The sequence below is a fragment of the Colwellia sp. BRX10-9 genome, from assembly GCF_014077405.1.
Taxonomy (GTDB): domain Bacteria; phylum Pseudomonadota; class Gammaproteobacteria; order Enterobacterales; family Alteromonadaceae; genus Colwellia_A.
Map to the genome: position 1 here is coordinate 1 of NZ_JACGVV010000031.1, position 48,756 is coordinate 48,756.

Genomic DNA, 48,756 nt, shown 5'->3' on the forward strand with positions numbered 1-48,756 from the left:
TGGTTTGTTTATTACTCGTATTGTCTCACTCGTGTGTCGTCATGCTGAATTTATTTCAGTCTCTGGTTTTTGTAGAACAAGAACAGATCCTGAAACGAGTTCAGGATGACGGAAAGTGGTTTGTTGATGATTCGCATTATCTCACTCCCATGTCGTCATGCTGAATTTATTTCAGTATCTGGTTTTTGTAGAACAAGAACAGATCCTGAAACGAGTTCAGGATGACGGTGTTGGTATCAGGGAGTCGGTAATCGTGTAGCCTTTTTGTCGTCATACTGAATTTATTTCAGTATCTACTCACTCCCATGCCGTCATACTGAATTTATTTCAGTATCTGGTTTTTGTAGAAAAAGGACAGATCCTGAAACGAGTTCAGGATGACGGAGAGTGGTTTGTTTATGGTTCGCATTTTCTCACTCTCATGCCGTCATGCTGAATTTATTTCAGTATCTCGTCTTTGTAGAACAAGAACAGATCCTGAAACGAGTTCAGGATGACGGAGAGTGGTTTGTTTATGGTTCGCATTTTCTCACTCTCATGCCGTCATGCTGAATTTATTTCAGTATCTGGTCTTTGTAGAGCAAGCACAGATCCTGAAACAAGTTCAGGATGACGGAAAGTGGTTTGTTCACGATTCGCATTTTCTCACTCCCATGCCGTCATGCTGAATTTATTTCAGTATCTGGTTTTTGTAGAGTAAGTACAGTTCCTGAAACGAGTTCAGGATGACGTTATTCGAGAAAGGTGAAATATTCGTTCAGGATAACAACGTATTTTCTAGACTCAAGAGTCTGTTGAGAATAATAGTCTTAGAGTTCAAAGTCACCAAAATCAAGATCTGTTGAGGGATCTGGTTTTGCTTTTGATTGGGGATCAAGTAACGAAGGTTGCTGTGTTTCTATCTGGGTTGGAATAACTTTGACTTTTGGTTTGGCGTTTTTACGTTTTTTGCGTTGCAAGCAGCGTTTAACTACTTTTTGTTTGTTATCAGATGTTAAGTTTATCCACGTTTGGCGTTCTTCACGCGTACGGTAGCAGCCAAGACAATTGCCTTTTTCATCAGACTGACACACACCCATACAAGGGCTGGGAACATCAAAAAACTCTAATTGCATAATAACCTTCGGCCAAACTTAAAAAGCCTATACATAATGTATAGGCTTGTATCATATTAGTCTAATTTATCAGTAGCAATATGATAGTCAGGGTCTTCAATCACGTTGATTTCAACTAGACTACCCGCTTTGGTCAATAACTTTGTACATTCACTGCTTAAATGTCTTAAATGCATCGTTTTGCCGCGCGACAAATAACGGTCAGCTAAGGTATCAATCGCTTCAATAGCAGAATGGTCAACAACGCGTGAATTTTTAAATTCTACGATAATGTCGCTACTTGCTTCATCCATATCAAACTGCTCTAAAAAGTTGGCAACCGAACCAAAAAACAACGGTCCTTTAACATCATAAACGGTTGAGCCATGCTCGTTAGTTGAACGATGCACAGTAACGTGTTTTGCATGCTCCCAAGCAAATACTAACGCTGAGACAATAACACCAACAACAACAGCAATAGCAAGATCTGAATAAACAGTCACACCTGAGACAAGAATTATCACAAAGGCATCAGCCTTCGGCACTTTGCCTAAAATGCGGAAACTCGACCATTCAAAGGTACCAATAACAACAATAAACATAACGCCGACTAAGGCCGCTAGAGGGATTTGTTCAATTAAACCTGAGGCAAATAAAATAAAGCCAAGTAATGCTAATGCCGCAGTAATACCTGATGCTCGACCTCGACCACCCGAGTTCACGTTGATCATTGATTGACCAATCATTGCACAACCACCCATACCGCCAAAGAAACCCGTAACAGTATTTGCTGCACCCTGTGCAATACATTCTTGGTTACCACGACCACGAGTACCGGTTAACTCATCAATAAGGGTTAACGTTAATAATGATTCAATTAAACCAATCGCTGCTAATACGATAGCGAATGGAAAGATGATTTTTAACATTTCTAAATCAAATGGTACGCTAGGTATGCTAAATGTTGGTAATCCGCCGGCTATAGAGGCAACATCACCCACTAACTTAGTATCTAGATTAAGGCCGAAAACTAAGAATGACACAGCAACTATCGCGACCAATGTCGACGGTACCGCTTTAGTTAACTTAGGGAAAAAATGAATAATTGCCATGGTTAAAAGAATTAACCCTGCCATGGTATAAAGAGGTGCCCCTTGCATCCATTCTAATTCACCCGCGTCATTAGTAAATTTGAATTGACCAAGCTGAGCTAAAAATATAACGATGGCTAAACCATTAACAAAGCCAAGCATAACGGGATGTGGTACTAAGCGGATAAACTTACCCAGTTTAAAGATACCAGCAAGAATTTGCAGTAAGCCAGTTAATACCACCGTAGCGAATAAATACTCAACACCATGAATAGCCACTAGACTCACCATGACAACAGCCATAGCGCCGGTTGCACCAGAAATCATGCCAGGGCGTCCACCGAAAACAGAGGTAATTAAACCCACCATAAAAGCAGCATATAAACCAACAAGAGGGTCAACACCAGCAACAAATGCAAAAGCAACAGCTTCGGGCACTAGCGCTAAGGCGACGGTAAGTCCTGAAAGAACATCGTTCTTCAGGTTAGAAACTTTACTGGCATGTAATTCGAACATTGCACTCTCATTTTATGGATAGTGGGGTGTAACCTGACGACGTCCTAATAATAGGAAAACTTAACAAGAAGCGTTAATTGACTTATTTGAGGGTATATCAAGGTAAAAGCGCGGGAATACTATAGATTTGCCGTGAAAAAGTCAATAACTAGCCACTTTTATGACTAGTTATTGTTCATATTTCAATGCTATTTATTAGTAGAACTATTAAAACGTTTGATTAGGTTTTGGCTTGAAGCTGACAGCATTGACATTTCGCCACCATTGATTGCTGATAAAATACTGTTGCCTAATTGTTTACCTAATTCAACACCCCATTGGTCAAAAGAATTTAACTGCCAAATAACACCTTGCACAAAAATTTTATGCTCATAAAGTGCAAGCAACGCCCCTAAATTTTCGGGTGTCATTTCTTCAAGTAATAACGTGTTACTAGGCGTATTACCTTTCATGGTTTTATGTGGCGCAAGTGTAGAAATTTCGTCAGGTGTTAAGCCAGCAGCGTCAAGTTCACCTTCAACTTCATTTAAGGTTTTACCGCGCATTAACGCTTCACTTTGCGCAAAACAATTAGCCACTAATACTTGATGATGCTCAGGCAAATTGCTCGCGCCTTTTAAACAGACAATAAAGTCGGTAGGAATAATATCATCGCTTTGATGCATTAATTGCATAAAAGCATGCTGACCATTTGTCCCCTCTTGACCAAAAACAGTGGGGGCGGTTTGCCACGCTAACTTCTCGCCAGTATTAGATACTGACTTACCATTACTTTCCATATCTGTTTGTTGTAGATAACCGGGTAAAGCCCGCAAAGAATGGTCGTACGGTAAAATAGCAAGGCTTGAATACTGCAAAGCATTACGATTCCAAATACCAAGCAGTGCCATTAACACCGGCATATTCTGCTCAAAGGGAGCATTTTGAAAATGCTGGTCCATTTGATAAGCGCCCTGCTTCAACATATTGAAATTTTCATTGCCAATAACTAGCGCCAGCGGTAAACCAACAGCAGACCAAAGAGAAAAACGGCCACCCACCCAATCCCACATTGGTAGAATGTTTTTTTCTAAAACACCAAACTCAGTCGCTTTAGCAATATTAGTACTAACCGCAAACCACTGCTTTTCAATAATGTCAGCATCAGAAGAATGCTTAATCATCCAGTTTTTAACCGCTAATGCGTTAAGTAAAGTTTCTTGGGTGGTAAAAGTTTTAGAAATAACAACGACCAAGGTGGTAGCAACATTCAGCTTAGCGAGTTTCTCTTCAACTGCAGCGCCATCAACATTGGCAATAACATGGGCACTCAAGCCGGTGGTATGAAAAGTACTTAATGCAGAAAGCGCCACTTTAATACCATAATAAGAGCCACCAATACCAATCGCGATAATGTCAGTGAACTTTTCACCAGAAGCTGAAAGTAACGTTCCTGAGCTAATATCATTAACAATGTCGGCCATGTGCTGCTCAGTGGCAATAACTTCGTCAGCTTGTGCACCTAATATTGCTTGTTTTGTTTCGTCAGGGGCACGAAGAACGGTATGAAGCACGGCACGCTTTTCAGTGTTATTAATAACCTCGCCACAGAACTGCGCGTTGATTTTTTCAGCTAAACTAGACTTTTCTGCTAATTCAAAAAGCTGATTAAGTTCTGTCGAGTTAATGTTTTGTTTAGAGAAGTCGAGGTATAGACCGGCATTACTAGTTGAGTATTGATCAACACGGCTTTGGTCAGTGGAGAACAATGAAACAATTGTCCGAGACTTAGCCGCTTTCGAAAGCGCTGATAAAGAAGATATATCCATATTTATACTTTTCTTATAATAAATTTAAAATAGGTGAAACTCGTCATGCTGATACCGTTATTCTGTGGGATAACAGTAATCCTGATACCATCACCGTCATCCTGAACTTGTTTCAGGATCTGTACTTACAACAACAAAGACCAGATACTGAAATAAATTCAGCATGACGACAGAAGTGCTAAACGATCACCGACTCTCTGATACCAACACCATCATCCTAAGAAATAAAAGTCATCCGGTGCGATAACCGTCATCCTGAACACTACTCCGTCATCCTGAACTTGTTTCAGGATCTGTACTTACAACAACAAAGACCAGATACTGAAATAAATTCAGCATGACGACAAGAGTACAAAGTTCAAAAGTCCAAAAGTTCAAAAGCACAAAAGTACAAAAGTACAAAAGTGCAAAAATAGTTGTTACTTCATCAAGTCGGTTAAATATGCTCTGAAATCATCAGCTAATTCTGGGTGGCGTAAACCGTATTCAACATTCGCTTTCATGTAGCCTAGTTTAGAACCACAGTCATGTGACTTACCCGTCATATGGAAAGCTTCAACCGTTTCTTTTTCCATTAACATCGCAATAGCGTCAGTTAATTGAATTTCATCACCAGCACCTGGAGGTGTTAGCTTTAATAAATCCCAAATTTTCTCAGAAAGGACATAGCGACCAACAACGGCTAAGTTTGATGGCGCGTCTTCCATCGCTGGTTTTTCAACAATAGCCGTCATAGTTTTTGACTCGCCGGGGGCAAGCTCAACACCACCACAATCAACCACACCATAACTACTTACTTGCTCCATTGGTACAGGTTCAACCATAATTTGGCTGTAACCACCCACTTCATCATAACGCGTTAACATCGCCGCTAAATTTTCGGTTTTCAAATCGGCCGTAGCATCATCTAAAATAACATCAGGAAGTACCACAACAAAAGGTTCGTTACCAATAATAGGACGAGCCTTCAATACAGCATGACCCAAGCCTTTCGCTTCACCTTGACGAACATGCAGTATGGTAACGTCTTTCGGGCAGATCGCTTGAATCTCTTCAAGCAACTGACGCTTTACGCGATTTTCTAAAGTCGTTTCAAGTTCAAAAGATTTATCAAAATGATTTTCAATGGCGTTTTTTGAAGAATGGGTAACTAGCACAATTTCTTTAATACCCGCCGCAACACATTCATTAACGATGTATTGGATCATCGGCTTGTCTACAATTGGCAGCATTTCTTTGGGAATTGCTTTAGTTGCTGGCAACATACGAGTACCAAGACCCGCTACTGGAATTACCGCTTTTGTTATTTTATTTGTCATTTTCGTCCCTAAATTTTTACGATAACTAATATTAAAGGGACTTTTAGCAATTGTCACGGTGAAATAAACATTTCCCCCCAACAAATAAAAAATGACATCAATTGATGTCATTTTTATCGTGAAAAAATTTTAGCCTGATATTATTTATTTTTTGTAGAACTCTCTATACCAGCTAATAAATTCAGCAACACCTTTGGCGACAGACACTTGTGATTTGTAACCTGCAGCGTCAAATAAGTCATCAACTTCTGCATAGGTTTGATAAACATCACCCGCTTGCATTTCACGAAAGTTTTTCGTAGCTTCAATGCCCAGTTCATCTTCAATGGCCTTAACAAAACCCATCAAATTAATAGGTGAACCATGGCCTATGTTATAAATAGCATACGGTGCAGAACTAGAAGCGGCAGAACCACTTTCCACTTTCCAAGTAGGATCACGCACTGGAACAACATCAGCAATGCGAACAATACCTTCAACAATATCGTCTACATGGGTAAAGTCACGCCACATATCACCATTATTGTTAATATCAATCGTATCGCCATCTAAAATTTTCTTAGTGAAAATATAGGGTGCCATATCAGGTCGTCCCCATGAACCGTAAACGGTGAAAAATCTTAGCCCCGTAGTTGGCACGTCATAAAGATGCGAATAACTATGCGCCATCAACTCATTAGATTTTTTGGTTGCTGCATAAAGCGATACTGGGTGGTCAACTGAGTCGCTCGTCGAAAATGGCGTTTTATTATTCAAACCATAAACCGAACTAGAAGAAGCATAGATCAAATGTTTAATACTATTGTTTCTACAACCTTCAAGAATGGTTAAGTGACCAATTAAATTAGAGTCAGCATAAGCCATAGGATTCTCGATTGAATACCTAACACCCGCCTGCGCGGCTAAGTGAACAACACGATCAAACTTTTCATCGGTAAATAATGTCGCTATCCCTTCACGTTCGGTGAGGTCTAACTTTATAAATCGAAAAACACCATTATCATTTGTGGTATTTTTAACAGTAAACTTATCTAATTCCGCTAAGCGAGCGAGTTTAAGGTTAACATCGTAATAATCATTTAAATTATCAATACCAACAACATCATGCCCTTTCGCGCACAATCGTTTTGTTAGGTGAAAACCTATAAATCCGGCTGCACCCGTAACTAAATACTTCATAACTTTCCCTTAATCCGAAGCAAACTAATCGTTACCAAAAAGGTCACGTGTGTAAACTTTGTCAGCAACAAAGTCTAATTCTGTACACATTCGATTAGAAACAATAACATCAGAAATTGCAGCAAACTCTTTTAAATCAGTAATAACTTTTGAGTGAAAGAATTCAGCTTCCGTTAATTCAGGTTCAAAAATAACAACTTCAATACCTTTCGCTTTTATGCGTTTCATAATACCTTGAATAGAAGACGACCTAAAATTATCAGAACCACTCTTCATAATAAGGCGATATACACCCACTACCTTCGGGTTACGCTTGATAATAGAGTCAGCAATAAAATCTTTTCGGGTGCTGTTAGAATCAACAATTGCGCTGATAATGCAGTTAGGTACATCTTTATAATTAGCACGTAGTTGCTTGGTATCTTTGGGTAAACAATAACCACCGTAACCAAAAGAAGGGTTATTATAATGGTTACCAATGCGTGGGTCTAAACTAACACCTTCAATGACTTGTTTAGAATCTAAGCCATGTGCTTCTGCGTAGCTGTCTAACTCGTTAAAATAGGCAACACGCATAGCAAGATAAGTATTTGAAAACAATTTAACAGCTTCAGCTTCTGTTGAATCCGTGAACAGAATATCAATATCTTCTTTTATAGCACCTTGAGCGAGTAAATTAGCAAAAACTTTTGCGCGTTCACTAGTTTCACCAACAATGATTCTTGACGGGTGCAAATTGTCATACAGCGCCTTACCTTCGCGAAGAAACTCAGGAGAGAATATTATATTTTGACAATTAAACTTTTCTCTTACGCTTTGTGTATAACCAACCGGCACAGTCGACTTTATAATCATAACTGCATTTGGGTTAATGGCTAAAACATCTTTAATAACAGCTTCAACTGATGAAGTATTGAAATAATTAGTTTCAACGTCATAATCTGTTGGTGTTGCTATGATTACAAAATCAGCATTTTTATATCCGAATTCTTTATCTAAAGTCGCGGTAAAGTTTAAGTCTTTATTTAATAAAAAATCTTCAATCTCAACATCAGAAATTGGCGATTTTTTGTCATTTAACAACTTTATTTTTTCTTCAATAATATCAACCGCAACCACTTCATTGTGTTGTGCTAATAACATAGCATTTGATAATCCTACGTAACCTGTTCCTGCAATAGCTATTTTCATAACATTTCCATTTTATTTTGAATACATACATCAACAGCAGCTAAATACTTATTGATCACTATTTTTTCATCAAATTCTTTTTGAATCTTTTCTCGGCTCTTTAGGCCCATTTCAAGTCGTTGTTCATGAGACATATCAATAATCAACGATAATTTTTCAGTCAAACTTTCACTTGAGCGGGGTTCACAAAGATAGCCATTAATTCCATCATCTACAGTTTCACGGCACCCAACACTGTCAGTTGTGACAATAGGCTTGCCCATGGATCCCGCTTCGAGTAACGATTTTGGCACGCCCTCACGATAATAAGAAGGCAACACCATACAATCGACTTTTGCTATTTCTTGTTCTACATTATCAGATACACCAAGGTAGTTAATGATCCCCTCCTCTACCCAGGAATTCATATCAACAGTAGATACGGCCGAAGGATTATTGACATCTAAAAAGCCTAATAAACATAATTCTACATTCGTGCCATATTTTTGTTTTAAGTTACGCGCCGCATCAACATATTGTTGAATGCCTTTGTCATATAACATACGTGCAATAAGCAAGAATCTAACTTTGTTATCATCCGGTGCAGGAGTGAGTGTGAAACGTGACAAATCAACACCTGAACCAGGTAACCTATCAGTTGGCACCATTGTGGTTATTTTGTTTTCTAAAAAAAGCTGGCGGTCCTCTTCATTCTGAAAAAATAATTTAGAGGCTTTAGATTGGCTAATCTTATACAAAAACTTTGCTATTTTAGAAGTAATACTTTCATTGATAAACAAAATACCTAATCCAGCAATATTATTAATAGCTTTAGTGTTATTAAAATGAGCAGCTAAGGTACTGTAAATATTATTTTTAGGTGTAAAGTTTAAAACAACATCAATATTTGTGGTTTTATAAATATGATAAAAATCGAAAAAGGTTTTGATATCACGGACAGGATTAGTGCCACCTTGATCGATTTTAATATCAATAAACTTACAACCTAATTCAGATAATTTAGCTGAATACTCATCTTCAGGTGCTATTGCGATAACTTGGTAGCCCTGTTGTAACAAAGCTGTTATTGTGTTTTTTCTAAAGTTATATAAATACCAACTGGTATTGGCACTGATAGCGATCGTCGTCATAAAAATTAAACCTTATAAAACTCTTTATACCATTGCACAAGTTTTCCAACGCCTTCTTTCACAGTTGTTTTCAGCGTATAACCTATACCGTCAAACAAATCTTGCGTATCTGCATATGTTTGATATACATCACATGGTTGCATGCCCCTGTAATTTTTAATAGTTGTAATATTCAACTCCTTTTCAATTATTTCGATAAAATTCATTAAATGACTTAAATTACTTAAATATAATATTTAGGTTATCTTTCATTGATTCTAAACTAAAAACGGCTCTTGCTTCAGAACTGTTTGGCTCCAAAATTGAAATATACTTATCAAAATTAAGTAAATAATTAACGATATCATCTACACTCAAGCTATCAATAACATAGCCATCAATTTTATTATTAATAATCTCATCAACACCTGCAACATTACTCGCAATTACAGGGACACCATATGCTTTAGCTTCTATCAGAACGGTAGGGAGTGCTTCACTAGATTCGATAAGTAATTGTTTATCATTTAAAACAAAAAACTCAGACTGTACTGATGGAAATATAAGTAGATCACTTTCAACAAGTAATGAAGGTATATTTGAACTCCATCCTATAAAATCGATTTGTCCCGATATACCTTCTTTAACTAGATACTCATCAAGATATTGTTTATATTCTAAACCAACGTCCCCAACACTCGCACCAACCACAGTTAAATGAAAATGTGACAACTGTCCTAACTTTTGAATTGCATATATTATTTTATGAAGCCCTTTATGAGGCACTATAGAACCAACAAATATGAGTTTGATTAATGGTTTTGAATTTTTATTTATGACCTTATCTTGTTTGCCTATATCTTCGAATCGAAAACCATTATATAAAATAGTCACCTTTTCATTAGAGTTTAATGAATTTAAAATAGCACGAGAAGGTACAACTATTGAGGATGCTAAAAAGCAAAATATTTTTTTGACTATATTGCTAACCCGCAATTCACCATGTAAATGCCAAATCAATTTAACCCGAAACAAACGGCATGCTAAACCACATAGGATTATACCTCTAGGGTCTATGGTATAAATATGACTAGGTTTATTGGTAATAATATAAAAACACACTTGGACATTGGTAACAATAATAGCGAATAACATTATAAAAGAAGATATGGCCTTTTTTATAATGCCATTATGATTTGCTGTTGCCCCTATACTAAGCACTTTTGATAGTAACCACTCCCCCCATAGGAAAGTATGATTGAACGCAGAATATTCTGATTTAACCATGCTATTCTTTGAACGAATCAACAACTCAACATTAGTTCCATTATTTGATAAAATGTTAACTATGTTAAGGGTAACTTTCTGAGCCCCTGCGATCATTCCAGCTGAACCATCAATTACTAATACTTTTTTCATATTTTTTTTATATCACCAATAACAGACGACAGCTTATTAAAGTAAAGTTTATTAGCTGGTATATTTTTAGTTACTATACTACCGGCACCAACTACTGATCCACTTCCTATCTCTACACCTTTTAATATCGTAACATTACTGCCAATCCAAACATTGTTTCCAATAACAATTGGTTTTGTTACATAACCACTATTTTTAAAAATTTCATGACTTCTAATATCATGATCATGATCATATAACTTAACATTCTCACCAAAAAGACAATTATGCCCTACAGTGATACTTTCTAAACAGTTGAAGGAAACGTTTGAGTTTACAAAACAAAAATCACCTATATGAAGTTTACCATTATTAATCACTACTCTAAGAGAATCTCTGCAGTAGAATTTTTTACCTAAAGATATGTTACCGTTATTATTCCTAACTAATGAAAATGGCCCTATATAACAGATGCCACCGCTAAAATGGAGGTTAGAAAAAAATCGAAACTTATAAGCACGTATTCCTCCAAACAACCGATCAATAATTCTTCCTAACAAACTAAACTCCTTAAAACTGATTATTAAAACTGATTATTAAAACTATCTAACACTTTTAACTTTGGCGGTAATCCCTCCTTTTTTCTTTAAAAAATATAGAAAAACACCCATAAATACTAATATAAATAATACCGTACCAAAGTAGGTTGCCCCATACCACTGAATCCGGAATTGCTGTACAAAAAACGCTATAAAAACCACCGAAAAATACGACTTCAATAAAAATAGTTTTTTGAATAAGTAACCATAAACATATCCAAAGACAACAACACCTGCTGGTCCGGCCATCATCATTCCCACAGAGTAGAATAACCCCCCTCCGACGTTATCAATATGTTTTCTAAGTGCCCAACTAAAGTTAAACTCTGATCCAGCCCCACCCAATGGGGAGAGAGGTATATATGAAGCTAGTAAATTAACAAAAGGCATAATATCAGCGGATTTAGTATAAAAATACCATACCGAAGACATGTAAACATGAACGACGTCTACTGCTGTACCAAAATTAGTTATAGCAAAAGAGACTGATAATAATAATTGCTCAAAAGTTATATCACCACCGGCACGAGATAACCCCCCATAAACCCCTACAAATAAAAATACAACGACAACTCCTACTAAGCGTGTTGTGGAGAATTGCGTCTGCTTTTTATTGATCATAAATAAAGCCGACAGAGCTAATATGAAGTCAACCCTTTCACCATTGGCAAGCATAAATAAAATTAAAATAAACATAACAATATTTATATAATCTATTTTAAAAGTATTCTTACGAGCTAGAGATGTTAAAGAAAATAATATTATAACTAAACTACCACCAGCTCCGAAACGGCCATCAGAAAGCCCCCATACACCTGGGTAAGCTATAAACAATGAAAGAATGAACATTAAAAGACAGAGTAAACGCAAGGGGAAGGGAAAAGGTATACGAACAAAATTGAACTCATTTTTGCGAATCGACCATATAGCTAATAAAAAAGCAATATAAGAGCCTAAAGCTGCATAAAACCCTATTCCAATATAGCCAGAATAAAAGTTCATCCCTACATTACTAATAATCCTGGTTGCAGGGATGCCTAAATACAAACCTGTCAGGACCCAAATAGGATAGGCGTAGATAAGAATAGATAATCTTAACAAAAAACTCTTAAAAAAGAGGATAGGAAGAAAAATGGCAAAGCCAATAATAAAAAATAGAACCTGTAAAAGCAAAACCTATGTCCTTATTAGTAAGCTATTTTATTTAGATAAACCACTATGGACATACTAACGCTTTACAACAAGTAAATATGCTTTCAATAAATACTTAGGAAAATAACTTAGACAACAAAATATAGTATAAGTAATACCAAATTTTTGCTTAGAATATTTACACCGTCCAATCAAGCGCTGAAATAGCATGTAATTTTTGGAAAAAAGAGCTTTTCTAGCACCAACATAATATTCGTGAATTAGAGCATATTCTAAATCTTTTTGGTGAGACAAGGGTAAGAAGCCCGATAATTCAGCGATTGCTATTTCATGTTTGTCTAGTAATTCAAGGATTTCAGATTCTGAGAATAGATTTGTTGTTGCACTCCAAGAGCCTTCACTTTGCTTTCGATAAGCCGATTCAAGACCTGCAATATATAACGCTCCATTAGGTGATGAACTTAAAACTTGCATGTAAAAATCACCTACAGGTGCATTAGCAAGCACCTGATTAAAACTCGCTAACAATTCTTTTTTGAACATTAATGACGCTGTTGGCATGTAAGCACCACCGCCACGAATTACAGTAGATAACGAACAAACTTTATTTAAATCACCCAATGATACGCCGACTTGAAAACTTCCATTCAGATAAATATTTTGTGATGAGTGAAAACTAATACATAGGGATTTATGTTCTTGCATTGCCAAATATTGGCACTGTAATTTATTTGTGCTGATCCAGTAATCGTCGCCTTCGCAGAGAGCAATATACTCAGCCTTTGTTTGCTCAAGTGCTATCAGTGTTGGTAATGTTGGTTTTTGAGAATATTTATTATCTACTTGTTGAATTAGCCGAACTATTGAAGGATAGTTTTCTGCATACTCTTTAATTATTTCTGTCGTTGTATCTGTTGAAGCATCATCATGGATTATTATTTCAAATTTATAATCACATTCTTGTTGTAGAAATGAGTTGATTGCCGTTTTGATGTATTGCTCTTGATTATATGTCATACATACAGCGGAAATATAAACTTTATCAATATATTTCCAGCTATTAATGATTTCTTGTTCAGATCTTAATTGCAACTTATCTATTACCTAATTTAAATTTTTTATTCAATACTAACTTATAACTGAAAAATGTAATGACCAATATTGTCATATAAAATCCAACAAGTTGAAGTAGCAGTGTTACTTTATTTTCAATAATATCTTCATCATATTCTTTTAGTAACGCATAAGCGACTATAGACACTAATAGGGACGGAAGTACTGCTTGAAACAACCAGTGTGAATATTTTATCGTTTTCATTTTCCCATGTATATATGGTACCCAAAATATAAAAGCTATCACTCGAAAAAACAACCATATAATAGCTACGGCGATTACCCCGTACTCGCTACCAAAAAACATGATTAATGGTAATGAACAGAGCAGTAGGGCCATGCTATACCTTACATGATATTTTAAGTCGCCTTTGGCAACTTGCTGATAATATTGAAAACCCGCCACAATTAAAAACGCATTACCGAGCGTGTAATAACTTAAAATATCCTTTCCCCAGTTTGCTGCTTCTGTACTTCCTGTGAATAAGTAAATAATATTTTGCGAAAAGCCTGCTAATACAATTGCACCCGGAACAATAAAAATACAAACGAATTTTGTGAATTTTATATATATCTGTCTAAATTCATCTAGTTTACCATCAGCGTATAACGCTGTTAACCTAGGAATTAACACTGTGCCTATAGGAAATCCTAATAGTAAAATACCGTTCGCTAACATAATACATACGGTAAAATACCCATATTCAGATAAGGTTAATAATTTTGACATTAACACTTTGTCAGCTTGTGCAATAACAACCGAAATAACAGCAGTAATCGCAACCGCTTTGGCAAAACGACCTAACTTTTTAACATTATAAAAACTAAAATGATCTGGTAACCAAAAATTAATCCCCAGTAACTTTCCTATTCGATATCGCATAACAAGTAGTTCAACCATTGCTATAATAAGGTGAAAACCGAAGTAAAGTTTTAAACTTGGGTAATAGATAACGAGAAGCAAACTGATGGGAAAGCGTAAAGTATTTATAATAATGCTTACGCTGTTTATCCATAAAAAGTCTTCAGAGCCCCTAAGTGCAGAGAGATAAAGCACCGATTGAAACCGTACAGCACAAACAATAAAAATAAGTAATACAATACTCGAAAGTAATTCAACAGGTAGGTCAGATTCAAACCACTCAATTGCAAACCAATTATTTGCAAATAATGCAACAATAAGAATAAGTAAGAGGAAACATAAAAAAATCAACTCAAAGGACTTGATTACGGATATAAGGTAAGTATTTTGATACTGTATTTTTTCTTTCGCTATTTCTCTTGATAAAGTAGGATTAAAACCAGAACCGAGCAAATTAATAATGACTTGAGCTACGGTAAAAAAACCTATGAGTCCAAAAGCATCACTGCCTAATGTAGAAAATAAAAAGGGCATCACCGCAAGGCCAATTATTGCCGCGTATCCTTGCGAGAGATACGAAGTAATGGTGTTTGTTTTTAAACTCGCCATTACCTAGTCTTTTAACTTTTCTGTAATAGCATAAGTCTCTTCATAGTGTATCCATGACTCTTTTTCTTCTTCTGATGGAATCCTTTCCCAATCACCATATCTAGTTGATAAAATTTGTTTACTCTCTTTTGGAATTTGAACATCTAAGTGTTCAAATTTAGCAGGGACTTTATCACTAATTTCTTTGAACGAATAAAACGTATTATAATCTGCCTTAGTAAAAACGGTATCCCCTTTCACTCGAGCAAGATTTATATCAAGAAAGTTAACTATAAATTTCCCAAACATACTTCGTCTAGAAATAGAACGGCCACGGATCTTAGAGCTTACTTTATGTATAAAAAGAACAATTTTCTTTAAACTTTCAGACTTAGGTAGGTGATATATAGGATATATATCAAGGCATAAACCTAATTCATTAACGTCAAAATCTTCATGATTAGCCTGCAGACAATCATCATTTATTTTTACTATTGTCGTTGGATCTGCAATTCTAACAACCCAATCAAAATAAGATTTATGGTATGAATCATAATATTTGGCCTTTTTTGATTTAAACACAGTTCTCAGTTTTTTGATATCCTTAGCATCAACGATGATATCAATATCATCGTCCCATGGAATAAAACCTTTATGCCTAACTGCCCCTAATAAGCTTCCATAAAAAATGGTATAGTCGATTTTGTTTGCTTCTAAGACATCAATAATAACTGTAGTTAGCTTAAGTAATCGTTCTTTTACATCTGAAGAATTTAGTAGCTCAAGATTTTTTTTATTCATATTAATCCATTCTTATTTAAACTAACATTCAACTAAGGAGATTTCCCTTAACAAGTCAAATTTTCATGTTAGCTAACTTATTTTAACGAGAGACTTTTTACTATACTAATAACATCATGTAGAGAATTTTCAATTCAGTCTCATTCGTTATGATCTATGTTTGCTAAAGCACTCTTAATATATGTGGTAGAGACGTCTTTTGTGCGAGGTAAATACACGACTTCACAACTATCGGCGAGATCATCAAACCCCCTTTCCAATCATCTCCCATGGCAAAACGTTGGCCAGATATTTATTGATATCATCTCTTTTTGTTCCTAATTATACTCAGGGAAGACCTTCGATACATACTTACAACTTCTGAGGGTCTCGACTCTTTCCTCGTATGAGAAAAAGGACTCTACACCTTTTAAAATATTGAATTCATGTGATAAAACACCAACAATGAATTTATCTCCAAGCAGAGATAGAAGCTTTAACAACCGAATATGGCCAACATGAAACAGATCAAATGTTCCATAAGTTAGGACTACTTTCATTTGTGTCCTACTTCAAATACCATAGTTATAAAAGAGCTTCTACACAATCCACTGAAAATGATGGGATCCCTTTAGATATAACATCTTCTCTTTCTCTAAAAGAGTCATCAATAAAAATAGCATCGGTGTGAGTCATTATTGCAGATTTTGGTGATTTATCAGTGATATGAAAAATTTCATCAAATAAACCAGTCAATCGATATTTTTTCAGTGATACCGATAAATTATATTCATGACGAGTAACTAAATAAATTGAACAATTGTTATTAATTGCCTTATATAAAAAAGCGACTAGCTCTTCATTTACCTTATCATCAATTATCAAGCAATCATCAAAATCAACATACACATGCTTATATTCTATATTTAATTTATATTTATTAGATAAAGCTCTTTCTTGCTTAACTTGAAAAGTATTGATAGCTAACTCAACCGATGTAGCATTATGAACATATAGTGATAGCTCCGCAAAGTTAACACCTCTAACCCTATTAGTTGACATAGAGCCCGCTATTCTGGTTGCAGCTTCCATTAAAACGAGTTCACCCGCATTATTTTCTTTAACTTGAAAGAACCACATACCTTTAAAGGATAATTTTTTACTGATATTTTTAGCAAAATTTAAAAATAGCCCATCAACATCCTTAATGGTGGAAGTACTTACAGAAATGCCATTTAAAACCCTACTTCTGATTCTAGGTCCTGCATATAATAATTCACCCTTGTGATCTGTAAAACAATCAACCGTGTATTCATTACCAGGTAAGTACTCCGTAATAATATTTTCTTGAAAGTCTGCATGAGAAAGCTCTGAAATTTCTTTAATTATACGAGCTCCTTTACTTCCTTGACCTACGTCTGGTTTTAGGAACAATGGAAAATTCACATTTTCAACATCTTTAATACTGTTATAAATATAAGGTGTTGCTACAACATTATTTAAACAATCATATGTTAATTTTTTTGAACGACAAATACGATTAGTTTCAGCACTAGATGTAATAACCTTTACATTTTCCCCAAAGCACTCCGCGTTTTCAGACAATAGCAAAGCTGCAGAATCATGTGCAGGAAAAACATGAGTCACCGAATGCTTGGAGATAAATGATTTTAAGTAATCTAAAAATTCAGGTTCATCAATGAAAGGGGCATCTGAATAAAATTCTTTATACACAGTAGAGGAGTAATCGATAAGAGAGTTTAATCCAATTAACTCTATGTTCTTAACACCTTTTAACGATCTAGCAATTTCAAGTCCAATTTCTGTTCCACAAGGAACAACTAATACTTTCATATTTCCCCCACCACTTTTTTAACTACTTTAACAACTGCATCAACATCAGAAATTGTCATATAAAAATGCAATGGTAAACAAAGTACACTTTCAACTATCTGCCTGCTATTTTCAACACCATAATCTTTCGATTTGTTAAAAATACTTTCTAAAGATGGAGAGAAATAACTACGACTTTGTATATTGTGTATTTTGAGTTCATTGACCAGTAACTCTTTTATGTCTTTATTCTTTAAAGAAATGGCCATATAAGCACCATTAAAACTTGAAGAGTCAAACCATAATGGCATGTCTACGTAATGCTTTAATTCGTCACGATAATACTCAAAAAGTGTAGCTCTATGCTCAACTATATTATCTATTTCGTCCAAAAGGCTTAAACCAACTGCACATTGATACTCATTTAATTTTGCATTAATTCCTGCTTCTGTGATATTGCCATTATCATCTATACCAAAATTAATTAAGCGTTTAGCTCGTTCAAAATCAGCTTTACGTTTAAAGACGATAGCTCCACCTTCAACGGTATGAAACACTTTAGTCGCGTGAAAGCTTAGCGTACTAGCATCACCAAAACTAAGCACGGATTTACCGTCAACATTGACAGCAAAAGCATGAGAAGCATCATAAATTATATTTATATTATATTTTTTTCCAATATCATCAAAACGATTAATATCACAAGGGTTACCATAAACATGGGTTGCTACAATCGTGTCGACATTCGAATCATTATCTAATACTTTCTGTACTTGTTTAGGACATAGGTTATAAGATTTTTTATCAATGTCACTAAAGGAAGTTTCTATACCCTGCCAAATTAATGAACTGGCGGTAGCAACAAAACTAAAAGGGGTTGTTAAAGCACTTTTGACGTTAAGGGCTTTATATGCAACCTGCAATGCCAATGTGCCATTAGAAACTAGCAATAAATTTTCAACCCCTAAGTAAGCCTCTAATCTTTGAGTTAGTTGCTGATGTAGGGGACCAAAATTAGTATACCATCCGCTATCATTAACTTGTTCTAAGTATTTAGTTAGCTTTTCTAAATTTGGTTTAATCGGCTGATTTAATTTAATTGTCATTTTACTAAGCTCATTAAATACTTACCATAACTATTTTTCATCATTGGTTTAGCCAGTTCTGTTAACTCTTCTCCTGACAACCAATTATTATTAAAAGCAATTTCTTCTAAACAAGCGATTTTAAAACCTTGCCTGTGCTCAATCGTTTGAACAAACTGCCCGGCTTCTAGCAGCGATTCATGAGTCCCTGTATCTAACCAAGCAAAGCCACGGCCCAATATTTCTACACTTAATTCTTTTCTTTCAAGGTAAGCATTATTTATACACGTGATTTCTAATTCCCCTCGCTCAGAAGGTCTGATAGATTTTGCAATTTCAATTACATTATTGTCATAAAAATAAAGGCCAGTGACGGCATAATTTGACTTGGGCTTATTTGGTTTTTCTTCAATTGAAAGTACAGTCATATTATCGTCAAAATCGACTACTCCAAAACGTTCAGGATCTTTTACTTGATATCCAAATACTGTAGCGCCTAATTGCTTTTGTGCTGCATTAAGTAACTTAGGAGAAAATCCTTGTCCATAGAAAATGTTATCTCCCAATACTAGGCAAACATTATCATCACCAATGAATTTTTCACCAATAATAAAAGCTTGTGCTAAACCATCTGGGCTTGGCTGTATTTCGTAGCTAATATTAATACCAAACTGAGATCCATCTTTTAATAAACGTTGATATCCACCAATATCATCAGGAGTTGATATAATTAATATATCCCTGATTCCCGCAAGCATTAATACTGATATAGGATAAAAAATCATTGGCTTATCATAAATAGGTAATAACTGCTTTGATACACCTTGAGTAATTGGATATAGGCGTGTACCTGACCCTCCAGCTAAAACTATTCCTTTCATTTTATCTATGCTCCTAAGCGCTCTCGTTGATAAGAGCCGTCTTGAACTCGTTTACACCATTTAGCATTAGCTAAGTACCATTCAACCGTTTTTCTTAAACCAGTTTCAAATGTTTCTTTTGGTGTCCAGTTTAATTCCTTTTCTATTTTACTTGCATCAATGGCATAACGAATGTCATGACCTGGACGATCTTTAACAAAAGAAATTAGTTCTTTATAGTCACTTTTCTGTGGCACCAGTTCATTTAATATGTCACAAATAGTTTCAACGACTTCAATATTTTTCTTTTCGTTATGACCACCTATATTATAGGTTTCACCAACAATACCTTCAGTAACCACTTTAACTAATGCTCGCGCATGATCTTCAACGTAAAGCCAATCGCGAATTTGATCACCTTTACCGTAAATAGGTAAAGGCTTCCCTTCTAAGGCATTTAAAATGACTAATGGAATTAGCTTTTCTGGGAAGTGGTAAGGGCCGTAATTGTTTGAACAGTTGGTAATAATCGTAGGCAGACCATAAGTACGGAGCCACGCCCGAACTAAGTGATCACTTGAGGCTTTAGAAGCAGAATATGGTGAGCTTGGATCATATGATGTTTCTTCAGTGAATAAATCATCTGTTCCGCCTAAATCACCATAAACTTCATCAGTTGAGATGTGGTGAAAGCGGAAATTAGATTTGCAATCATCATCTAATCCTAACCAATACTGTCGTGTTGCTTCTAATAAGGTGTAAGTACCTACAATATTGGTTTCAATAAATGCAGCAGGACCATCAATAGAACGATCGACATGAGATTCTGCAGCTAAATGCATAACTGCATCGGGCTGATGTTCAGAAAAAACTCTATCAAGTTCAGCTCTATTACAAATATCAACTTGTTCAAAGACGTATCTCGCAGAGTCAGATATGTCTGACAATGATTCTAAATTACCCGCATAGGTTAGTTTATCTAAATTGATCACACTATCATTGGTATTATTAATGATGTTTCGAATAACGGCTGAGCCAATAAAACCAGCACCACCTGTAATTAAAATCTTAAACATAAATCTCTACTTATAAATTAATGATGTTGATTATTTTCAACATCAAAACTCAGTTATTTTAACACCCTGAGACAAGACGGTCATCATTGAGACACATATTGATGGTCTCAATCAACATCAACCTATTAAAAAAGCCCTTATCAATAAGGGCTTAATTATTAAAACCTTCTTTCATACCAATAGGTTTGCCTATTTAACTTTTTCAAATTTTGTTATTTTTCGAATAACGAATACATAACATGCAAAGACAAAAATAAACCCTGTCAGCATAATTACATCTGGTGTAACAAAATATTCACCCGCTAAACCAATTATCGACATTACTACTGCAAATATAGAGATAATAAGCAAAGTTTGACGAGAGCTATAACCAACACGTTGAAGTATATGATGAAGGTGGTCTCTGTCTGGCTTGAAAGGTGATTTACCATTTTTATAACGTCGTACCACTATTGCTAACATATCCATTAATGGTACGGCGCAAATCCACAGTGCGGTTACAGGCCTAAATGAGGCGTTTTCATTTTGAGTCCCCATAGTAAGCAACCAAATAACACTCAAGCCAATGAACATGCTTCCTGCGTCACCCATGAATATTTTTCTTGCTTTGGACGCTAAACCTAAATTAAAAATTAAATAGGGAATAGTCGCCGTAGCAAGTATTAACGGGTAACTCACATAATCGTTTTGACCACTCATAATAAATAATATAGCTATAGACGTAAAAGTATTAATACTTAAACTGCCAATTAAACCATCAATACCGTCAACCATATTAAAAGCATTGATAACAACAATAATACCGACATAGGTAAATATAATACCTACAGGGCCTAGTGTTACATCACCTAAACCAAACAAATTACCTAAGTTTGAAATATAACCACCTACACCATAAATCATCAGACTTGCGACAATAAGCTGGCCAATAATTCTAATACGTACTTTCAAGTCAAATTTGTCGTCTACCGCACCAATGAAAACCATCATTGCTGAGGCAATGAGGTACATACGAAGTTCTAAAGTATTAGGGAGCCATAAAAGACTAGCCATAAGTACCGCTATAAAGATTGAAATTCCGCCAATAAGCGGAATATGTCCGGCATGCAGTTTTCGTTCGCTTGGTTTGTCAACTAAGCCAACTTCTATTGCTACCGGTTTAAAAAACTTAATTGCGATAAAGGCAAAGCAAAAAGCGGTAAGTGCAGAGATAAATACTTCCATCATAATTTCATATTAGCTTACGCTAAATTTTCGTCCTTTGGTTTAGTCGATTTATTATTCTTAGTAAAGTGTCTGATTAATACGATAAGTACCGACAATATACCACCCAGCATTGTACCTAGTACTACAATTAATGCACGCTTAGGACCAGATTTTTTTTCTGGTACTTGAGCAGGGTCAATCGTTTTTAAAACATATTCTGCTGAAACCTTAGTTAGCATCATATTTTTTGTTTGCTCTTCAATCAATTGATAAAAAACAGTTTCCATGGCACTTACTTCTGTGTTCTCAAGTTGTTTCGTTAAATAATCAATAGAAGATTGAGCTTCTTTTTCATCTTTTTCACGCATAAAGTCATTAACGTCTTCAACTAACCAAATTAGCCATTGTTTTGCTACTTCAGGTGAATAGAATGCAACATCTATTGTTACTAGCGAAGTTGCTTTATCTTGTGTAATGGAAAGTAATTTTAAAAGTTCTTGATAGGCTTCCCAAGAAGACGGTTCAGACTTTTTGGGGTATGAGGCTTCTCTTAACCATTTTTTATTTTTACTATCATAAAGCTCTTTATTAATAACGAGAGAGTCTGTTGCTCTATCCCAATTTTCACTGGCCATTAATGGCACTAACAATTCATGTTTAATAATAAAAGTTTCAAGAAAAGCACGTGACTTTATAATTTCAAGAGCTAAAGCTGTTTTATCAGTGCCACCGCCACCTAAGCTAATTCCCGCAAGACTGGCTAAACCACCGAACTGCCCTGCAAGAGCCCCCATTCCACCGGCAGAATCTGATGAGGCTGGTGATAATAAAACCGACGCTTTATAAACATCAGGTTTTGATAAGGCAAAAACTACAGATGAAACAGCAAATATAAATGAAATAACGATAATAAGGAGTTTACCAGACCATATAGCACGCCATAATTCTACTAAGTCAATTTCATCGTCTGAGTTATTTTTTTCGGCAAGTTGTTGAGACATTTGCTGAGAAAGCAAAAGCGCTTCTGGAGAAAATGGTGTAGTAGATTGCTGAGTACTATTATGACTCGATTGATTCTGATTTGGCACTTGCAGATTTTCCATTCTTAACTATTTGAATAACAATAGGACACTTTCCTATTAAAGGTTGCGAATTATACGGTATTAAATGTTGTTAAGCCACTGTTTTGCTGATCTTCAATGATGGTTTGCTATTGTTCTTGGCTACGTGTAATTCTCATGGTTATCTCCAAAATTAAGTTTGGGGATAAGATATCGGAGATCGATAATTAGAGACAGATGTCGTTAGCTATACGCTCAGGTTTTAATTATCAATAAGCAAAAAAAACGGCTATACAGCCGTTTTTTTTATATGTGTATACTAATTTATCTCACACCCAGTAACTCAAATTTTCACTGGGTTTTATTAATAATGGCAAACATATTAACGCGCTTGATAATACGCCTCTTTTAAGCGATTCGAATTTTCATAAATATATTCACTGCCTAAACGGTCATGATTATAAAAGGCACTATCAAGGTTATAAAACTGCTTAGTGTTATCGCCAGTACCTGGTGTTAGTCTATTATGGTTTTCCCCAACGAGTGTACTCACTGAATAATTCCACTTAGGCTTGCCTCTTACTTGAAAGTATTTATTATTGTAATCTTTACGTGGTGTTAACGGTATTGAAAAGCCAAGACCAATAAATTGATTAGCTTCTTCACCATCAATTTTTGTGTTTTTATAGGTTAAATTTAACGACACATCACCAAACATTCTCTCTACTTTAAAAATTAAACCTTTATCGCGTTGCCAGTACTTCCCTACCTGTAGTTCAGCAGTCGCATTAAGATGAGCGTTATAATATTTATACGTACCAATAAGAACCTCTCTTGGTTCAGGTTCTTTTGGCGATCGACAACGCAAAGCTAAAATATTACACCCCGCGTAAGCCCTGCCTGTTGGTACTAATTGGTTTTCATATCTTGCAGTGAACAGGTTTACTTTATGAACACCACCAACACTTTGCCAACGAGCTTCGTTCGCTACATAGTTATAAGTATCACGATAGCGACCAAAAAAAGTCATGTTTTTTACCGAATACGGTAATGAAAAGGTCTGATGAAAGCTATATTCTTTTAGTCCTGTTGTTTGCTTATCATCAGCGAAATATTGACCATCTTCAAAGTTCTTGGTTTCAGCAAGCTGTGCAACATGTGCAGCGGTTAAAGCAGCACCAGGCCATAAGGGTAATTCAACGTGGCTAATTAAGGCTACAGAAGCATCAAAGGCGCCAAGCTCTGTTCCCACTCTAGAGGCTATTCCGGGCCAAAAGGTAAAGCGTGGTTTTAGCCAAAAATCATTGCTATTATCAGCATCTTCCGAGGTCAACCGCTCAGTGGCAAAAGTATCCGTTGATATATCAATTTTTAAAGGCTTATCATCTCTTAAAAAGGCATCATATTCAGCGATACTGCCTTTTACGACTAAGGTTGAAATCTCTCGCTCTTTCAGCACTAAAGTAAAGTGCGAATAATTATGATGTATATTTTTGCTAATAATCCCTAGAATAACGCCAAGCCCATCTATTTTGTTACGGTTATAAATGTGATCTTCAAGTTCTACATAGACCGTATTTACATCAGCTTCAGCAACCCTAATTGATTCAAAACCTTCTTTAACCAATAATTTCCTTAACCGTAATCGCTCAAGTGCACCTGAGCGATAAGCATCATCTAACTCAACATCATTTATAGCTAATGCTACATATTCGCTTGTTCGTTCTAATTGACTATCATCTTTACCATGGTTTACCGGGTTACTTTTTGGGTGCGATGAATGAGTACCTGCGTCATAATCAAGCGGTATAGTTAACCCTATACCATAATAAACATCATCTTTTAATGCCTCGTTACTACTAGAGATAAGTAGTTCAGTCGTTAATTTAATACCGCTGCTCAGCCACTTTTTAGGTGAAGATAAATGCATACCTAATTGAGTATCGGCTGCATCATATTCTGCTGAAAGCTTTACCCATTGATAAGGCTGCCATTCAACACCCGCAAAAACACCATCAAGGCGCCCTTGGTTTGAATCGCTTTGTCCAATACCCAGTGAAATATTAACGTCTTCTAGAATGTTTTTTGTCGCCACAGCATACTTAGCATCAAAATAATTCGCCGCGCCACCCAGATCTTGAATACCTACCGCCAAACTAAACCAGTCCTTTGGGATAAAAGGGATACCTATTTTAATGTTGGCTGATAGATCAGTTAAACCGTCCTTTCCACCAAAATCATAGTCAGCTAATCGTGCTGAAACTTCAATATACTTCCATAAACCTACACCAAAGTTATAATTATCACCGTTTCTATAACCATCCCTTGTTTCAACTTGGTTACTGTATTTCAGGTAAAGCGTACCTTCATCAAACAATGTTGCTGTAGGGGTATTTATTAGTCCGCTATACCCTTGAAAAGACATACTTGCCTCAGGTTCAGCGGCAGTAATAAAACAAGGCAGTAAAGCCAATACAAACAAAATACGGTGCTTCATTTTAATAAATCCTAACAAGGTTAATTCTAACTATTGATAATAAGAGTATGTAGAGCAAATAGTGCCAAGTGCTGTGTCACTTGGCTCGACAAAAATCATAGGCTTTGTGGTGCTATAACTAGAATAAACCATTCTGAGCATTCAACCCCGAATGGCTTTAAAATCATAATAACGAAAAACAGCCACATTTAAATGACCACTTAAACAGCAAGCCATTACTTTAACGTATTGGCGGTTTAAGTGACTTTTTTCAACTCGATAATTTCAGCTGTTTTCAACGGCCCTTTTTCTTTTTGTAGCCACACTAAATCACATATTCCATCGGTGGGGTTAAATCCTGTTGGGGCCTTAAGCAATATCTCACGAATTAACTCATGGTCAAAGGCATGACAGGCATTATCGAGTTTTTTTAGCAAAGGTTCTAGCTCATGCCAATCAAGCATGGCTTCTTGTGCACTCATAATACGCTCATGAATAGTGCCTGAAACGTTATCACCTATAAGAAGTTCTTCATAAAGCTTCTCACCGGGCCTTAACCCAGTACATTTAATAACAATGTCACCGTTAGGCTTGTTATCAGATTTAACCGAAAAACCACTCAAGTGAATAATTTTACAGGCTAGGTCATAAATTTTTACTGGCTCGCCCATATCAAGTACAAATACATCTCCACCTGTGCCCATAGCACCGGCTTGAATAACAAGTTGAGAGGCTTCAGGTATCGTCATAAAATAACGAGTAATATCTGGGTGCGTTAACGTTACCGGGCCACCGTCCTTAATTTGCTTTCTAAACAAAGGAACCACTGATCCAGACGAACCTAAAACATTACCAAAGCGAACCATACAAAAACGCGTAGTATCTTGTGTTTTAGACAACGCCTGTAGAACCAATTCAGCCACACGTTTAGTGGTACCCATTATATTAGTGGGTCTAACGGCTTTATCGGTAGAGATTAATACAAAAGTCTCAACATTGGCATTTATGGCAGCACGCGCTGCATAATAAGTACCAAAAACATTATTCCTAACACCTTCAACAACATTATGCTCAACCAATGGAACATGCTTGTATGCGGCAGCATGGTAAACTGTTTGTACGGCAAAACTTTTCATAACCGTTTCAATGCGATTCACTCTTTGCACTGAGCCCATAATAGGCAATACTTCTACGATTAAACCGTGTGTTAATTTATATTCATTAAGCTCTTTATCAATGGTATACAAACCAAACTCAGACGACTCAAATAAAACCAGTTTAGCTGGCTGTAGCCGAATAATTTGACGACATAATTCAGAGCCAATAGAGCCACCAGCGCCAGTAACCATAACAATTTTACCCGCGATATTAGCATTCATTAATTCAGGTTTAGGCTCTACTGGGTCACGCCCTAATAAATCTTCAACGCCAACATCTTTAAACTCTTCAAGCTTAGCTTTACCATCCAAAACATCAGCCATGCCAGGAATAGTTAATACCTGCACACCAAGTGAATCAATTTTACTTAACACTTCTTTGCGAAGTGACCTTGAAGCACTGGGCATTGCTAATAATATTTTTTCTATATTTTTACTTTTAATAAGGCTTGGTATTTCTTCGGGGGCATAAACATGAATACCTTGAATAACGGTTCTTTGCAATGCAACATCATCATCAACAAAAGCAACAGCATGATATTCAGGCCCCTGTGATAAAGCGGTTGATAACTGACGTCCTGCAGAGCCTGCACCATAAATTAAGACTGAGTTTTTCTTATGCCAGCGTGGGTGGCTAATTATCGCTCTTACCAAAACTCTTGAACCACCAATCAATATCAAACATAAACTAAAGAAAATAAAAGGAACTGTACGAGGCATAGCAACGGTAAAGAAGAATGAAAAACCAATGATTAATACCGTAGAAAAAACACTGCCTAGGCTAATAGCCCAAATAGCTTGCATATTCATATAGCGTAATATAGCCCGATAAAGTCCAAGTCTTACAAAAACGAGTAAACTAAGCGGTAACACACAGGAAAAAACTAGCCAGTAATCTTGCTTAAATAGAGGAGAGAAGCTTTCAAGACGCATGAACAATGCGAACCAAAAAGCTAAAAATAAAAATACTGAATCTATTAATAGTGAAATGGCGCGCTTATAAGTGCGTGGTAATTTCAAAACTGATTGAATCAAAGTCACTAACTAATTCCTTTTATAAATTAAAATACATTTTCCTTTTACAGAATGGTCTAGTATAAACTAAAAAAACTGAAATTTAACTGAAAATAAATGCATTCCTGTACATTTACACAACAATTAGCTTTCTGTTTTGAGGGAATACGAGGGTCTAATCAGTTAGCCTGTGACTCTGAAATGTCACTTACTATTTCGTATAATATGGTTCGATAACGACTTGTACCTGCAAAGTTACAAACCGTCACCTTCGAAGTATCTAGTCGAAGATCCACTTCCTTTGCTTTAGTTATTATGGCTATCAATTAAGACAACATCCACAAAATAACTTACCATCATTCTGATTGTCTCTTAAACCGACGTAACGTGGAAGTTACTTATTAGATAATACCGGAGCCATTATCCTGAATCCAGATCTAACAGCTCGATACTCTGCAGCCGTCATTCCCGAAGTATTTGATCGGGAATCCGGTTTTTTTAACTGTTATTAATTCCGACTAATATTACTTAGTAGATATAGCCGGTGCTGCATTGCTTTGAGTCCACCACTTTCAAGCGTCACTAACCTTTACTAGCCAATCCAAACACCTGCTTAATTACACTAACAGTTTTATCAATTTCAGCTTGAGTCAATGTCGGATGAACTACAAACATCAAACTGGTTTCACCCAATTCAACGGCATTAGTTAAACGTTTTTCAGGCCTAAAACCAGTATTATCAAAAGCCTTTTCTAAGTAAACTTCTGAGCAACTGCCTTGAAAACAAGGAACACCTGCAGCAACTATTTCATTAACAATACGGTCACGATCCCAACCATCAGCTAATAACTCAGGCTTAATAAACATATAATGCTTATATTCAGCATGTTCACTGTAGTCTGGCACTTCAACTAAGCGCACCAAATCAAAAGCACTTGCAGCTTCATCAAGTTGCTTAGCATATGCTTGACGTGACTCGGACCATGACTTCATACGTGTTAACTGAATACGACCAATAGCTGCCTGCATTTCAGTCATGCGCCAATTAGTGCCAAAGCTTTCATGTAACCACCTAAATCCTGGTGGGTGTTCTTTGTTATAAATAGCATCCCACGATTTACCATGGTCTTTATACGCCCACATGGTTTTCCATAATGTTTCATCATTAGTAGTAACCATACCGCCCTCACCACCGGTAGACATAATTTTATCTTGGCAGAAAGACCAAGCGCCAACATGACCAATAGAACCAACACTACGGCCTTTATATTTTGCACCATGTGCTTGGGCACAATCTTCAATAACATAAAAACCATGCTTTTCACTTAACGCCATAATGGCATCCATTTCAGCAGGCATACCCGCTAAATGCACAACAATTACAGCTTTAGTATTTTCAGTAAGGACGGCTTCAATACTTTTAGCAGTGATATTTTGACTATTCAAATCAACATCGGCAAATACCGGTTTTGCACCTGCTGTAACAATACTTGATGCAGAAGCTAAAAAAGTACGCGGCGTGGTAATAACCTCATCGCCAACACCTATATTCATAGCCTTTAAAGCAATATCTAGCGCTAAGGTGCCATTACCTAAGGCAACGGCATATATACTATCAGAAAAACTAGCGAATTCTTTTTCAAATTCACGACCTTCTTGACCAGTCCAGTAGTTAACTTTATTTGATAATAAAACATTTTGTACGGCATCAGCTTCTTCTTGAGTGAAACTAGGCCATGGGGAGAATGGGGTATTTAGCATAAATTAGTACTCAAAAAAACCTTTTTTTGTTTTACGTCCAAGGTGATTTGCTCTCACCATTTTACGGAGTAATGGGTGTGCTCTATATTTAGGGTCACCCGTTTCTTTATAAAGTGTTTCCATTATAGAAAGATTAACATCATTCCCAATAAGGTCAGCAAGCGCAAGAGGTCCCATAGGATGATGCGCGCCGAATTTCATTGCTTTATCAATATCTTCAGCAGTAGCAACACCTTCAGATAATATACTTATGGCTTCGTTAATCATAGGGATTAACATTCTATTCACCACAAAGCCAGGAGCTTCATTAACTACAACTGGTGACTTGCCTAATTTACTTGTAAAGTCTTTTAATTTATCAATTACATCTTGGCTAGTTACGTGACCCGATACGATTTCAACAAGCTCCATAACTGGTGCAGGGTTAAAGAAATGTAGACCCACTACATTTTCTGGCCGAGGACAAAGGCTAGCGAAAGCGGTAATAGAAAGTGACGACGTATTAGATGCAATAATCATATCTTCGCTGATATATGGAACTAAGTTTTTATAAAGTTCCAACTTAACTTCAAAGTTTTCTGCGATAGCTTCAATGACTATGTTTGAGCTCTCAATGTCTGCAATTGAATCACTAACAATTAATTTTTCAATAGCATTTGAAGCTGAGGATTCCGTCAACTTACCTTTTATAACCAATTTACTTAACTGCTTCAAACATACACTTTTTACTGTTTCGGCTTTATCAAGACTTCTCGCGATTATGATTAATCTGGTAACAACTTCACTCTGCATTAAAACCTGTGCGATACCTGATCCCATAGTGCCAGAGCCAATAATCGAAATAATCATAATGGAGGTAATTCCTTAAGTTTCTTGGCTGGATTACCTGCAAAAATCATTAATTCTGGTATATTTTTAGTTAGAATCCCCCCCATGCCTAACATGGCGCCTTTTTCTATAGTAATTCCCTGCCTAATTACAGCACCCGTTCCTATTTCAACACACTTAGATAATGTTACATTCCCTGAGATTGCAGCCATTGGCGCGACTGTCACAAAAGCGTCAAAATTACACTCATGTCCCACCGTTACATTTAGATTCAGAATATTATGATTACCTAGTGCAACATCTACTGTAATAATAGTTCCTGCACATACAATACTCCCTTCTCCAAAGCTCACAGTATTTGAATATTTTACGCTTGGGTGTATTAGGGTAGTAAATGAAGGAGTGCCTAACTTAAACATATTACTACACACTTTAGAACGAGTTCTTGGCGATCCAATAGCGATAATAAATTCACAGTCAGGATAATCTAACCAGGTGTTAATATTGCCCAAGACTTCTGCACCTTGGATGGTTATTCCATGAGTTTCAGCGTTATCATCCAAAACACCACGAACCTTTCTGTTACAGTCATTTGCTAACCAAATAACCTCTTTAGCGAAACCACCACCACCAATGACAATTAAATCTTTCATTTTTCACTTCCTTTAAACATAGACATAGTAACTTCACCTTCAGCACTTATGCCTTCGCGAACAAATACTTTTTTTACCGTTAACAGTAAGATTTTCATGTCTAACCAAAAACTTTGATTATCAACGTACCAGACATCGAATGTGAACTTATCTTCCCAACTAATAGCATTACGGCCATTTACTTGTGCCCAGCCTGTAATACCTGGGCGAACATTATGTCGACGAGCTTGTTCATTATTATACAAAGGTAAGTATCCGACTAATAATGGTCTAGGCCCTACTAAGCTCATATCACCTTTAAGCACATTAAATAACCCAGGTAGTTCGTCTAAACTAGCAGAACGTAAAAAACTACCAAAAGGTGTCATTCTTTGATCATCAGCCAACAGCATACCATTGTTGTCTACTGCCTCTAACATGGTGCGGAATTTTATCATTTTAAATGTTTTACCATTTAAACCTGGACGGTCTTGGGTAAATAAAATAGGCGAACCAAGTTTACTTCGAACTAATATGGCCGTAACCAATATAATTGGAGACAAAAATAATAGCGCTAATACAGAAATGATAATGTCAAAAAACCTTTTCATTACTTAACTTCCTCAAATACAGAAATGAATTTTTCAACACCTACAGCGACTGATAATTCTTTCTGATAAAAATCAAATGCATTTTTTCCCATTAACCCACGTTCTTCTGGACTTTTACCTACAAGTCTTTCAATTGCATCAGCCAGTGATTTTGGATTATTGGCCTTACAGGCAACTCCAGCCTCTGCCTTTGCGATTATGTCTGCGGCATCACCATTTACTCCCATAACAATTGGTTTCCCAATTCTCAGATACGCCTGAGTACGAGACGGGATTGTTATAGAAAAAAGTTCGTCATCCGTCAAATGAACTAAAAGTATGTCTGCTTTATTGAGAAGGCCCCCAACTTCTTGCATTGGGACTCTTGGGAGGAAATACACGTTATCTAAGGCAAGTTCATCTACTTGTTGTATAGCCTTATCTTTAGCAATACCTGATCCTAAAAATACAAGATTAACATTCACGTGCTTACTTTGAAGTATTTCAGCTGCATCGACGATTGCGGGCACCCCTTGAGCATTACCTAAGTTTCCGGCAAATAATAGATTTAACCTTCCGTTATCTGGTAATTGTAAAGCACTTTCAATTCCATTATCCAAAGCTTCTTCATCACACCAGTTATAGATAACTTCAAGCTTGGCTTCAGGAACACCTCTTTCAAGCAATCGTTTTTTAAAGCCTGGAGATAACACTACAACTTTAGACGCTCTTTTATAAACAAACTGACAAAACACCTCAACAAGAGAAAGTGCTTTTTTGTTATTTAACATACCTGTAGCAGCGAGTGTCTCAGGCCATAGATCTTGTATATCAACAACCAATGGTGCACGCCTAAATAAAGATATTAATGTAGCAGATAAAGCAGTCGTCAATGGAGGATGATAGCTATAAATGACATCCGGTTTAGATACCGAGAATAGCCCACATAAACTAGACGATATTGCAAAAGAAATATAGTTAGCAATACGCTTTAACGTAGAGCCATCATGACTTGGATAAAGTGGTGTACGATGAATAATAACACCATCTATCACCTCAACATCGTGAAACTTGATGCTGTATCCATCATATACCTTGCCGCCCGGATAATTTGGAAATCCGGTAATAACTTCAACTTGGTGTCCTGCTTTCACTAACTCCTTTGCAAAAAGTAAACCTTTAAAAGTTGGTTCCGGATCAAACCACTGTGTAACTATGAGAATTTTCAATACTTATCCATTAAGCAAGGTACTTATATTTAAATAAGCACCTTATGCTATCTAATATTTTTTCCAAACCACACGGTTAATATAATCAGTGTATGAGTGAATAATACGCACCACTTTATCCGAAACATTAGGCATTGAATAATCTGCGACTTGACGCAATGTTCTTTCATCACCACGAGCTTGAGTTTCTAATATTTCTAATGCTTGCATAACACGCTCAGGCTCAAGTCCAACCATCATTACCGCCGCTTCTTCCATCCCTTCTGGACGTTCGTGTGCTTCACGTAAATTAAGCGCAGGAAAATTTAAAATAGATGACTCCTCATTAATCGTACCACTATCAGAAAGCACTGCTCTTGCTTCTTTTTGTAGCTTAACGTAATCCCTAAAACCAAGAGGTTTTAATAACTGAACAAGCGGGTGGAATTGGATGTTTTGCGAATCTATACGGTTCTGTGTACGTGGATGAGTAGAAACAATGACTGGTTCACCATAAGTTTCTGCAACCGTGTTAAGTGTTAACGCCAATTTTGCGAGATTAACGTCTGAATCAACATTTTCTTCACGATGCGCACTAACTACAAAATATTTACCAGAAGTAAGCTCTAATCGAGGTAAAACATCTGAAGCTTCGATTACATCAGCATAATGAGTGAGGACTTCACACATCGGGCTACCTGTTTTAATTATACGATCAGCAGGTAAACCTTCCGCTAATAAATACTCACGCGCAATATCACTGTAAGTAAGGTTAATATCCGCAGTATGATCAACGATACGTCGGTTAATTTCTTCAGGTACACGCATATCAAAACAGCGATTTCCTGCTTCCATATGAAAGATTGGGATCTTACGACGTTTTGCAGGGATAGCTGATAAGCAACTGTTTGTATCACCCAGCACAAGCAGTGCATCAGGTTGTTCTTTTTCTAAAACACCATCAACAGCAATAATTATCTGGCCAATTGTTTCTGATGCATTTTTACCTGCCGCATTTAAAAAGTAGTCAGGTTTCCGGACACCAAGATCATCAAAAAATATTTGGTTCAATTCATAATCATAGTTTTGCCCCGTGTGCACAATGGTATGCTTACAATGTACATCTAATTTAGCTAATACACGGGATAAACGGATAATCTCTGGACGGGTACCTACAACACTTACTACATGTAATTTTTTCATTCTCAAACCTTAAAATTAACGGTATCTGGATTCTCGCGATCAAATATTTCATTTGCCCACAACATTACAACTAACTCATTATCACCAATATTCGTTATATCGTGTGACCAACCGGGTGCTGTTTCTACAATACGAGATTCTTCGCCATTAACAATTAGCTCATAAGATTCACCAGTGCTGATGTGTCTAAATTTAAATGAAGCTTTACCATTAATCACTAAGAACTTTTCTGTTTTAGTATGGTGATAATGACCACCACGTGTAATGCCCGGATGAGCAGTAAAAAATGAAAACTGACCTGCATCTTTAGTTTTAAGCATTTCAACAAATGTACCGCGCTCGTCACTGTGGCGAGTAACATCATATGCGAACTGCTCAGGAGCAAGGTAACTAATATAAGTTGAATAAAGTACACGAATAAAACCTTCGCCCACTTTAGCTGAAATCATACTTTCACGACTTTCTTTAAATTCAGCAAGCAATGCTGCTACTTCACCAACCGTTGTTTGATAGACCGGCTCAACATAGCTATATGATTCTGCTGTTTGGGTAGTAGCAGCTAACAGGCCAACAAACGACTGACAAACATCATCGATATAAACAAGATTAAGCGCCGCATCGGGGTTGTTAATTGTGATTGGCAAATCATTTAGGGTGTTATAACAGAAGGTAGCAACAGCAGAGTTATAATTAGGCCGACACCATTTGCCAAATACATTGGGTAAACGGTAGATATAAGTCGCAGCCCCCGTTTCTTGTTGATAAGCAGCAACAGCTTGCTCAGCCCCAGCCTTGCTAGTCCCGTATGGGGTATCTAATTCAGCTTGTATGGATGAGGTCAATAATACGGGGGTTTTACGACCACTTTTAACCAGCGTATCAATAATTTTCTGAGTTAAGTCAGTATTACCTTTTTTAAATTCATCATTATTTTTAGGCCGATTAATCCCTGCAAGATGATAGATAAAGTCTGCAGACTTTATCTTTTCAATGATACTTTCTTCATTATCATCCCGCGTGATTTTTTCAATATTGCCAAAACCTGCTTCTTGTAAGAAAACACACAAATTTTGGCCAATAAACCCTGCAGATCCTGTTACTAAAATATTCATTTACACACCTTCAGGAACAAACAAATTACCAGATTCAATTTCACGCATAAAGTCAAGTTTACGTAACAATTCTTTCATACCTTCAACGTCTAAACGCTCAGTATTGTGTGAGTTATAGTCTTCAATCTGAGATAAGTCTTTTTCACCTTCTTCTGTATATTGTGCATAATTCAAATCACGGTTATCAGCAGGAATACGGTAATATTCACCTTGGTCTTGAGCCACAAACATCTCTTCACGACTACATAAGGCTTCAAACAGTTTCTCTCCATGGCGTGTACCAATAACATTCACTTTATGCTCAGGCTTACCAATCATCTCAAGAATAGCTTGTGTCATCACTTCAATCGTTGCTGCTGGTGCTTTTTGAACAAAAATATCACCATTTACTCCATACTCAAAAGCATGAAGTACTAAATCAACAGCGTCATCTAAGGTCATCATAAAACGAGTCATAGAAGGATCTGTCAGCGTAATTGGTGTATTTTCTATTATTTGGCGAATAAACAAGGGGATTACCGAACCACGAGAAGCCATGACATTACCATAACGTGTACCAGAGATAACTGTATTGGTGCCTTCTAAATTACGGCTCTTAGCAACTATCACTTTTTCCATCATCGCTTTTGAAATACCCATTGCATTAATTGGGTAAACTGCCTTATCTGTACTTAAACAAACAACTCTACTCACACCATGAAAAATCGCAGATTCTAAAACATTCTCAGTACCCAACACGTTAGTTTTAACTGCTTCTAGAGGATAAAACTCACATGATGGGACTTGCTTTAATGCCGCAGCATGAAATACATAATCAACACCACGCATTGCCGTTGAAATACTTTGCGGATCACGCACATCACCAATATAAAACTTTAACTTATCAGAGTTAAACTTCTTACGCATATCATCTTGTTTTTTCTCATCACGTGAAAATATACGTATTTCTTTAATATTTGACTCTAAAAAACGGCGTAATACTGCATTTCCAAATGATCCGGTTCCTCCAGTTATTAATAGAGTTTTGGCTTTAAACATTTTCGACTTCCTTATTTAAATTTCTAATATATTCTCTAATTTTCTTGCCTTGGCTTTGAGTATCTCTGGTCTTTAATATAAAGTCTCTAGCATTTATACCCTTTAGCTTTCTATCTAAGAAACTAATCATTTGTACCTCCTTCAACTTACTTCTAATACCTTCCACATCTGTTGAATCAAAATAATATAAAAAAGGAGAATATTCCTTACTAATAGAGGGTAATCTTGATGTTATGAATGGAACACCAGTTAACATATATTCTATTGTCTTTGATGGAAATGAGTATTTAACAAATTCGTTATCAACTGGCCTAGGGTTCACTAATACTGAGGCTTCTTCATAAAATGTATTAATTTTTTTTGGAGAGACCAGACCAAAAAACTTGATATTACTACTTGTTAGTGATGTTTCTTTTATATAGGTTGTCAAACTACCGTTACCCAACAAATGCAATGTAACATTTTCCATAGTTTTAACTGCATGAATCAAATTAAGAATGCCATACTCTTCTTCAAGTCCTCCAGCATATAGAACAATTAATTCTTTTTGTTCTTTATAATCAACTAATTTAATTTTACTGTTTGCAAAACCATCAATCACCAAAGTATTAGAAGAGGAAAAGTAATCTGGGCCAATAAATTTGGTTAAACCAATGACACCGTCAAACCTTGATATAAACCCCTTAACTACCATTTTATCAATGCTTTTCAACCAAGCAGTTAATATACCATCATCACTGAGAACTCTTCCTGGAGGGTCTGTAAAAATGACCACAATCTTACAATTAAACATAAACTTCAAACACAGCGATGCAGCCAAAAAAGGGCTGTGAACTCCGTGAACTAAAATGATATTCCCTTGTTTAGAATAACAACTTTTAATCCCATAAATTAAAGATGATATAAACCTTGTAAATTGTTTCGCAATTAATATATTAACAAAAGGTATTTTATATCCTGAAATTTTTTGTTGAATGAATTTTTCAGGTTTGAATAATATCTTCTTATACTTAGGGAAGTTAGGCACCGGAGAAGCGGAGATTAGTTGCAAATTCATGTCATTATCACTTAAAGACTTGACAAAAGACCATGCGAAATTATGAGTTTGAGTGAGCAATGCACCACCTCTTAGAGTAATGACCTCTAGATCACTATCTGGTACAGTAAAACCGATCAAGATAACTGACAATTGACTCACTTCATATCACCCTTAAATATTTTTTTATATATATCAATTAAATTTTTATTATTGCTTTGTGGCGCATGTGTTACTAATGCTTTTTCAATTGCTTTTTTGGATAGCTTTAAGGCTAAGTCATCACTACCAAATATCTTCTTGATTTTATTTGCAAGCATATATGGTGCATTATGTTGATAAAGTAAGCAATTATCCCCATCATTAACCATATCAGGTATACCTCCAACAAATGAGGCAATGCTAGGCACTCCTATTAACATTGCCTCGCCTAGGGAGTTCGGACTATTCTCGATTGTAGAACAACAAACATATAAATGACTTTTTAATAAATTTTCAACCATTTGTTCTTGATCTAAAGTACCAAGAAAATTAATGTTATTCTCTAACTCGTATTTATTAATTAACCCGTTAATATAATTTGCATATTTTGTTTTTAATTGAATGCCGAATCTAGAATCATCTTTAAGTATGTTTTTCCCGCCAATAATAACTTTTGTTTCAGGGTAAACCTTAACTACATTTGATATAGCTTCAATTAAATAATGGAGACCTTTTAGAGGGTAATGTCCTTGACTAATAAAAATTTGGTGCTTTGAAATTTTGTTTATATTCCATTTATGGTGATAGAAAATCTCTCGTATAGTTTCATTACAGTGGTAATAGGTAAGGTCTGGATTAATGTGGCTTACACATTCTTTATCCCATTGAGTTCGTCCGATTACAGCTTGAGACTTTTGTAGTAATTGTACCTCCATGCGCCCTCTTTTATCAAAAAGCCTTTTTAATCCAAAAACATTATCAAACTTAAGCAAATTTCTAAAAGTCATCCCATATATAATTGATAAAGGTAGATCAGCATAGATATATTTACTACATACAGAAACTAACCCTTGAATGGATACCACTACTTTAATATTAAGCGCTTCAGCACACTTTTGGAATAAAAAAGAATGAGGTAGTTCTGTGCCGTAAATATGTATAACATCCGGGGATATTGACTCAATAAGATTAGTTACTTTAGATTCTGTAAGTTTACAAAAAGCATGGTAATTGACCTTTTCACCTTTAACATTATCAATATCCTTATTAAATGGGAAAGCTATATTCAGATCTATTTGTTCTGTTCTTGCTAACAAATCAGAAGACTGGACTAACCACCCTCCCAAAGGGTTATTTTTTATATTTAATAAGTCACATATTTCAGGTAATGGGACGTTTGTAACCCATAAAATTTTCACTAAGTAGATTCCTTTTGGATAGCACCATATAGTGCCTTTGATTTGTTCCAATCTAAGGCCCAGAAATAGAACACTGAAACAACACTAACGAACCACAGATTCTGTGCACAAAGTAATGCAATTATGACAATTCCGATGGCTAAGTTCATTCTAACAACACTCGCGAGTGCAATACTTAAAACAATAAAACCTTGATAACCATATCTTAATATTGTCTGACTAAAGCTATCCCACCCTCCAATATTTAAGGCTTCATAAATAGCTGAGTACTTTACACTACCTATACCGGCTAAATTTACTAATGAATAGTTTATAGCATTTATAAATGGTTCCAATCTTGATCTAAAGGCATCAGAGCCCATTAGTTTGTTTTGAAGCTGGTACTCATAAGTAGAGACTAAGAGTGGGAAACTAACAATAGACAATATTATAATCAGAAAAAAGGTCGAACGAGAACTATTAATAAAAAGTATTAATAGTAAACATAGTATTCCTACTGTTGAGTTAGTTGTCACTATAGTTGCGACATAAACCCACGAGATTAAATCTATTGCCCCTTTATTCCTTCTTAGTCGCCACCAAAGAGCAAGGTTAATGAAAAATTGATATAAACCAGGCTCACTCGCAAAACCAGAGTTACGGCCAATAGACTTACCCGATTCGGAAGTAAGAACATTTAAAAAGTATGCTGTTTTATTATTCATATTGTAATAACTATAATCTGGCAGAATAACTATTAATTGAGGGAAACTCATAAAAACTGCATATAAAACCAACGCTAATATACATAAAACACTTACAATTTTTTCATAAATATTTAAAAAGTAAGTAGGATGATAACTTTGAGCTACTAAATAACCGCTAAATAAACTTAATGGTATATAGATTAAAGAACCTGTGTTGAAACCATATTCAGTGATATAATAAGCATCTTGGGTTAAAGATATAGTGAAAACACCAACAAATAACAACAACAAACTAGTTACTTTTTTATTTATTAATTTCAGAATTAAAAAAGAAATTACCAAAACCAATAAGAATAGCCTCACTCCATTTGGTAAAATAGGTGATGCACTGATAATTATCAATATAAATATCAATAACTTATCTTTAAACTCACAATCAAAACTCACAATCAACATACTTATAGTTTACCAAATTTTTTTATTTATTGGATAGTCAGAAATAGGTCTAAATGGCCTGTACTTGCATCTGATACCATTTATAGATTCAAGACACTTTATAAGATTCATATTGAAAATCTGTGTTTGAATTTGAGGTTGATTATCATCTTAAAACTCTCTATGCATTATATTGTCCGGGATAAAAAAACCTAATACTATATACTTGTCACTCATTTAAACTCGCCATATTTATCAAGTCATTCTGTTCAAGTAATTCAACATTATTTTTACGCCATAATGCAATTTCTTCATTTGGAATTTTAATTTCTGTAGCCCATTTGCTATTTATCCTATCTTTAATCGCCGAAATATCATTACGTTCTAATACTGGAAGATTAAAATCTCTCCGTTTTTCTTCTGCTCGATTATCAACGGCCAATATCAATGTTTTTCGGTTATTCTGTAGCGCACGAATACCAGCATGTAATCTTGTACCAACGAAATCAATTTCGCTTTTTAAAAGCTCATCATATGCCGCGAGAGAGAATGGAAGTATCTTCACATTTGAAATATCAATATCTAAACTATTTATATAAACTAAATCTCTAGATCCTTGAGGCCAAAAATATACATTTTCATAATTTGAAAGTAAAATTTCAATTAGAGATTTATCTGAATTTTTACTTGGCTTGTAGTCTGTCAATGTGAATACCACGTTATTACTCTTGTTAGTAGTAATCTTTCTGCAATGCTCATCAGTCAAGCACCACATTGTCGCACATGACGTATTTAAAACATTATTAATCCCTATAGATTTCAGCTTTGATAATGTATAACTATCACGAACAGAGTGAGTCAAATCTTTTGACAATGCTCGTTTTAATAAGGTTCTTGAATATAAATTTATATTCTCTTGATATTGCCACCATCCAACACCAACTAAACATATTTTTTTCAGGAAAAATGTATCTAAAAAATCTATTTTCCACTGCTTGTAGAATGGCATATTACCATTTAGCAGGTTTGTTCCACAAACCAGTTGTATATCAGTTCTTTTTGCCACTCTATATGTTGGTATTGATATTTTTTCTTGGGCTGGTGCTCTAAAAAAACCTTTATCAACAAAGGTTTTTTCCATTTCTTTACGGACTGAATCTACAATTATTTCATCACCTAAATTCAGCGTAGATATAGAGGTATCTAACAATAGTCCCGGAGTCTTAATATTCATTCACTTTCCTAATAATTTAAATTTAAAATGTGGAGCTTTCTAATTATTCTTTTAGAGAATCCCCCTATCAGAAGAAAACACTGATCATAACCTCTATCTGGTACTATAAAATGATTTGCCTTTAAACCTGCTGTATAGTTGATTAATTTGACAATATGTAGGGTAAAACCTAGGTAACTTTTCATTTAACACGTTTTTATACATATACAGTGTAACAAGCAACCTTATGATAGACGCCAACAACATTGCCAATGATAATACAATTGTTACATCGTAATTTGGCATATAAAATATCAATATGGCCAAGGGGATAATAGCAATCAATTGCCTAACAAAGACCAAACCTGGCTTGCCCGCAGCATTGAACCTTTGAGCAAGTATCCATCCTAAACCAGAAATCACAGACTCGAACAATAAAATCCCTATAGGTATCACAGCCTCAACATACTCATTACCATATAATATAGGTATAAAATAACAACTTATAATACTTAATAAAAATGAGCATAATAACAAGGGAATAAAGAGAAAAGAGAATACTAACGATGTTATTTCAGATGTTTTATTTTCATCAGCTCCTGCAAATTTCGCATATAACACTCCTGCAAACGTATTAGGGAGTATTCCTATTAACCTTGAAAATCCATAAGCAACAGCATAGATGCCAAAATCCACTGCTTTTGCATTAAAAAACAAATAAAGTTTATCAAAATTATTTATCATAATTCCTAGGACAGCTGTCATATGAATTTTCAAGCCATATTTAAAGAAACCAGGCCAATCAATTTTTTTTCTTAAAATGAAATCTGAAAATTGCTTTTTTGTCGAAAAAAAAGCAATGTAAAAAATTTCTACTATGAAAGAAAAAATCGAAATACCGATCAAAATCTTTAAGTTTAATTGATAAAAACTAAAAAAAATTAATACTAGACTCGTAAAAATTGACGCTACCAGCACTTTACTTTTATTAAAAACCAACAAATTTGAATCAACTCGACTAAGTGAGCTTAATAAGTTTACTATTCCTGATAGTATTAACATTACAAATACTATTTCGATATATTCAGTATCTATATACTCATTAAAAAAACAGAAAATAATAGCATTAAATATAACACTAATAAAAATTGAATTTATTATAATTAAAGATACATTATAAGATTGATAAAGTTTTCTTTTATGGTAGAGATAAGAATCTCCAAAACCAAATAATGTGAATGTAGAAATCATCATTATATAAAGGCTTATACTCGCCCACTCTCCTCTAAAATTAGGCCCAAGTTCCCTAGCAATAATAACGCTAGAGATAAAAGTAACCATCATTGTTAAGACGGAAGTACTAAGAGACTGAAATATTATTTTTAGCATATATTAATTCTAACCACTCCGAATGGTATCATCATGTATTAAAGCATGGGAAGGTGACGAAACAGCCTGCCCTGTAAGGACTGCAGTTAAATAGATTTTCACCTCTTCCTGTTCTTTTTTACTTTCTTTTGAACCCTGCTTTAAACGTTTGATCTTTATTCAGTAAAAGTAATAACTCTATCAACGCCAGCATCAAGGACCGCTCTTCTATACTTTGCAGGGAAAACAATGATGATAAAGTAGTACTGTCACATTGTGACTTTTGTGAGGCATAACAATTACTCTCATCATCGGCTTGGAAGTCACTCACATCGAAAATATCATCAAATTTCTGATCTAAGCGTTTTTGATTACCTTTAACTGCTAATTAATAATCAGCATTATTATTAAGTATTTTGGATGCTATTTTTTTCTGACAACCCATTGCGTCAATTGTAACCAAACAGCCACTTATCTCTAAAGTTTTAGTAACTCAGGGATCGCGTTTATTGCTATTATCATATGACAATCTTTCATCCAAGCTATAAAGCAAGATTAAAATTGCTGTGGACTGATCATAACATTGACTTATATCACTACTGGTTGAATTAATTCAACATCAAAACTCTTTTTTATTTTATGCCTGAGACAAAAACCGTAGCCATTGAGACACTACTTTATGTCCATAATTCACATTTACTCCTTTAAAATCAATCACTTATAAGGACTTAAGCCGAAAACCCTCTTTCCCTGCCAATAGGTCCGCATATTAATGTCAGATAATTTATAGTGTGCATTTATTGCTAATTTTACTTATGAGTAATTGCGCGAATAAATACCCACCTACAAAGCCCATGGATTCCCGACAAGACAACTCGGGAATGACGGCATAGCCAAACTCGCGACTACGGATTATTTATCAGATTTATATTCGTAGTTAGCGTATCCGTAATAGCCGTAGGCGTTACTGGCTTTTTTAAGAACGCCATTAAATACCACACCTTTCACATCGATACCGTTTTGTTCAAAACGTTGACGAGCGTAATCTATTTCTTTAATACCATTTTGACCAAAGCGCGTAACAAGTAGCATGCTTCCCGCATGGCCGCCAACAATGGCTGGATCAGTGACCGCTAAAATAGGGGGTGTATCAATAATGATAATGTCGTACTTAGTTTTTACCTCTGCGATTAATTTACTAAAATTGGCATGCATTAATAACTCAGACGGGTTAGGTGGTACTTGACCCCGTGTAATAATGTCAAAACCTGCTACATCAGTCGATTTAGTGACCTGCTCTAGCGTTTTTTGGCCTGATAAATATTCAGACAAACCGTTTTTCCATGCATAGCCAAAATGCTTATGGATATAGCCTTTACGCATATCGGCATCTATCAACAACACTTTTTGGCCACTCTGCGCGAGCACTACCCCTAAGTTTGTTGATATGAAAGATTTACCGACACCTGGAGATGGTCCAGAGATAGCAATAACATTATTCTTAGCTTCCATCATGGCAAAGTGCAAACTGGTACGCAGGCTGCGTAATGCCTCTATAGATAAATCTGCTGGGTTATCTACGGCTAACACCCTTTTTCCTGCCTGCTTTTTTCGTTTCTTACCACTAATTAAATCTGACAATTTATCTTGATAGGCTGAGAAAGGCACACTGGCATATACTGGCATGCCAATCGCTTCTATTTCACTTGGGTCTTCAACGCCTTTATGCAGTGCTTTTTGTATAAGTACTATCGCTATCGCTAACATACCGCCTAGCATAGTAGCCATAACCACAATTAATGCTTTTTTAGGTTTTACAGGCTTGGTAGTATTAACTTCAGCTACATCAATTATACGCACATTACCTACCGTACCGGCACGCACAATATCTAACTCTTGTACTTTGCCTAGCAGCATCATGTAGATTTCGTTACCTACTTCAACATCACGGGTTAAGCCTAATAGTTTTTGTTGCATTTCAGGTAAGTTAGATATTTTTTGTGCTAAGCCATCACGCTGTTTTTGTACGGCATCAATTTGTTCAACAATGCCTTGGTAATTAGGATGGGTGCGTTTGAATTTTCGAGACATAGCAAGACGGTTAAGATCAAGTTCTTGTAACTTAGTGTCTAGCTCAACTATTTGCTCTAATACCCCTTGAGTTTCGAGGGTAATATTGACTGATTTTTGGTTTATTTGATAATCGTTAAATAAGGCTTCCGACACTTCTAATTGCTTTTTAATTTCAGGTAATTGTACTTCTAAAAAGTCGAGTGATTTTTTAGCTTCTGCTGAGTTTCTATCAACATTTCTACGTACATATATTTCAGCTGCTTTGTTTAATACTTTTTCAGCGTAAGCAGGGGTTGCATGCTGCAAACTTAAATTAACAATACCTGAGTCTTTACCTTTTTCGCTGGCACCAATGGCTGCCTGTAAATCAACAATGGTATTTAAACGATCTTTACGGATAACCGTAAATTCAGTACCTGCTCTTGCCGTTAAAGATTTAAGGGTAATACTGAAAATGCCATTAGTGAGTTCTTCGCCTACTTTACCTTGTAAAATAACTTCTTCATTTGCTGATAAAAGTTTATAGGTATTATTTTCGCCAGCAAGCACTATATACCCACGATTAATAGCGTACTTAGGAACATCAAAGCGGAATACATCAATTTTTTCACCACCCCAAGCGTAACTTACTGCACCAAAACTGGCTGGTGCCACATCGCCTGTTTTTGTTGGGTTAAATTTTCTGAAACTACGACCACCAATTACTGGGAATAATTTTGGCTTGGCAACAATATCTAGTTTCAACGCATCAACGGCTTCGCCGATAACAGAGCGAGACTTTAATAGTTCAATTTCAGTTATTGATTTAGAGCTACTTTCAAACATGCCGGCCATGTCATCTAATCCAGGTACTGAACCACCACTTTCTTCTACTTGAATCATTGCCGTTGCTTGATAGATAGGCGTTGAAAACATGGCGACAGCAACACCCACCAGCATAAAGATAGCCGTAATAATACAGATAAAAAACTTTCGATCGACTAACGCGCCAAAGAGTGACATTAAGTCAATTTCGTTCGATGGTGCATTATTGCTTTGCTGATTTTTAACTGTAGGCTGAGCTATATTTTCATTAATTGACATATTAAGTGTACTTTTTAATAAATAATTCTGAATTTAAACTTTTGTTTAAGGGTAAATTAAAACGCTAGTTTAAAGGTATTTGGTCCAAGCAGAACAGGCTTTATCAACTAATTGATAAACATGTTCAAACGCTTCATGACTTTGGCGATAAGGATCTGGTATCTCAGTATTATCGATCCATTTACCTAACAAGAAGGTTTTTCCTCTGGCCTGTGGATATTTACCTAACAAATCGGTTAAGTGACGTTCTTCCATCACTAAAATCAAATCATTTTCTGTAATTAATGTTGAGTTGAGTTGACGGCCTTGGTGTGGGCTCATATCAATATTATTGCTTAAGGCAATACTCGTTGCCGTTGCTTCCGCGCTATTACCCACTAATGCAGTTAGTCCTGCTGAAGAAACTTTTATTTGGCTATCGTCTTTGTCCTTTAGCTTATCTTTAAGTAAGTATTCACCCGTAGGGCTTCGACAAATATTACCGGCACACACTACTAAAATGGAGTTAAACATTCCCATTAGAATATCGTCCCTTGATTTTTAATAGTAGATATAGAGTAAACGGTTTGAATCGTTGGTATTAATTGACTGATTAAACGATTCCAACGTGCTATTGGTGCCGTAGTTACATACACGATATCACGAGGTTGTAACTTAAATTGATCGGCTAATACTAGTGCAATTACATTTTGTGCATGTAATTGATAAACATCAGCAATGATGCCTTCTTGGTTGTCTGGGCGTTTGCGTAAAACAAAAATACCATTAGCATTGGCTGTTTTTTCGTTTAAACCGCCTACGTCACTTAACGCTTCTGCAAGGCTTAAGCCATAACGATTAATTTCAATGCTACCGGCTTTATTTACATCACCAAGGACAAATACTTTTTGATTGTCTGTACGATTTACATGAAGGATATCACCGTGTTTTAGTAAACGGTTTTGACTAATATCACCTTTGGTATAAAAATCATTTAGCTTAATGATTTCGGTTTGATTGTTTCGTGTAAAAGTGACTGTGCGCCAATCGGCTCTTTCACTTAAACCGCCAGCTTGATTAATTGCGTCGATTAACGTCAGTGGAATTTCGGTAACTGGGTATACGCCTGGCTTGTTTACTTCGCCGGTAACATAAGCTCTTTGGCTATTAAAACCGACTACTTTTATATCTAGTTGTGGTTTTTCAATAACTCGGCTTAGTTTTTCTACTAATATCGCGTGTAATTGTCTAATGGTTTTACCGGCAGCAGGTACATTCGCGGCATAAGCATAGGTAATTGTGCCATCAGCTTGAATTCTGAAACCGTCAAATGCAGCAGTTCTTTGAACAGCTGCCGGAATAGTAAGTTCTGGATGGTCCCATACACCAATAGATAATACATCACCAATACCAAGCGCATAATCATATCCTTCGATTGACATTGGATTGTATTTTTTGGCTTTAGTGAAGGCTTGTTGATTGTCTTTTAATTCAGAGATAAGCGCTGAATCGATCACCGAAATACTAACATTCGATAAGTCTTGCGCTAGCGTAGAAGTTTCAGGTTCAACATCAACGCCTTCCATATGACTGCCAGGGATCATACTACAACTACTCAGCATCAATAATGACAATGAGACAACTAGTTTTTTAGAGTATTTTAACATCGTGTAAGTTTATTCAATCCTTCGCTAAGTGAGTCAACTGCCGTGTTGTTTTGAAATTTTTGATGCTTATTGTAAAAACATCTTAACAATGCGTACAGTTTTCGCTTTATTATTATGGCCATCTTAATGCCGGAATAGTCAGCAGACAAATATAATTGCATGCTTTCATCTAAACGATATATACATTTCAATTTATGAACGTATGGGCTTAGATAGTTAAAGCTGTATTGCGCAGAATAATACGCAAGTTATTAACTATTGTCTAGTCAGAAAAAAGGAAAGTATGGGAGTAACAGAGTTGTTTCCTTGTGGTGCTGGATTTATGTCAATATCTGGTTTGGGTACGTTGCTGTTTGTCGTCATGTTGATGGTGTTATGTTGAGTTTGTTTTATTATCTTGTTTAGGTGTGTTGCCGCTTGTCGTCATGCTGAGTTTATTTCAGTATCTGGGGTTTGTTCGGTAAGTACAGATCCTGAAACGAGTTCAGGATGACGGTGGTGTGGGGCTGGCTGACGTATTTGGTGGCCGGCTGATAGTGGTGGTGTCTGTTTGACTGTGTACATACGTAGAGTTACGTTGCCCCTTGTCGTCATGCTGAATTCATTTCAGTATCTGGATTGGTTGAGTAAGTACAGATCCTGAAACGAGTTCAGGATGACGGTGGCGGGGTCAGGATAACGGTATTGGTGGCTGGCTTATAGTGGTTGTGTCTGGCTGACGGAGTCTGGGTCTGGATGACAGTGGTGGTTGTGTGGCTTATAAATCTTTGCTCAGATCTAGCCAATTAGGGTTCATTTGTTCTATTAAATTTTTCTTCCAGGCCCTTCGCCAGTTTTTAAGTTGCTTTTCTCTTGTTATCGCATCGTACATTGTTTCAAATGACTCAAAACATACTAATTTATTCAGGTTATATTTATTGGTGAAGCCTAATGTCAGTTTAGATTTATGTTGATAGACCCTTTGAACTAACTGACTCGTTACACCTATGTATAGTGTCGTGTTTTTTATATTTGTCATTATATAAATATGAGGCTGTTTCATCTTGACGACCCTGTTAGTAAATAAATTTTTTCGCTAATTTAGATATTTCAGGCCAATCATTGTTAATAAGAAATTGTTTTTGTTTTTTAGACCACCTTCTAATTTCATTTTCTATCAATCTTGCTTCTTGTTCAGTTTTAAATTTCTGCTGGTGGACAAGTTTGACTGGGGGCGTTATTTCAGTACCTAAAAGAAGTTGGTTATATTTATCGTATTTCGCTAACACAATGCCAAGTTCATCACAGCAGCCAGTGTGGTAGCTACCATCCACCGACTGTAATATATAGATATAAACTAATGTATTCATACCAACTCCTTTTGTTAACATTATTTTTACATGTTATTAATATTGTAGTTGAGCTTTATTGTTTTGTCAGGTTTCTCATATGAAATTAAAAATACTGTTTTGGTATTTTTGTTTTTTGCGTTCTAAGTACAGATCCTGAAACGAGTTCAGGATGACGGGGGTGGTGTTCAGGATGACGGTGGAGGGTCTGGCTGACGGGTGCACAGAGGTAGAATTACGTAGTTCTTTTGTCGTCATGCTGAATTTATTTCAGTATCTGGGTTTTGGAGAGTAAGTATAGATCCTGAAACAAATTCAGGATGACGGGTTTGTGTTTAGGATGATGGTGGCTGTTAAGAGTAACGGTGATTGTTCAGGGTTAAGGTGCTCGCTTTACTCTGTTGTCGTCATGCTGAGTTCATGTCAGTATCTGGGTTTGGGAGAGTAAGTACAGTTCCTGAAAGGAGTTAAGAATGACGGGTTTGTGTTTATGGTGATGGTGTTTGTTAAGTGTAACGGGTATTGTTAGGTGTTAAGGTGCGCGCTTTA

General features: G+C 35.9%; 41 protein-coding genes and 2 pseudogenes. All 43 read right to left on the reverse strand.

Going from position 1 to position 48,756, the window contains the following annotated elements; genetic code table 11:
* Nucleotides 1-809: 809 nt before the first annotated feature.
* Entirely contained in the window at nt 810-1,115 is a 306-nt protein-coding gene (locus H4J69_RS15510; RefSeq protein ID WP_182217334.1) for a DUF1289 domain-containing protein, read from the reverse strand.
* Nucleotides 1,116-1,171: 56 nt separating this feature from the next.
* A complete protein-coding gene (locus tag H4J69_RS15515) occupies nt 1,172-2,701 on the reverse strand; it encodes a SulP family inorganic anion transporter (RefSeq protein WP_182217332.1) in 1,530 nt (509 codons plus the stop codon).
* Between the two features lie 188 nt (nt 2,702-2,889).
* A complete protein-coding gene (gene pgi, locus H4J69_RS15520) occupies nt 2,890-4,509 on the reverse strand; it encodes a glucose-6-phosphate isomerase (protein WP_182245112.1) in 1,620 nt (539 codons plus the stop codon).
* Nucleotides 4,510-4,928: 419 nt separating this feature from the next.
* Nucleotides 4,929-5,828, reverse strand: coding sequence for a UTP--glucose-1-phosphate uridylyltransferase GalU (gene galU / locus H4J69_RS15525; RefSeq protein WP_182221000.1), 900 nt, complete (start codon nt 5,826-5,828; stop codon nt 4,929-4,931).
* 144 nt (nt 5,829-5,972) lie between these two features.
* A complete protein-coding gene (locus H4J69_RS15530; RefSeq protein WP_182245111.1) occupies nt 5,973-7,007 on the reverse strand; it encodes an NAD-dependent epimerase/dehydratase family protein in 1,035 nt (344 codons plus the stop codon).
* A 24-nt stretch (nt 7,008-7,031) separates the two neighbouring features.
* Nucleotides 7,032-8,198 carry a nucleotide sugar dehydrogenase gene (locus H4J69_RS15535; RefSeq protein WP_182245110.1) on the reverse strand — a complete coding sequence of 389 codons (1,167 nt, stop codon included), beginning with the start codon at nt 8,196-8,198 and terminating at the stop codon, nt 7,032-7,034.
* The gene (locus H4J69_RS15540) at nt 8,195-9,328 is read right to left on the reverse strand and encodes a glycosyltransferase family 4 protein (protein ID WP_182245109.1); all 1,134 of its coding nucleotides are present in this window, start codon (nt 9,326-9,328) and stop codon (nt 8,195-8,197) included. The genes H4J69_RS15535 and H4J69_RS15540 overlap by 4 nt, the downstream gene beginning before the upstream one ends.
* A 5-nt stretch (nt 9,329-9,333) precedes the next feature.
* Entirely contained in the window at nt 9,334-9,534 is a 201-nt protein-coding gene (locus H4J69_RS15545; protein ID WP_182245108.1) for a hypothetical protein, read from the reverse strand.
* Nucleotides 9,535-9,547: 13 nt separating this feature from the next.
* Complete coding sequence (locus tag H4J69_RS15550) at nt 9,548-10,726, reverse strand: glycosyltransferase (RefSeq protein ID WP_182245107.1); 1,179 nt, start codon at nt 10,724-10,726, stop codon at nt 9,548-9,550.
* A 59-nt stretch (nt 10,727-10,785) separates the two neighbouring features.
* A pseudogene (locus H4J69_RS20510) lies at nt 10,786-10,890 on the reverse strand (DapH/DapD/GlmU-related protein); the annotation flags it as partial.
* 417 nt (nt 10,891-11,307) lie between these two features.
* Nucleotides 11,308-12,477 carry a hypothetical protein gene (locus tag H4J69_RS15560; protein ID WP_182244981.1) on the reverse strand — a complete coding sequence of 390 codons (1,170 nt, stop codon included), beginning with the start codon at nt 12,475-12,477 and terminating at the stop codon, nt 11,308-11,310.
* A gap of 54 nt (nt 12,478-12,531) precedes the next feature.
* Nucleotides 12,532-13,548, reverse strand: coding sequence for a glycosyltransferase family 2 protein (locus H4J69_RS15565; protein WP_182244982.1), 1,017 nt, complete (start codon nt 13,546-13,548; stop codon nt 12,532-12,534).
* Between the two features lies 1 nt (nt 13,549).
* The gene (locus tag H4J69_RS15570; RefSeq protein ID WP_182244983.1) at nt 13,550-15,040 is read right to left on the reverse strand and encodes a lipopolysaccharide biosynthesis protein; all 1,491 of its coding nucleotides are present in this window, start codon (nt 15,038-15,040) and stop codon (nt 13,550-13,552) included.
* Between the two features lie 3 nt (nt 15,041-15,043).
* Entirely contained in the window at nt 15,044-15,820 is a 777-nt protein-coding gene (locus H4J69_RS15575; RefSeq protein WP_182244984.1) for a LicD family protein, read from the reverse strand.
* Nucleotides 15,821-16,137: 317 nt separating this feature from the next.
* The gene (locus H4J69_RS20215; RefSeq protein WP_259367764.1) at nt 16,138-16,359 is read right to left on the reverse strand and encodes an adenylyltransferase/cytidyltransferase family protein; all 222 of its coding nucleotides are present in this window, start codon (nt 16,357-16,359) and stop codon (nt 16,138-16,140) included.
* 25 nt (nt 16,360-16,384) lie between these two features.
* Nucleotides 16,385-17,653, reverse strand: a complete 1,269-nt coding sequence (locus H4J69_RS15585) for an ATP-grasp domain-containing protein (protein ID WP_182230939.1) — start codon at nt 17,651-17,653, stop codon at nt 16,385-16,387.
* The gene (locus H4J69_RS15590; RefSeq protein WP_182244985.1) at nt 17,650-18,738 is read right to left on the reverse strand and encodes a DegT/DnrJ/EryC1/StrS family aminotransferase; all 1,089 of its coding nucleotides are present in this window, start codon (nt 18,736-18,738) and stop codon (nt 17,650-17,652) included. Before H4J69_RS15590 ends, H4J69_RS15585 begins: the two co-directional genes overlap by 4 nt.
* Nucleotides 18,735-19,598: a glucose-1-phosphate thymidylyltransferase RfbA gene (rfbA, locus tag H4J69_RS15595; protein WP_182244986.1), complete on the reverse strand. Its 864-nt coding sequence runs from the start codon at nt 19,596-19,598 to the stop codon at nt 18,735-18,737. Before rfbA ends, H4J69_RS15590 begins: the two co-directional genes overlap by 4 nt.
* A 5-nt stretch (nt 19,599-19,603) precedes the next feature.
* Nucleotides 19,604-20,653 (reverse strand): dTDP-glucose 4,6-dehydratase, encoded by a 1,050-nt coding sequence (gene rfbB, locus H4J69_RS15600; RefSeq protein ID WP_182244987.1) that lies wholly within the window; start codon nt 20,651-20,653, stop codon nt 19,604-19,606.
* A gap of 189 nt (nt 20,654-20,842) precedes the next feature.
* Nucleotides 20,843-21,877 (reverse strand): UDP-N-acetylglucosamine--undecaprenyl-phosphate N-acetylglucosaminephosphotransferase, encoded by a 1,035-nt coding sequence (gene wecA / locus H4J69_RS15605; protein WP_182244999.1) that lies wholly within the window; start codon nt 21,875-21,877, stop codon nt 20,843-20,845.
* Between the two features lie 17 nt (nt 21,878-21,894).
* The gene (locus H4J69_RS15610) at nt 21,895-22,962 is read right to left on the reverse strand and encodes a Wzz/FepE/Etk N-terminal domain-containing protein (RefSeq protein WP_259367765.1); all 1,068 of its coding nucleotides are present in this window, start codon (nt 22,960-22,962) and stop codon (nt 21,895-21,897) included.
* A gap of 340 nt (nt 22,963-23,302) precedes the next feature.
* Nucleotides 23,303-25,417 carry a YjbH domain-containing protein gene (locus H4J69_RS15615; protein WP_182244988.1) on the reverse strand — a complete coding sequence of 705 codons (2,115 nt, stop codon included), beginning with the start codon at nt 25,415-25,417 and terminating at the stop codon, nt 23,303-23,305.
* A 236-nt stretch (nt 25,418-25,653) separates the two neighbouring features.
* Nucleotides 25,654-27,594, reverse strand: a complete 1,941-nt coding sequence (locus tag H4J69_RS15620) for a nucleoside-diphosphate sugar epimerase/dehydratase (protein ID WP_182244989.1) — start codon at nt 27,592-27,594, stop codon at nt 25,654-25,656.
* 555 nt (nt 27,595-28,149) lie between these two features.
* The gene (locus H4J69_RS15625; protein ID WP_182244990.1) at nt 28,150-29,328 is read right to left on the reverse strand and encodes a DegT/DnrJ/EryC1/StrS aminotransferase family protein; all 1,179 of its coding nucleotides are present in this window, start codon (nt 29,326-29,328) and stop codon (nt 28,150-28,152) included.
* A gap of 3 nt (nt 29,329-29,331) precedes the next feature.
* On the reverse strand, nt 29,332-30,177 hold the full coding sequence (locus H4J69_RS15630) for a 3-hydroxyacyl-CoA dehydrogenase family protein (protein ID WP_182244991.1): 846 nt from the start codon (nt 30,175-30,177) through the stop codon (nt 29,332-29,334).
* The gene (locus H4J69_RS15635) at nt 30,174-30,809 is read right to left on the reverse strand and encodes an acetyltransferase (RefSeq protein ID WP_182244992.1); all 636 of its coding nucleotides are present in this window, start codon (nt 30,807-30,809) and stop codon (nt 30,174-30,176) included. The genes H4J69_RS15630 and H4J69_RS15635 overlap by 4 nt, the downstream gene beginning before the upstream one ends.
* Nucleotides 30,806-31,399, reverse strand: coding sequence for a sugar transferase (locus H4J69_RS15640; RefSeq protein WP_182244993.1), 594 nt, complete (start codon nt 31,397-31,399; stop codon nt 30,806-30,808). The genes H4J69_RS15635 and H4J69_RS15640 overlap by 4 nt, the downstream gene beginning before the upstream one ends.
* Nucleotides 31,399-32,607: a glycosyltransferase family 4 protein gene (locus H4J69_RS15645; RefSeq protein WP_182244994.1), complete on the reverse strand. Its 1,209-nt coding sequence runs from the start codon at nt 32,605-32,607 to the stop codon at nt 31,399-31,401. The genes H4J69_RS15640 and H4J69_RS15645 overlap by 1 nt, the downstream gene beginning before the upstream one ends.
* Nucleotides 32,608-32,658: 51 nt before the next feature.
* Entirely contained in the window at nt 32,659-33,789 is a 1,131-nt protein-coding gene (gene wecB, locus H4J69_RS15650) for a non-hydrolyzing UDP-N-acetylglucosamine 2-epimerase (RefSeq protein WP_182244995.1), read from the reverse strand.
* Nucleotides 33,790-33,791: 2 nt separating this feature from the next.
* The gene (locus tag H4J69_RS15655) at nt 33,792-34,901 is read right to left on the reverse strand and encodes a UDP-2-acetamido-2,6-beta-L-arabino-hexul-4-ose reductase (RefSeq protein WP_182244996.1); all 1,110 of its coding nucleotides are present in this window, start codon (nt 34,899-34,901) and stop codon (nt 33,792-33,794) included.
* Complete coding sequence (locus H4J69_RS15660; protein ID WP_182251980.1) at nt 34,902-35,939, reverse strand: polysaccharide biosynthesis protein; 1,038 nt, start codon at nt 35,937-35,939, stop codon at nt 34,902-34,904.
* Complete coding sequence (locus H4J69_RS15665) at nt 35,932-37,137, reverse strand: glycosyltransferase (protein WP_182251981.1); 1,206 nt, start codon at nt 37,135-37,137, stop codon at nt 35,932-35,934. The genes H4J69_RS15660 and H4J69_RS15665 overlap by 8 nt, the downstream gene beginning before the upstream one ends.
* Nucleotides 37,134-38,375 (reverse strand): glycosyltransferase family 4 protein, encoded by a 1,242-nt coding sequence (locus H4J69_RS20380; protein ID WP_182245162.1) that lies wholly within the window; start codon nt 38,373-38,375, stop codon nt 37,134-37,136. The genes H4J69_RS15665 and H4J69_RS20380 overlap by 4 nt, the downstream gene beginning before the upstream one ends.
* Entirely contained in the window at nt 38,375-39,517 is a 1,143-nt protein-coding gene (locus H4J69_RS15675; RefSeq protein ID WP_182251982.1) for a hypothetical protein, read from the reverse strand. The genes H4J69_RS20380 and H4J69_RS15675 overlap by 1 nt, the downstream gene beginning before the upstream one ends.
* A gap of 208 nt (nt 39,518-39,725) precedes the next feature.
* The gene (locus H4J69_RS15680; protein ID WP_182245164.1) at nt 39,726-40,730 is read right to left on the reverse strand and encodes a polysaccharide pyruvyl transferase family protein; all 1,005 of its coding nucleotides are present in this window, start codon (nt 40,728-40,730) and stop codon (nt 39,726-39,728) included.
* A 93-nt stretch (nt 40,731-40,823) separates the two neighbouring features.
* Nucleotides 40,824-42,098, reverse strand: coding sequence for an oligosaccharide flippase family protein (locus H4J69_RS15685; RefSeq protein ID WP_182251983.1), 1,275 nt, complete (start codon nt 42,096-42,098; stop codon nt 40,824-40,826).
* Nucleotides 42,099-42,468: 370 nt separating this feature from the next.
* A pseudogene (locus H4J69_RS20515) lies at nt 42,469-42,587 on the reverse strand (ISAs1 family transposase); the annotation flags it as partial.
* Nucleotides 42,588-42,989: 402 nt separating this feature from the next.
* Nucleotides 42,990-45,233 (reverse strand): polysaccharide biosynthesis tyrosine autokinase, encoded by a 2,244-nt coding sequence (locus H4J69_RS15690; protein WP_182244816.1) that lies wholly within the window; start codon nt 45,231-45,233, stop codon nt 42,990-42,992.
* Nucleotides 45,234-45,302: 69 nt separating this feature from the next.
* Nucleotides 45,303-45,746 carry a low molecular weight protein-tyrosine-phosphatase gene (locus H4J69_RS15695; protein ID WP_182244817.1) on the reverse strand — a complete coding sequence of 148 codons (444 nt, stop codon included), beginning with the start codon at nt 45,744-45,746 and terminating at the stop codon, nt 45,303-45,305.
* 5 nt (nt 45,747-45,751) lie between these two features.
* Complete coding sequence (locus H4J69_RS15700; RefSeq protein ID WP_182244815.1) at nt 45,752-46,879, reverse strand: polysaccharide export protein; 1,128 nt, start codon at nt 46,877-46,879, stop codon at nt 45,752-45,754.
* A 423-nt stretch (nt 46,880-47,302) separates the two neighbouring features.
* Nucleotides 47,303-47,473: a hypothetical protein gene (locus tag H4J69_RS15705; RefSeq protein WP_182244814.1), complete on the reverse strand. Its 171-nt coding sequence runs from the start codon at nt 47,471-47,473 to the stop codon at nt 47,303-47,305.
* Between the two features lie 163 nt (nt 47,474-47,636).
* Nucleotides 47,637-47,921: a GIY-YIG nuclease family protein gene (locus H4J69_RS15710; RefSeq protein WP_182244813.1), complete on the reverse strand. Its 285-nt coding sequence runs from the start codon at nt 47,919-47,921 to the stop codon at nt 47,637-47,639.
* Nucleotides 47,922-47,934: 13 nt separating this feature from the next.
* Nucleotides 47,935-48,228 carry a hypothetical protein gene (locus H4J69_RS15715; RefSeq protein WP_070374583.1) on the reverse strand — a complete coding sequence of 98 codons (294 nt, stop codon included), beginning with the start codon at nt 48,226-48,228 and terminating at the stop codon, nt 47,935-47,937.
* Nucleotides 48,229-48,756 lie beyond the last annotated feature (528 nt).

What these genes read in the sequence shown, in the direction of transcription:
- wecA (WP_182244999.1), bottom strand. Translation starts at nt 21,877, where the DNA reads ATGGAAGTATTTATCTCTGCACTTACCGCTTTTTGCTTTGCCTTTATC.
- H4J69_RS15705 (WP_182244814.1), bottom strand. Translation starts at nt 47,473, where the DNA reads ATGACGACAAGGGGCAACGTAACTCTACGTATGTACACAGTCAAACAG.
- H4J69_RS15630 (WP_182244991.1), bottom strand. Translation starts at nt 30,177, where the DNA reads ATGATTATTTCGATTATTGGCTCTGGCACTATGGGATCAGGTATCGCA.
- H4J69_RS15715 (WP_070374583.1), bottom strand. Translation starts at nt 48,228, where the DNA reads ATGAATACATTAGTTTATATCTATATATTACAGTCGGTGGATGGTAGC.
- H4J69_RS15610 (WP_259367765.1), bottom strand. Translation starts at nt 22,962, where the DNA reads ATGGAAAATCTGCAAGTGCCAAATCAGAATCAATCGAGTCATAATAGT.
- pgi (WP_182245112.1), bottom strand. Translation starts at nt 4,509, where the DNA reads ATGGATATATCTTCTTTATCAGCGCTTTCGAAAGCGGCTAAGTCTCGG.
- H4J69_RS15585 (WP_182230939.1), bottom strand. Translation starts at nt 17,653, where the DNA reads ATGAAAGTATTAGTTGTTCCTTGTGGAACAGAAATTGGACTTGAAATT.
- H4J69_RS15695 (WP_182244817.1), bottom strand. Translation starts at nt 45,746, where the DNA reads ATGTTTAACTCCATTTTAGTAGTGTGTGCCGGTAATATTTGTCGAAGC.
- rfbB (WP_182244987.1), bottom strand. Translation starts at nt 20,653, where the DNA reads ATGTTTAAGATTTTAATTACAGGTGGTGCTGGTTTTATTGGCTCAGCC.
- H4J69_RS15550 (WP_182245107.1), bottom strand. Translation starts at nt 10,726, where the DNA reads ATGAAAAAAGTATTAGTAATTGATGGTTCAGCTGGAATGATCGCAGGG.
- H4J69_RS15625 (WP_182244990.1), bottom strand. Translation starts at nt 29,328, where the DNA reads ATGCTAAATACCCCATTCTCCCCATGGCCTAGTTTCACTCAAGAAGAA.
- H4J69_RS15590 (WP_182244985.1), bottom strand. Translation starts at nt 18,738, where the DNA reads ATGACAATTAAATTAAATCAGCCGATTAAACCAAATTTAGAAAAGCTA.
- H4J69_RS15515 (WP_182217332.1), bottom strand. Translation starts at nt 2,701, where the DNA reads ATGTTCGAATTACATGCCAGTAAAGTTTCTAACCTGAAGAACGATGTT.
- H4J69_RS15655 (WP_182244996.1), bottom strand. Translation starts at nt 34,901, where the DNA reads ATGAATATTTTAGTAACAGGATCTGCAGGGTTTATTGGCCAAAATTTG.
- H4J69_RS15570 (WP_182244983.1), bottom strand. Translation starts at nt 15,040, where the DNA reads ATGGCGAGTTTAAAAACAAACACCATTACTTCGTATCTCTCGCAAGGA.
- H4J69_RS20215 (WP_259367764.1), bottom strand. Translation starts at nt 16,359, where the DNA reads ATGAAAGTAGTCCTAACTTATGGAACATTTGATCTGTTTCATGTTGGC.
- H4J69_RS15615 (WP_182244988.1), bottom strand. Translation starts at nt 25,417, where the DNA reads ATGAAGCACCGTATTTTGTTTGTATTGGCTTTACTGCCTTGTTTTATT.
- H4J69_RS15700 (WP_182244815.1), bottom strand. Translation starts at nt 46,879, where the DNA reads ATGTTAAAATACTCTAAAAAACTAGTTGTCTCATTGTCATTATTGATG.
- H4J69_RS15685 (WP_182251983.1), bottom strand. Translation starts at nt 42,098, where the DNA reads ATGCTAAAAATAATATTTCAGTCTCTTAGTACTTCCGTCTTAACAATG.
- H4J69_RS15675 (WP_182251982.1), bottom strand. Translation starts at nt 39,517, where the DNA reads ATGTTGATTGTGAGTTTTGATTGTGAGTTTAAAGATAAGTTATTGATA.
- H4J69_RS15510 (WP_182217334.1), bottom strand. Translation starts at nt 1,115, where the DNA reads ATGCAATTAGAGTTTTTTGATGTTCCCAGCCCTTGTATGGGTGTGTGT.
- H4J69_RS15680 (WP_182245164.1), bottom strand. Translation starts at nt 40,730, where the DNA reads ATGAATATTAAGACTCCGGGACTATTGTTAGATACCTCTATATCTACG.
- H4J69_RS15690 (WP_182244816.1), bottom strand. Translation starts at nt 45,233, where the DNA reads ATGTCAATTAATGAAAATATAGCTCAGCCTACAGTTAAAAATCAGCAA.
- H4J69_RS15635 (WP_182244992.1), bottom strand. Translation starts at nt 30,809, where the DNA reads ATGAAAGATTTAATTGTCATTGGTGGTGGTGGTTTCGCTAAAGAGGTT.
- H4J69_RS15640 (WP_182244993.1), bottom strand. Translation starts at nt 31,399, where the DNA reads ATGAAAAGGTTTTTTGACATTATCATTTCTGTATTAGCGCTATTATTT.
- H4J69_RS15535 (WP_182245110.1), bottom strand. Translation starts at nt 8,198, where the DNA reads ATGAAAATAGCTATTGCAGGAACAGGTTACGTAGGATTATCAAATGCT.
- H4J69_RS15545 (WP_182245108.1), bottom strand. Translation starts at nt 9,534, where the DNA reads ATGAATTTTATCGAAATAATTGAAAAGGAGTTGAATATTACAACTATT.
- rfbA (WP_182244986.1), bottom strand. Translation starts at nt 19,598, where the DNA reads ATGAAAGGAATAGTTTTAGCTGGAGGGTCAGGTACACGCCTATATCCA.
- galU (WP_182221000.1), bottom strand. Translation starts at nt 5,828, where the DNA reads ATGACAAATAAAATAACAAAAGCGGTAATTCCAGTAGCGGGTCTTGGT.
- H4J69_RS15575 (WP_182244984.1), bottom strand. Translation starts at nt 15,820, where the DNA reads ATGAATAAAAAAAATCTTGAGCTACTAAATTCTTCAGATGTAAAAGAA.
- H4J69_RS15660 (WP_182251980.1), bottom strand. Translation starts at nt 35,939, where the DNA reads ATGTTTAAAGCCAAAACTCTATTAATAACTGGAGGAACCGGATCATTT.
- wecB (WP_182244995.1), bottom strand. Translation starts at nt 33,789, where the DNA reads ATGAAAAAATTACATGTAGTAAGTGTTGTAGGTACCCGTCCAGAGATT.
- H4J69_RS15540 (WP_182245109.1), bottom strand. Translation starts at nt 9,328, where the DNA reads ATGACGACGATCGCTATCAGTGCCAATACCAGTTGGTATTTATATAAC.
- H4J69_RS15710 (WP_182244813.1), bottom strand. Translation starts at nt 47,921, where the DNA reads ATGAAACAGCCTCATATTTATATAATGACAAATATAAAAAACACGACA.
- H4J69_RS15530 (WP_182245111.1), bottom strand. Translation starts at nt 7,007, where the DNA reads ATGAAGTATTTAGTTACGGGTGCAGCCGGATTTATAGGTTTTCACCTA.